The sequence below is a fragment of the Myroides guanonis genome, assembly GCF_900114085.1.
Lineage (GTDB): Bacteria > Bacteroidota > Bacteroidia > Flavobacteriales > Flavobacteriaceae > Flavobacterium > Flavobacterium guanonis.
This window is the reverse complement of record NZ_FORU01000002.1, coordinates 55,889-113,559: the sequence shown is the minus strand read 5'-3', so window position 1 is coordinate 113,559 and position 57,671 is coordinate 55,889. Positions and strand designations below refer to the sequence as shown.

The 57,671-nt window shown below is 34.6% G+C and carries 48 protein-coding genes, 4 tRNA genes and 2 pseudogenes (2 of these 54 running past the window's edge); 45 read left to right on the top strand and 9 right to left on the bottom strand.

What is annotated here, in order from left to right; translation table 11 throughout:
• The 36 genes and pseudogenes from BM024_RS02565 to BM024_RS02395 form a co-directional block, all read left to right on the top strand.
• On the top strand, positions 1-409 hold the final stretch of the coding sequence (locus tag BM024_RS02565; RefSeq protein WP_090677895.1) for a SusC/RagA family TonB-linked outer membrane protein. It extends 2,786 nt beyond the left edge of the window; 409 of the gene's 3,195 nt are visible here — the last part of the coding sequence; its start codon lies off the left edge, out of view; it ends in the stop codon at positions 407-409.
• Positions 410-427: 18 nt separating this feature from the next.
• Positions 428-1,882: a SusD/RagB family nutrient-binding outer membrane lipoprotein gene (locus BM024_RS02560; RefSeq protein WP_090677894.1), complete on the top strand. Its 1,455-nt coding sequence runs from the start codon at positions 428-430 to the stop codon at positions 1,880-1,882.
• Positions 1,883-2,670: 788 nt separating this feature from the next.
• Positions 2,671-5,730 carry a SusC/RagA family TonB-linked outer membrane protein gene (locus BM024_RS02555; RefSeq protein ID WP_090677893.1) on the top strand — a complete coding sequence of 1,020 codons (3,060 nt, stop codon included), beginning with the start codon at positions 2,671-2,673 and terminating at the stop codon, positions 5,728-5,730.
• 5 nt (positions 5,731-5,735) lie between these two features.
• Positions 5,736-7,139, top strand: coding sequence for a RagB/SusD family nutrient uptake outer membrane protein (locus BM024_RS02550; RefSeq protein WP_090677892.1), 1,404 nt, complete (start codon positions 5,736-5,738; stop codon positions 7,137-7,139).
• Between the two features lie 165 nt (positions 7,140-7,304).
• Entirely contained in the window at positions 7,305-9,260 is a 1,956-nt protein-coding gene (locus tag BM024_RS02545) for a putative porin (RefSeq protein ID WP_394333266.1), read from the top strand.
• 68 nt (positions 9,261-9,328) lie between these two features.
• A complete protein-coding gene (locus BM024_RS02540) occupies positions 9,329-10,687 on the top strand; it encodes a pyridoxal-phosphate dependent enzyme (RefSeq protein ID WP_090677891.1) in 1,359 nt (452 codons plus the stop codon).
• Between the two features lie 151 nt (positions 10,688-10,838).
• On the top strand, positions 10,839-12,107 hold the full coding sequence (locus tag BM024_RS02535) for a DUF2851 family protein (protein WP_090677890.1): 1,269 nt from the start codon (positions 10,839-10,841) through the stop codon (positions 12,105-12,107).
• A gap of 29 nt (positions 12,108-12,136) precedes the next feature.
• Positions 12,137-12,358 (top strand): PspC family transcriptional regulator, encoded by a 222-nt coding sequence (locus tag BM024_RS02530; protein ID WP_090677889.1) that lies wholly within the window; start codon positions 12,137-12,139, stop codon positions 12,356-12,358.
• Positions 12,359-12,382: 24 nt separating this feature from the next.
• Positions 12,383-13,273, top strand: a complete 891-nt coding sequence (locus tag BM024_RS02525) for a ComEA family DNA-binding protein (protein WP_090677888.1) — start codon at positions 12,383-12,385, stop codon at positions 13,271-13,273.
• Between the two features lie 19 nt (positions 13,274-13,292).
• The gene (locus BM024_RS02520; RefSeq protein ID WP_090677887.1) at positions 13,293-14,435 is read left to right on the top strand and encodes an acyl-CoA dehydrogenase family protein; all 1,143 of its coding nucleotides are present in this window, start codon (positions 13,293-13,295) and stop codon (positions 14,433-14,435) included.
• 149 nt (positions 14,436-14,584) lie between these two features.
• A complete protein-coding gene (gene rpsU / locus BM024_RS02515; RefSeq protein WP_090677886.1) occupies positions 14,585-14,779 on the top strand; it encodes a 30S ribosomal protein S21 in 195 nt (64 codons plus the stop codon).
• A 66-nt stretch (positions 14,780-14,845) separates the two neighbouring features.
• Complete coding sequence (locus tag BM024_RS02510; RefSeq protein ID WP_090677885.1) at positions 14,846-15,739, top strand: tyrosine-type recombinase/integrase; 894 nt, start codon at positions 14,846-14,848, stop codon at positions 15,737-15,739.
• A 27-nt stretch (positions 15,740-15,766) separates the two neighbouring features.
• Complete coding sequence (gene hpf, locus BM024_RS02505) at positions 15,767-16,066, top strand: ribosome hibernation-promoting factor, HPF/YfiA family (RefSeq protein WP_090677884.1); 300 nt, start codon at positions 15,767-15,769, stop codon at positions 16,064-16,066.
• A gap of 100 nt (positions 16,067-16,166) precedes the next feature.
• Positions 16,167-16,240, top strand: a tRNA-Thr gene (locus BM024_RS02500).
• Positions 16,241-16,271: 31 nt separating this feature from the next.
• Positions 16,272-16,352 (top strand) — tRNA-Tyr (locus tag BM024_RS02495).
• Positions 16,353-16,371: 19 nt separating this feature from the next.
• Positions 16,372-16,443, top strand: a tRNA-Thr gene (locus tag BM024_RS02490).
• A 58-nt stretch (positions 16,444-16,501) separates the two neighbouring features.
• Complete coding sequence (gene tuf / locus BM024_RS02485) at positions 16,502-17,689, top strand: elongation factor Tu (RefSeq protein ID WP_090677883.1); 1,188 nt, start codon at positions 16,502-16,504, stop codon at positions 17,687-17,689.
• A gap of 57 nt (positions 17,690-17,746) precedes the next feature.
• Positions 17,747-17,817, top strand: a tRNA-Trp gene (locus tag BM024_RS02480).
• A gap of 15 nt (positions 17,818-17,832) precedes the next feature.
• Positions 17,833-18,030 (top strand): preprotein translocase subunit SecE, encoded by a 198-nt coding sequence (secE, locus tag BM024_RS02475; RefSeq protein ID WP_090677882.1) that lies wholly within the window; start codon positions 17,833-17,835, stop codon positions 18,028-18,030.
• Positions 18,031-18,041: 11 nt separating this feature from the next.
• Entirely contained in the window at positions 18,042-18,593 is a 552-nt protein-coding gene (gene nusG / locus BM024_RS02470) for a transcription termination/antitermination protein NusG (RefSeq protein ID WP_090677881.1), read from the top strand.
• A gap of 60 nt (positions 18,594-18,653) precedes the next feature.
• Positions 18,654-19,091, top strand: a complete 438-nt coding sequence (rplK, locus tag BM024_RS02465) for a 50S ribosomal protein L11 (RefSeq protein WP_090677880.1) — start codon at positions 18,654-18,656, stop codon at positions 19,089-19,091.
• An 18-nt stretch (positions 19,092-19,109) separates the two neighbouring features.
• The gene (gene rplA, locus BM024_RS02460) at positions 19,110-19,799 is read left to right on the top strand and encodes a 50S ribosomal protein L1 (RefSeq protein WP_090677879.1); all 690 of its coding nucleotides are present in this window, start codon (positions 19,110-19,112) and stop codon (positions 19,797-19,799) included.
• A 23-nt stretch (positions 19,800-19,822) separates the two neighbouring features.
• Complete coding sequence (gene rplJ, locus BM024_RS02455; RefSeq protein ID WP_090677878.1) at positions 19,823-20,320, top strand: 50S ribosomal protein L10; 498 nt, start codon at positions 19,823-19,825, stop codon at positions 20,318-20,320.
• A gap of 80 nt (positions 20,321-20,400) precedes the next feature.
• Positions 20,401-20,769, top strand: a complete 369-nt coding sequence (gene rplL, locus BM024_RS02450; RefSeq protein WP_090677877.1) for a 50S ribosomal protein L7/L12 — start codon at positions 20,401-20,403, stop codon at positions 20,767-20,769.
• 126 nt (positions 20,770-20,895) lie between these two features.
• Positions 20,896-24,708: a DNA-directed RNA polymerase subunit beta gene (rpoB, locus tag BM024_RS02445; RefSeq protein ID WP_090677876.1), complete on the top strand. Its 3,813-nt coding sequence runs from the start codon at positions 20,896-20,898 to the stop codon at positions 24,706-24,708.
• 72 nt (positions 24,709-24,780) lie between these two features.
• Positions 24,781-29,076, top strand: a complete 4,296-nt coding sequence (rpoC, locus tag BM024_RS02440) for a DNA-directed RNA polymerase subunit beta' (RefSeq protein WP_090677875.1) — start codon at positions 24,781-24,783, stop codon at positions 29,074-29,076.
• 3 nt (positions 29,077-29,079) lie between these two features.
• Positions 29,080-29,388, top strand: coding sequence for a DUF3467 domain-containing protein (locus BM024_RS02435; RefSeq protein ID WP_090677874.1), 309 nt, complete (start codon positions 29,080-29,082; stop codon positions 29,386-29,388).
• A gap of 157 nt (positions 29,389-29,545) precedes the next feature.
• Entirely contained in the window at positions 29,546-32,587 is a 3,042-nt protein-coding gene (locus BM024_RS02430; protein WP_143077709.1) for a T9SS type A sorting domain-containing protein, read from the top strand.
• A gap of 19 nt (positions 32,588-32,606) precedes the next feature.
• Positions 32,607-32,852, top strand: coding sequence for a hypothetical protein (locus BM024_RS02425; protein ID WP_090677872.1), 246 nt, complete (start codon positions 32,607-32,609; stop codon positions 32,850-32,852).
• Between the two features lie 266 nt (positions 32,853-33,118).
• Positions 33,119-34,117 carry a pyruvate dehydrogenase (acetyl-transferring) E1 component subunit alpha gene (gene pdhA, locus BM024_RS02420; RefSeq protein WP_090677871.1) on the top strand — a complete coding sequence of 333 codons (999 nt, stop codon included), beginning with the start codon at positions 33,119-33,121 and terminating at the stop codon, positions 34,115-34,117.
• An 8-nt stretch (positions 34,118-34,125) separates the two neighbouring features.
• Positions 34,126-34,393: pseudogene (locus BM024_RS13885) on the top strand (biotin/lipoyl-containing protein); the annotation flags it as partial.
• A gap of 86 nt (positions 34,394-34,479) precedes the next feature.
• Positions 34,480-35,760: pseudogene (locus tag BM024_RS02415) on the top strand (dihydrolipoamide acetyltransferase family protein); the annotation flags it as partial.
• 79 nt (positions 35,761-35,839) lie between these two features.
• Positions 35,840-36,778 (top strand): M28 family metallopeptidase, encoded by a 939-nt coding sequence (locus BM024_RS02410; RefSeq protein WP_090677869.1) that lies wholly within the window; start codon positions 35,840-35,842, stop codon positions 36,776-36,778.
• Positions 36,775-37,452 carry an SDR family NAD(P)-dependent oxidoreductase gene (locus BM024_RS02405; RefSeq protein ID WP_090677868.1) on the top strand — a complete coding sequence of 226 codons (678 nt, stop codon included), beginning with the start codon at positions 36,775-36,777 and terminating at the stop codon, positions 37,450-37,452. Before BM024_RS02410 ends, BM024_RS02405 begins: the two co-directional genes overlap by 4 nt.
• 10 nt (positions 37,453-37,462) lie before the next feature.
• Positions 37,463-38,080, top strand: a complete 618-nt coding sequence (locus BM024_RS02400) for a SprT-like domain-containing protein (protein ID WP_090677867.1) — start codon at positions 37,463-37,465, stop codon at positions 38,078-38,080.
• Positions 38,081-38,084: 4 nt separating this feature from the next.
• On the top strand, positions 38,085-39,149 hold the full coding sequence (locus BM024_RS02395; protein ID WP_090678085.1) for a mannose-1-phosphate guanylyltransferase: 1,065 nt from the start codon (positions 38,085-38,087) through the stop codon (positions 39,147-39,149).
• A gap of 112 nt (positions 39,150-39,261) precedes the next feature.
• Here the strand turns inward: BM024_RS02395 and gcvP are convergent, their stop codons facing one another.
• Entirely contained in the window at positions 39,262-42,114 is a 2,853-nt protein-coding gene (gene gcvP / locus BM024_RS02390) for an aminomethyl-transferring glycine dehydrogenase (protein ID WP_090677866.1), read from the bottom strand.
• 119 nt (positions 42,115-42,233) lie between these two features.
• Between gcvP and BM024_RS02385 the strand changes: the two genes are divergently transcribed.
• Together BM024_RS02385 and BM024_RS02380 are read left to right on the top strand one after the other, a co-directional pair.
• Entirely contained in the window at positions 42,234-43,064 is an 831-nt protein-coding gene (locus BM024_RS02385; protein ID WP_090678084.1) for a UbiA prenyltransferase family protein, read from the top strand.
• 92 nt (positions 43,065-43,156) lie between these two features.
• Positions 43,157-44,545, top strand: coding sequence for a leucyl aminopeptidase family protein (locus BM024_RS02380; protein WP_090677865.1), 1,389 nt, complete (start codon positions 43,157-43,159; stop codon positions 44,543-44,545).
• Positions 44,546-44,618: 73 nt separating this feature from the next.
• Here the strand turns inward: BM024_RS02380 and BM024_RS02375 are convergent, their stop codons facing one another.
• Positions 44,619-45,497 (bottom strand): hypothetical protein, encoded by an 879-nt coding sequence (locus BM024_RS02375; protein ID WP_090677864.1) that lies wholly within the window; start codon positions 45,495-45,497, stop codon positions 44,619-44,621.
• 162 nt (positions 45,498-45,659) lie between these two features.
• Positions 45,660-46,535 (bottom strand): hypothetical protein, encoded by an 876-nt coding sequence (locus BM024_RS02370; RefSeq protein ID WP_090677863.1) that lies wholly within the window; start codon positions 46,533-46,535, stop codon positions 45,660-45,662.
• 118 nt (positions 46,536-46,653) lie between these two features.
• Between BM024_RS02370 and BM024_RS02365 the strand changes: the two genes are divergently transcribed.
• From BM024_RS02365 to BM024_RS02350, 4 genes are all read left to right on the top strand, one after another.
• Complete coding sequence (locus tag BM024_RS02365) at positions 46,654-47,052, top strand: hypothetical protein (RefSeq protein WP_090677862.1); 399 nt, start codon at positions 46,654-46,656, stop codon at positions 47,050-47,052.
• Entirely contained in the window at positions 47,042-47,242 is a 201-nt protein-coding gene (locus BM024_RS02360) for a helix-turn-helix transcriptional regulator (RefSeq protein WP_090677861.1), read from the top strand. The genes BM024_RS02365 and BM024_RS02360 overlap by 11 nt, the downstream gene beginning before the upstream one ends.
• A 67-nt stretch (positions 47,243-47,309) precedes the next feature.
• Entirely contained in the window at positions 47,310-47,621 is a 312-nt protein-coding gene (locus BM024_RS02355) for a hypothetical protein (RefSeq protein ID WP_090677860.1), read from the top strand.
• Positions 47,622-47,644: 23 nt separating this feature from the next.
• Complete coding sequence (locus BM024_RS02350; protein WP_143077708.1) at positions 47,645-47,974, top strand: hypothetical protein; 330 nt, start codon at positions 47,645-47,647, stop codon at positions 47,972-47,974.
• Positions 47,975-47,987: 13 nt separating this feature from the next.
• On the opposite strand, the gene BM024_RS02345 is transcribed toward BM024_RS02350, so the two are convergent.
• Positions 47,988-48,896, bottom strand: coding sequence for a DMT family transporter (locus tag BM024_RS02345; RefSeq protein ID WP_090677858.1), 909 nt, complete (start codon positions 48,894-48,896; stop codon positions 47,988-47,990).
• 146 nt (positions 48,897-49,042) lie between these two features.
• Here BM024_RS02345 and BM024_RS02340 point away from each other — a divergent pair, with 146 nt between their 5' ends.
• The gene (locus BM024_RS02340) at positions 49,043-50,611 is read left to right on the top strand and encodes a M20/M25/M40 family metallo-hydrolase (RefSeq protein ID WP_090677857.1); all 1,569 of its coding nucleotides are present in this window, start codon (positions 49,043-49,045) and stop codon (positions 50,609-50,611) included.
• Positions 50,612-50,659: 48 nt separating this feature from the next.
• Here BM024_RS02340 and BM024_RS02335 read toward each other — a convergent pair whose 3' ends face one another.
• Positions 50,660-51,472 (bottom strand): hypothetical protein, encoded by an 813-nt coding sequence (locus tag BM024_RS02335; RefSeq protein WP_143077707.1) that lies wholly within the window; start codon positions 51,470-51,472, stop codon positions 50,660-50,662.
• 159 nt (positions 51,473-51,631) lie between these two features.
• Positions 51,632-52,450 (bottom strand): hypothetical protein, encoded by an 819-nt coding sequence (locus tag BM024_RS02330; RefSeq protein ID WP_143077706.1) that lies wholly within the window; start codon positions 52,448-52,450, stop codon positions 51,632-51,634.
• A 666-nt stretch (positions 52,451-53,116) separates the two neighbouring features.
• Here BM024_RS02330 and BM024_RS02325 point away from each other — a divergent pair.
• Complete coding sequence (locus tag BM024_RS02325) at positions 53,117-53,785, top strand: porin family protein (RefSeq protein WP_090677854.1); 669 nt, start codon at positions 53,117-53,119, stop codon at positions 53,783-53,785.
• Positions 53,786-53,813: 28 nt separating this feature from the next.
• The gene (locus BM024_RS02320; protein ID WP_090677853.1) at positions 53,814-54,470 is read left to right on the top strand and encodes a porin family protein; all 657 of its coding nucleotides are present in this window, start codon (positions 53,814-53,816) and stop codon (positions 54,468-54,470) included.
• A 56-nt stretch (positions 54,471-54,526) separates the two neighbouring features.
• On the opposite strand, the gene BM024_RS02315 is transcribed toward BM024_RS02320, so the two are convergent.
• The 3 genes from BM024_RS02315 to BM024_RS02305 all read right to left on the bottom strand — a co-directional run.
• On the bottom strand, positions 54,527-56,557 hold the full coding sequence (locus tag BM024_RS02315) for a M3 family metallopeptidase (RefSeq protein ID WP_090677852.1): 2,031 nt from the start codon (positions 56,555-56,557) through the stop codon (positions 54,527-54,529).
• A gap of 80 nt (positions 56,558-56,637) precedes the next feature.
• Positions 56,638-57,120: a 5-(carboxyamino)imidazole ribonucleotide mutase gene (gene purE, locus BM024_RS02310; RefSeq protein ID WP_090677851.1), complete on the bottom strand. Its 483-nt coding sequence runs from the start codon at positions 57,118-57,120 to the stop codon at positions 56,638-56,640.
• 4 nt (positions 57,121-57,124) lie between these two features.
• A protein-coding gene (locus tag BM024_RS02305; RefSeq protein WP_090677850.1) for a 5-(carboxyamino)imidazole ribonucleotide synthase crosses the window boundary here: on the bottom strand, positions 57,125-57,671 show its end. Its footprint extends 608 nt past the window's final position; only the last 547 of its 1,155 coding nucleotides appear in the window; its start codon lies off the right edge, out of view — the gene reads right to left on this strand; its stop codon occupies positions 57,125-57,127.

The window sequence follows — 57,671 nt, the reverse complement described above, 5'->3', positions numbered from 1 at the left end:
ATTGAATTTCTATGGTATGACAGAAGCTACAGCGAATCGTGATCAGGATATGATTTTTAATGGAGTGAAAGCAGATGGTACACCAAACGATATCGTTATAGGAAATGGTCAAGGTGCTAATCGCGAAGATTTAGAGTCAGTTCTAGTAGATATTACAGAAAACAGTGTCTATGATGCTAGTTTTGTAAAACTGAGAGAAATTACATTGGGGTATACTTTTCCGAAATTAGTAAATAATAAATTAGACTTAAGAGTTTCTGCTTTTGCAAGAAATATCTTATTGTGGTCTAAGGTTCCTAATATCGATCCAGAATCTTCTCAAGGAAACAACAATATGGCAGGAGGTTTTGAGCATTGGTCAATTCCACAAACGAAAAGTATTGGTATGTCGTTAAATGTTGTTTTTTAATTTAAAAAATAAAGAAAAATGAAACAAATAAAATATATAGTAGCAGGATTCTTGGGAATGTTGGCGTTGCAGTCATGTTCTGAGGATACTATGGATGATATCAATAACAATCAAAATGATCCAGAATATGTTGAGAGTAGATTTATCTTGACTGATGTAATGAATGCAACAGCATTTAGTGTAACAGGTTCAGATTTATCTTTTTATACAGGGATTTATGCAGAGTTGCATGCAGGAGTAGATAATCAGATGTTTCGTGCGCAAACACGCCAAGGAGAGCCGCAGTTGTCGACTACTTACAATAATAGCTGGAATACATTATATAGACAATTAGCTCCTTTACAAGAAGTGATTGAAAAGTGTTCAGAAGGAGGATCGGAAGCAGGGAATTATGAGACTTTGGGGATAGCACAAGTTTTATATGCTTATAATCTTGCGGTATTAACTGATTTGTTTGGAGATGTGCCTTTGAAGGAGGCAATGCAACCAGGGGTGATTTTTCAACCTAAGATTGACTCACAAGAGTACATATATAGTGTTGTTTTTGAAAACTTAAATAGTGCTCTTGAAAATTTGAATAAGACATCAAAATATACTCCTGTTTCAAAGCAAGATGTGATTTTTGAGGGTAATTTGGATAATTGGGAGAAAGCGGCTAATGGATTATTAGCTCGTTATACGATGCGTTTGTCTTTAAGGAAGCCGGATTATCAGAAAGTGATTGATTACGTGGATGCTTCATTTAAAAATAGTCTTGAGTTTCCATTTAGAGAGGAATTTGTTTTAAGAAATGAAGGTATACCAAATCCATTTGCGCGTTTTTATAACGACAGAAAAGGATTGGGAACTATCGATACGTTCTATGAATTGATGTTGTCGAATGGAGATTCAGATGTAAGAACACAAAAGTTCTTTACCGTTAATAAGGATACTGTGGTTGTCGCTTTTGATTCAAAAGCAAGTAAACCGGTACAAAGTACTACTTTGTATTCAGTATCAGGAATGATGAGCGAAAAAAACCCTATCTATATGTTGGGATATCATGAACTGTTATTCTTAAAAGCGGAAGCGCAAGCTAGATTAGGACAAGATGCGGATGCTTTAGTTACTTTGAAAGATGCGGTTACGGCTGCTTTTACAAAGAATCAGGATGTTAAGTTTACGGTAGAAGAGGCTAATACTTATACAGCTACTTTTGATGGATTAGCAGGTCGTGATTTATTGAAGAAGATTATGAATGAAAAGCATATTTCTTTCTATGAGAACGAAGGAATTGAGGCTTATAATGATATTCGTAGGTTGCAAGCTATGGGAGATGGAGATTTAATTAAATTAAATAATCCAGGTAAATTCCCTAAGAGATTAACTTATGGAGCTTCAGATGTTGCTGCAAATAGTCATATTAAGGCTGCTTTCGGTGATGGAACTTATGTTTATACAGAAGATGTTTGGTGGGCTGGAGGAACTAGATAAGTTTCTATAGTTTCAATCAATTATATTTATTAAAAACCACCTTCGGGTGGTTTTTTTTGTTTTGGGATTTGAGAGTTTTTTAAATTAATTATTGAGAAACTATTTAGTGAATGGTCTTGTTAGGAGTTAGATGTTCTGCTGATATAGCTATAAAATAGGTATTTATAAGTTTTAGAGGTCGTCGATATTATTAGTTGAGTCCATGGAGAATTTATCTGTTTTCTAAGTCTAGTAGTGATTTTTCCTAGTGAATATAAGCCTTAAGAGGTTGTTCTTAAGGGACTAAGAACGATGTGATTTCGGCGGATATATGGACTCACCTCGTTTGTGTCTCGCTCAGAGTACGGTGGTTCTACGCTCAAGAGTAGAAGCATCCGTACTTCATCTATACTTGAGCCTTACTGTAGAGAAGAAGGATATTGTAATAAGAACTCTATTATTTACAAATGTAATAATCTTTTTCAATTCTTTAGTTGCGTATTTTGTATGGAATGATGAATAGAAGTTAGTGGCAAAGTGATCTAAATATAAGTTGATTATTGCAAATTAAACTTAATTGTAATAATTGTTGAATTTGTATAAAAATAGCTAGATATGCCCTTGTTTTTATTGTTTTATTTTTTAATTATTTATTTTGGTGGTAATCAATTAATTTATTTCCTATTAGTTTGTTTTTTTAATTTTATCAAAGAGGTTTTTATTTTGTTTTTTATGTTAAAATTTGAGTTTGTTAAAATTTTGCAAATATGATTTTGTATATTTGAGTAACTAACTAATTCAATTTTAATATGAGATCAAAGTTTAAATGGACGCTAGCGCTATTTATGGCGCTGATTGTGCAAGTATCTTTTGCACAAGAAAAAACTCTTTCGGGAGTTGTTACAGAGTCTGGAGTTCCACTTCCAGGCGCAACTGTGATTGTTAAAGGAACACAACATGGTACACAAACCGATTTGGATGGTCGTTATACGCTAAAAGTAAATCCAGGCGATGTATTAGTTTTTTCTTTTATAGGTTTAACTGATTTGTCCTATACAGTAGGCGTTCCAAATTCGTATAATGCTAGCATGAGCGCAGACGAAGAAATGTTGGATGAGGTTGTAGTTTTGGCCTATGGACAGGTTAAAAATAAGAATGAGGTAACAGGAAATGTTGTTACGGTTAAAAGTGATGTTATTGCTAATACTCCTTTGCCAACAATTGATCAAGCATTACAAGGTAGGGTTTCTGGTTTACAGATGTCTTCTTCTTCGGGAGTTCCTGGGGCTGTACAGAATATTAGAATTCGTGGAAGAAATTCCTTAACAGCTACTAATGAACCGTTGATTGTAATTGATGGTATTCCTGTAATTAACAGTAATTTCGCAGGTTCAACAGACGAATCGTCTCTTTCAGCATTAGCTGCATTGGATAGTAATGATATAGAGTCGATGACAGTATTAAAAGATGCTGGAGCTACTGCTGTTTATGGAGCAAGAGGAACAAATGGAGTAATCTTGATTACGACCAAGAAAGGTAAATCCGGTGCTACTAAATTTGAATTGAAAACAACTTTAGGTTTTCAGAATTATGCGGTTAAAGGTCCGAGAATGTTGACAGGTGCACAAAAGAAAGAATTATACTTAGAGGGAGTTTATAATACATTTGGAGTAGCAAATGGATTTGGTAGAGATGAAGCTTATGCTTTTACAGAAGCTAATGCTTCTGGACTAGCTGGTGGTACATCATTAGTTAACTGGGTAAAAGGTGGAGAAGTAGAGACTAATTGGGGAGATCTAGTAAAGAAAAAAGATGCACCAGTTTCGACAGTGAGCTTTTCTGCTTCTGGTGGAGATGAGTCTTCAAGCTTCTATGCTTCATTGGGGCATAATAAAACGGAAGGGACTGTAATCGGGTCTGATTTTAGAAGGATTAGTGGAGTGTTTAGTTTTAATAAAAAATTGTCTGATAAGTTTGATTTTAACACTAATATTAATGTGTCAAATGTAAAACAAAATGGATTGTTAGAAGGAGCCGCCTATTTCTCAAATCCTAATTTAACTAAATTGTTTATGAGTCCATGGATACCTGCTTATAATGCAGATGGGACTTATAATTTACCTCGATCAGGGCTTCATAACATATTGTATACAACGGAAAATAACATTACTACTAATGATTTGACAAGAGTTTTGAATAGCAATGTGGTTTCTTATAAAATTACTGATAATTTAAAATTCACATCTAGTATTGCGTTGGATTATGCATTGGCAGCTTATAAATCTTATAAGAATCCTGTTCATGGAGATGGAGATGGTATCGGTGGTTATGTTGTGAATTCTATAAATAGAAATTTTAACTATGTAGCTCAAAATTCGTTAGATTATAGATTTTACGTTGGTGAAGGTCATCGTTTTGATGTGAAATTGGTTTATGAGTTTCAGAAAAATAAGTCTCATTTGTTAGAAGGAGAGGGACAAGCAGTTGCTTCTGGTTTTACTTCGTTAGGTACAACGGCTGATAATCATTTTGCTTCAGCGAATTTTACTGATTGGATGCAACAAGGTTATGTGGGGTTGTTAAGCTATAACTATCAGAATAGATATTTAATTGATTTAACTGGAAGAAGAGAAGGTTCTTCTAGATTTAGCGAAGGTTCTCAGTGGGGAAATTTCTTTTCTGTTGGTGCTGCTTGGAATATTAGTGAAGAGGAATTTTTGAGTAATCAAGAGACCTTAAGTCTATTGCGTTTACGAGGTTCTTATGGAACGAATGGTAACTCTACCATTTCACCAAATCAGTATCAGCAATTGTTGAAGTTTGAGATTTATGATCATGAGGGAGGATTAGTTCCTTCTCAGTTGGGTGGGCCTCTTAGTTGGGAAAAACAAAAGAAAATGGATGTTGGTTTGGAGTTCGGCTTCTTAGATAATAGAATTTCTGGTAGTTTTGCATATTATAAGAGTATGACAGATGATTTAATTTATGCTAAACCGCTATCTTATACTTCTGGATATGCAACTCAGTACGTTAATTTGGGTGCTCTTGAGAATTCTGGTTTTGAAGTTGATTTAAATTTTGATATTGTTCGTTCTAAGGACTTCAATTTATCATTAGGAGGAAACATAGGAACAGTTAAAAATAAAATAACAGAAATGCCGTTAGGACCAGACGGAAAACCTTTAGAGGTTTTAGGTTCTTATTCTGCTAATGTAGAAGGAAAAGCCATTGGAGAATGGTATATGCCAACTTATGCTGGAGTAGATGTACAGACAGGTGAAGCGTTGTGGTTTAAAAAAGATGGAGGAACTACAAATGCATATGGTCAAGCTGAAAAAAGATTTCAAGGAGCCAGTGCTCTACCAACCTATTCAGGAGGTGTAAATCTACATGTGGATTATAAAGGGTTCTTTATTAATTCATTAGTTGCTTTTTCAGGAGGTAATAAAGTTTACGAAGATTGGGTTGCTCAAACAAATGGTTCTGGGGCTACTACAACAGCAACTTATAATGGTGTTGAGAAATTGATGGATAGATGGCAAAATCCAGGTGATGTTACAGATGTACCAAAAACGGTTAATCGTAATACAGCAAATAGTAGTCAAAGTACTTCTCCTTCAACGAGGTTTTTATACGATGGGGATTATATCAGATTAAGAGACGTTAGTTTTGGATATAATTTTAGAGGTGCAATTTTAAGAACTTTAAGTCTTGATGGTTTAACTTTATCCGTAATTGGAACTAATTTATTAACTAAAGTGAAAGACGATAGATTGAAGTATGATCCGGAAATTGATCCGACAGGATTCACGAGTTTAACAGCTCCTCCTATCAAGTCAGTAGTGTTTTCATTAAATATTAAGTTTTAAGAGTTATGAGAAAGATAATATATACAGTTTTGTCTTTAGCGATTTTGAGCACTTCATTTGTCTCATGTTCTAAAGATGCTTTAGATCCAACTCTAGATGTAGATAGGGATAATGAGAAAAATCCGATTAAGACAGCGTCTGATTTGAGATTGATTACCACCGGAGCTTATAATACGATGGCATACTATACTTACTATGGTAAAGAGTATATCATTTACAATGAGGTAAGATCTGATAATGCTTATTCCGTTGGTTATTCAAATCGTTTCTTGAATGTTACGGAGTTTGTATTGACACCTACTCAGGTTTATCCAACAAATACTTGGCGACAAATTTATAAACTGATTAACTCAGTGAATTTGGCAATTAACGCAAAGGATATTGAGGGAGATGAAGCCGAAATAAATCAGAATTTAGGAGAGGCATACGCATTGCGAGCTCTTGGTCATTTTGATTTATTGAAGTTGTATGGACAGCACTATGTGAATAATGGAGGGGTAGATGCATTGGGAGTGCCTTATATGACAGAATTTGCAACAGTAGACATAGCAAAGTCGCAGCGTAAGACAGTAAAGGAAAATCATGATGCTATTATGGCAGATATTGATAAGGCAGTTGAATTATTAAGAGCTGGTACGGGAGAACTTAGTTCAGCTAGAATCAACTTGCAAAGTGCTTTAGGAATGAAGTCGAGAATGGCTTTGTATTTTTCAGGATGGTTTCCACAAGATATTACTCTTGTAAGAAGCGCTGCTGAAGAAGCATTAGAAATGGATGGTAATGTTGTGCCAATTGCTAATTTTTATCAGTCTTTTTCATCTTTGGATCCACAACCTAATTCGATTTTTGAACTTATTCAATATGGTACGCAAAATCAATCTACGGAATCTTTATATTATATCTATTCCGGAGATGGATATGGAGATGTATTAGCTAATGAGGGAATTCTTGACCTTTACACAGATAATGATAGTTTAGATATTAGAGGTGGTAAAAATATGATAGGGTACGATGATTACGAAGATTTTAGAAATATTGGAAAATACAGGAAAATGGATGATAATATAAAAATGATGAGATATGAAGAAATCTTATTGAATTATGTCGAAGCTGTATTTAGAATTGACGGGGCTTTAGATGCAACAGCATTAGGCTATTTAAATGGATTAGCTGTGAATAGAGGTCTAGAACCTTACACCTCAGTAACTCTAGATGATATATTGTTAGAGAGAAGAAAGGAATTAATGTTTGAAGGATTTAGATTCGATGATTTAATGCGTCTGAAAATGGATGTTCCTGCAAGCCCAATGATTGACGCGGATGTTTTGTATGGTGATACAAGGTTAGCTTTCCCTATTCCTCAATCTGAAATTAATGTAACTAGAATTCCTCAAAATGCTGGGTATTAGTTTTGAAGTTTTAAATATTGAAAACCACCTTCGGGTGGTTTTTTTTATTTAATTAAAAAATAAAAGTAACTTTGCTTAAATTCCATTTTTATGCAGAAGTTTTTTGCGGTTGTTTTTCTTTGTATGTTCTTTTCTGTGGAGGCGCAGGTTGGGAAATTACAGCCTATGTCAGGTACTATTGGAAATAGAGGTACTATTGGAAATCAGAACGGTTTTGACCAAAATGGATTTGATCCTCAAAATAGAGATCAAGAACGAAGTACAAAATCTACAGGTAAAGATTCTATTGCTCCCATCAAGGATTATAAAATAATTACTTTGTTAAACGATACGATTGCAGTAGATACTGCTTTGAGTATTAAGAAATATTATCGTTTTAATTATCTGAGAAAAGATAATTTCGGTTTGTTGCCTTTTGCTAATGAGGGACAGACTTATAATGTGCTTAAGTATAATATTAAGAAACCTAGTGTGTTTCCTGAATTTGGTTTCTCTGCTAAACATACGGCTTATTTAGAAAAGGAGGATGTTGATTATTATTCTGCTCCTACTCCCTATACCGAACTTTACTATAGATCTGTTATGAAACAAGGGCAAAACTTAGATGCTTTTGTTACTCTTAATACAAGTAAGGAGTTGAATTTCTTTATTGGTTACAAGGGATTGAGGTCGTTGGGGAAATATATGAATCAATTGTCTTCTTCTGGAAATTTTAGAATGGGTGCTAGTTATTCTTCTCCTAATAAGAGATATCTGATGCGAACTCATTTTGCTGCTCAGGATATTTTAAATCAAGAGAATGGTGGGATTCGCGATCTAGATCTTTTTGAGAGTAGCGTAAGTCCTTATAATAAAAGAGAGCGATTGGATGTGTATTTTAAAGATGCTGAAACGCTGTTAAAGGGTAAACGATTCTTTTTGAATCATCAATATCAATTAAATAAAGCGACTAAGAATGGTTTGTTATTGACACATGAATTTGTGTATGAGGATAAGCGTTTTAATTTTTCGCAATTAAATATTAATGTTCAGAATGATACAATACTCCGTTTTGGAAGTGCTTATCAGGATAAAATAGATAATAAGACAAGGTATTATCAGCTATCGAACAAATTTGGTGCAGCTTTCCAGTCTGATTTGTTGGGTAGGTTTGAGTTTTTTACCGATTTGCTAAAGTATGATTATCGCTATAATAGCTTGACTGTTTCGAGTGGTGGAAATGGTGCTGAACAAAGTATAATTCCCAATCAAATTACTAAAGATATAGCGCTTCTAGGAGGTAAGTATTTGTATAGAAAAGATAAGTGGAGGGCTAATCTTTTATTGTCTACTTCTTTGGGTGATGATCAAACTAGTAATTTAGAAGGGTCGTTGCGATACGATTGGAATGAGGAGGTCTCTGTTAACTTTGGTTATCAGAAATTGAATAAAATGGCAGACCTGAATTATCAGTTATACCAGAGTGATTATGTATATTACAATTGGTATAATGATTTTAAAAACGAGAAATACAATTCCTTTGATGTTTCTATGGAAACTCCATGGGTGACTCTTAGTGGTAATTACAGCATTATAGATGATAAGTTGTATTTTTCGAATGACAGAAAGTTGCTGAATGAATTTGGATTGCCAATTCAGTTAGTGACTACACCGAAACAGTTTAGTGGAACTATAAACTATTTGTCGTTACAGCTACAAAAGGAATTTAAGGTGGGTAGGTTTGCTTTAGATAATACGGTGTTATATCAGAACGCAGAGCAATCAGAAAATGTCTTAAACGTTCCGCAGTTCTTAACTAGAAATACGCTGTATTACACGGATGCGTTTTTTGATAAGGCATTGCATTTTCAAACGGGGGTGACTTTTAGTTATTTTTCAAAGTACTATGCTAACGGTTATAATCCTTTAATAGGGGATTTTTATGTGCAGGATCAAATGAAAATTGGTGGATACCCAGTGTTTGATTTCTTTATTAATATGAAAGTGAGAACAGCTCAGATTTATATTACGATGGAGCATTTTAACTCAAGTATGACAGGTTATAATTTTTATTCAGCTCCTAGTTATCCATATCGTGATTTTACTTTCCGTTTTGGGTTGATTTGGAATTTTTTCAGTTAGTGATTTTAATATTCTTAGAATCATTAAATCTGTTTATATATACCCCATTGGGGTTTAAATTTTTTTAAATGAAATACGCACAAAACATTTTGGAAACTATTGGTAATACACCATTAGTGAAATTAAATAAGGTTACTGAAGGTGTAGATGCTTTGGTGTTGGCTAAAGTAGAGACTTTTAATCCAGGAAATTCTGTTAAGGATAGAATGGCAGTTAAGATGGTGGAAGATGCTGAGGCAGATGGTCGTTTAAAACCAGGAGGAACTATTATAGAAGGAACTTCGGGTAATACTGGGATGGGATTAGCTTTGGCGGCTATAGTGAAAGGATATAAGTTGATCTGCGTTATATCTGATAAGCAATCAAAGGAGAAGATGGATATTTTACGTGCTGTCGGAGCAGAGGTTGTTGTTTGTCCAACTGATGTAGAGCCAGAAGACCCTCGTTCTTATTATTCTGTGTCTAAGCGTTTGGCTTCTGAAACTCCAAATTCTTGGTATGTGAATCAATATGATAATCCTTCAAATGCTTTGTCTCATTATGAGCAGACAGGTCCTGAAATCTGGGAGCAGACAGATGGTAAAATAACGCATTTTGTGGTTGGTGTTGGAACTGGAGGTACTATATCTGGAGTTGCAAAGTTCTTAAAAGAAAAGAATCCAGCTATTAAAATATGGGGAATAGATACCTATGGTTCAGTATTTAAAAAGTATCACGAAACGGGTGTTTTTGATGATAATGAGATTTATTCATATGTAACTGAAGGAATTGGTGAAGATATATTGCCAAAGAATGTTGATTTTTCTTTAATTGATGGATTTACGAAGGTTACAGATAAAGATGCTGCAATTTATACGCGTAAGATTGCTTTAGAGGAAGGAATCTTTGTTGGTAATTCAGCAGGTTCTGCAATCAAAGGTTTATTGCAGTTGAAAAAACATTTTAAACCCGAAGATGTTGTTGTTGTGTTATTTCACGACAGTGGAAGTCGTTATGTCGGAAAAATGTTTAACGATGATTGGATGCGTGAACAAGGTTATTTAAAAGAGGAATTTGCAACAGCTTTAGATTTGGTTCGTTATAAAATAGATAAGCCGTTGGTGTTTGTTCGTACGGAAGAGCTAGTTTCTCATGCTCTTTATAGAATGAAAAAAAATCAGCTTACAGAGCTTCCTGTCTTGGATTCAAATGAAATAGTTGGATCTGTAAGTCAGGATGATTTATTAGAGCGCTATAGAATTTCGAGTAATATGGAAGATGTTGCTATCAAAGAAATTATGTCTATTCCTTTTAGGGTAATTGATGCTGATGCTAGTTTGGTTGAAGTTTCTGACATGTTAGAGAATGAGGGTGCTTTGTTGGTGCTTTGTGACGGTGACAAGAAATATCAAGTAATTACAAGAGCGGATTTACTTAATTCAATTTAGGTTTTTTTAGACTCGATTTATAATAATAATTGAAAGCGTATCTTTAATGATACGCTTTTTTTAATTATAATGCATTGTTTTATAGGGATGTAAATGGTTGTTGTACAAGTGATTTGTTTTTCTTACTTTTAAGATATTCAAATTGTTTGGGATGAAAGAAGTGTTATTACATCATGTTTGGAAATCACAAGTTTTCAATACTAAAGCCTTATTTACTGAAGAAGGAAAGGAGTTAGTTGTCGTTAGTTCTGGTCGTTATCTAGAACAAGCTGGCCCTGATTTTTTTAACGCTCGTCTTTTTATTGATGGACAAGAATGGGCTGGTAATGTAGAGATTCACAAGAAAGCTTCTGATTGGTATGCACATGGTCATGAAGTGGATAGTAGATATGATAATGTTATCTTGCATGTGGTTTGGGAATCTGATTTACCTGTTTTAAGAGGAGATGGGTCTATAATACCCGTATTTGTGTTGAAGGACTATATTGATGATGGAATGCTAATTCGTTATACTCAACTTTTTGAAGATAGAAAATGGATTTATTGTGAGCAACAGATTCCTGAAATATCTTCTTTGAAGTTATTGAATTGGAAAGAACGCCTTTATGTTGAACGTCTAGAAGAAAAATCGAAAGGGATCTTGGAGTTGCTTTATCATTGGAATAATGATTGGAAACAAGTTTTTTTTATTTGTTTAGCCCGTGGTTTTGGACTTAATGTAAATGGAGAGGTTTTTGAGAGAGTTGCAAAGGGAGTTCCGGTGAAATTGTTATACAAGCATGTGGATAATCTAGTTGTTTTAGAGTCAATTTTAATGGGGAGGGCTGGGTTATTGCAACGAGACGTTGAAGACGTTTATGGGACTTTACTTAAGAAGGAATGGTGCTATCTTAAAGAGCTTTATAGTTTAGAAGAATTGTCTGCTGACTATGTGCAATTTTATAAGTTGCGCCCAGATAATTTTCCTACGATACGTTTGTCTCAATTGGCTTCTTTGTTTTATCAAAAAAGCAATGTTTTGAAGCTTGTGCTTGAAGCTAAAACTCTTCATGATTTTTATGAGTTGTTTAATGTAAGTGCTGCGTCTTATTGGGATACTCATTATGTGTTTGATAAAGAGAATAAAAAGATGGTAAAGAGAGTTTCTAAAAGCTTTGTCGATCTTTTATTGCTAAATACAGTTGTTCCTTTTCTTTATGTTTATCACAAACAAAAAAGAAGTGATTTCTCAGATGAATTATTTGCTATTATTCGAGGATTAAAATCAGAGAAGAATATTATAATTTCTAATTTCAAGAAATTGGGATTTGAGATAGAAGATGCTCTAGATAGTCAAGCTATGTTAGAGTTGAAAAAAAGTTATTGTAATAAAGGACAGTGTTTGAATTGTTTGATAGGTAGGTCTATAGTTTATAGTTAATGGTTTTTAAAATATTTTAAATTCGAGTTATGATAAATAAAATGCGTTATTTTTTTGAAAAGTATGGTTTTAAAGTTTCTTCACGACTTGCAGATAGATTGGGAATGCGAGTGAGTAGTATTAGGTTGTTTTTTATATACTTATCCTTTTTTACATTAGGACTTGCTTTTGCTATTTATCTTACCTTGGCTTTTATCGTGAAATTAAAGGATTTGGTATATACGAAGAGATCGTCCGTGTTTGATTTGTAAAAGAGCTTTTAAAAATCAGCTTGTATGAAATCTTTTTTTAGATTAAGAAATGGGATTTATTTCAGTCGATCGCAGCGTATGGGATTGATTGTTTTGTTATTTCTTATCCTTTGTACTCAGACTCTTTTCTTTGTAAGTGGCTTTTTTGGCAAAATGCATGACTCTAGTAAGTTTGTTGAAAATAAAGAGTTAGGGCTAAAGTTAGATAGTATTCGTTTGATTGTGGAACGATTAGAGAAGACAAAGAAATTTGTTTTTAATCCTAATTTTATTACAGATGAAAGGGCTTATTTTTTAGAAATGAGTGTTGAAGAATACGATAGATTAAAGGTGTTTAGGGAGCAAGGTAGGTTTGTAAATAGTGCTAAAGATTTTCAAAGTGTTACGGGGGTTACAGATGCTTGGTTGTTAAAATATGAAGAAAAATTTCGATTTCCAGTTTGGACCACTCGTAAGAAGGTTGATAAAGAAGGGGAGAATAAAGATTGGAATGCACGTTCAAAAGAAGTTGAGATTGAGAAAGTTGATATAAATCAAGCTTCAAAAGAAAGGTTGATGGAGGTAAGAGGAATTGGAGAGGTGCTTTCTGAGCGGATTTTGAAGGAGCGAGAAAAGTTTGGAGCTTTTGTCTCTGTAGAGCAGTTTGGATTTATTTGGGGTATTAAACCTGAAGTAGCTTTGGAAATGGAGAAACATTTTGTGGTAGCTGACACTAAATTGAAGAAGATAATTTACATTAACCGTGCAGATAGGAATGAGTTGAAATTAATTCCTTATTTGAATTATGGTATTGCTTTAGATATTATAAAGCATAGAAGTATGAATGGGGATTTGAAATCTATTGAAGACTTGAAAGAAATAAAAAATATACCACTTGACAAAGTAGGTATAATTAACTTATATTTGGATTTTTAAGAATTTAAACAATCAACCAATGAATTTTGAATATAATGAAACGCAAGCGATGATCGCGCAAACTATTAAACAATTTGCAGAACAGCATATCCGTCCACACATTATGGAATGGGATGAAGCGCAAATTTTCCCTGTGGAATTGTTTAAGAAGTTAGGTGAGATGGGCTTTATGGGGGTTTTGGTTCCTGAGGAATTAGGTGGTTCTGGATTAGGGTACCATGAATATATTACGGTAGTAGAAGAGATATCAAAAGTAGATTCATCTATTGGATTGTCGGTTGCGGCTCATAATTCTTTGTGTACGAATCATATTCTTACTTTCGGTAATGATGAACAAAAGAAAAGATGGATTCCTAAATTAGCAACAGCTGAATGGATTGGAGCTTGGGGATTGACAGAGCACAATACAGGTTCTGATGCAGGAGGAATGAATACGACAGCTGTTAAGGATGGAGATGATTGGATTTTGAATGGAGCTAAGAATTTTATAACACATGCGATTTCTGGAGATGTAGCGGTTGTAATTGTGAGAACTGGAGAAAAAGGTGATTCACATGGAATGACAGCATTTGTAATTGAAAAAGGTACGTCTGGTTTCTCTAGTGGAAAAAAGGAGAATAAATTAGGTATGCGTGCATCTGAAACGGCAGAACTTATTTTTGATAATTGTAGAGTGTCTGATGCAAACCGTTTAGGTGAAGTTGGTGATGGTTTTGTTCAGGCTATGAAAATATTGGATGGAGGGCGTATATCAATTGGAGCTTTATCTTTAGGAATTGCTAAGGGAGCTTACGAAGCTGCTTTGAAATATTCGAAAGAAAGAGTTCAATTTGGTAAACCAATTAGTTCATTCCAAGCAATTGCTTTTAAATTAGCTGATATGGCTACTGAGATTGAAGCTTCTGAATTGATGCTTCATAAAGCGGCATTTTTAAAGAATAACCATAAGCCAATGACGAAAATTGGTGCAATGGCAAAAATGTATGCTTCAGAAGTATGTGTTAAGGTGTCTACCGAAGCTATCCAAATACATGGAGGTTATGGGTATACAAAAGATTTCCCTGTAGAGAAGTTTTATAGAGACTCTAAGTTGTGTACTATTGGTGAAGGAACTACTGAAATACAAAAATTGGTTATCTCAAGAAATATTTTAAAAGATTAATATCTTTTAAACTTAAATATAGGCACCTGATTTATCAGGTGCTTTTTTGTTATTTGTAATGTTATTTTTGAAAAAGCTTGTTTTTGTTGTTGCGCTAATAAAAAAAAGTACTACTTTTGCTCCACTAAATGAGAGGAGGTGTATAAAACATGTTGATAATTCCAATTAAGGACGGAGAAAATATTGATAGAGCACTAAAGCGCTACAAAAGAAAATTTGACAGAACTGGTACTTTACGTCAGTTAAGATCACGTCAAGCTTTTAACAAACCGTCAGTACTTAAGCGTGCTAAAATGCAAAAAGCTTCATATATTCAGGGACTAAGAGATGCAGTAGAAATCTAGATTATTGTTCTGAATTCAATTTAAACCGTTATAATAAAGTAGTAACTTTGTTGTAACGGTTTTTTTATGGAATTAATAGTTGAAAAATATCGAGATTATTTGATTAAAGAGCGAAATTACTCTAAGGATACTGTGTTGGCTTATGTGGGTGATGTTATCTCGTTTGATGAGTTTGTCAAGGAAGGTGGAGTAGGTTTGATTGGTGTTGAGTATGCTGAAATTCGCTCATGGATAGTTTTGCTTTCTGAAATCGGTTTGGGGAATAGATCTATCAATAGAAAGATTAGTTCGTTGAAATCGTTTTATAAGTTTCTACAAAAGATAGATCAGGTTGAGTTTAATCCATTGCAATTACATCGGTCTTTAAAAGAAGAGAAAAAGTTGCAATTGCCTTTTTCTCAAAAAGAGATGGATATGGTAAGGGAGTTGTTTGATGGGAAGTGTGATTTTGAGTCTTTGAGAGATTTGTTGATAATTGAGATGTTGTATTCTTTAGGGTTGAGGCGATCTGAATTGGTTTCTATTGGGCTTGGTGATTTGGATTTTTATTCGGCTACGGTGTTGGTGCAGGGGAAGGGGGGTAAAGAGCGTATGTTGCCTTTGTTGTCTGAATTAGTGATTTTGCTCAGAGAGTATGTTGAGGTTAGAGAGGGTGTGTTGGAAGGGAGAGTAGAGGATGGGCTATTGTTGTTGAAAAACGGAAATAAAATTGATGAATCATTTGTTTATCGGGTGATAAATAATTACTTTAGTAAAGTAACATCAAAGGAAAAAAAGAGTCCTCATGTGTTGAGGCATACCTTTGCAACTCATTTGTTGAATAATGGTGCGGATATTAATTCAATTAAAGAATTGATGGGGCATTCTAGCTTGTCGTCAACTGAGATTTATACGCATGCAAACTTAACAGAGTTGAAGAGGGTTTATGAGGTTGCTCATCCTAGGATGAAGAAAAAGTAGATTTTTTAACCCCAAAAAGATTTTATTATGAAGGTAAACATTCAGGCAGTAAATTTTAATGTAGATCGTAAATTGGTAGATTTTATAAATGAGCGATTGACAAAGTTGGAGAAGTTTTATGACAAGGTCGTTTCCTTTGAGGTGTTCTTGAAATTGGAGAACAGTAGCGATAGGGAAAATAAAACTGTTGATTTGAAGGTGTTGGTTCCTGGGGATGATGTGGTAGTTAAAAAAACGTGTAAAACATTTGAAGAAGCGGCAGATTTATGTGCTGATGCTGTAGAGCGAATGTTGGTGAAGCGAAAAGAGAAACAAAAAAGTTATTAGTGTGAAAATCAAAAAAAAGAGTAAATTATTTTTTTTAATCAATAAAATATATACATTTGCAGTCCGTTAGAAATAGCGGACTTTTTGTATTGAGTAAATTGCCGATATAGCTCAGTTGGCTAGAGCAGCTGATTTGTAATCAGCAGGTCGTGGGTTCGAGTCCCTCTATCGGCTCAATAAAATAAGGAAATCAAACAATGTTTGAGGGGAGATACTCAAGCGGCCAACGAGGACGGACTGTAAATCCGTTGGGTAACCTTCGCAGGTTCGAATCCTGCTCTCCCCACTAGAAATAAGAGACGCAAGCCGGTGTAGCTCAGGGGTAGAGTGCTTCCTTGGTAAGGAAGAGGTCACGGGTTCAATTCCCGTCATTGGCTCAGGTTTTTTTATTATATTTGAACACTAATTATATAACTAAGATTAAATTATTAAATCATGGCAAAGGAAACTTTTGATCGTTCAAAGCCGCACTTAAACATCGGTACAATTGGACACGTGGATCACGGAAAAACTACCACTACTGCTGCAATTTCTAAAGTATTATCAGATGCTGGTTATTCAGAAGCTAGATCTTTTGATCAAATTGATAACGCACCTGAGGAGAAAGAGCGTGGAATTACAATTAATACTTCTCACGTAGAGTATGCTACTGCGAACCGTCACTATGCGCACGTTGACTGTCCAGGTCACGCGGATTACGTGAAAAACATGGTTACTGGTGCTGCGCAGATGGATGGGGCTATCCTTGTGGTTGCTGCAACTGACGGACCAATGCCACAAACTCGTGAGCACATCCTTTTAGGACGCCAGGTTGGTATTCCTAGAATTGTTGTTTTCATGAACAAAGTTGACTTGGTTGATGATCCAGAGTTGTTAGAGCTTGTTGAGATGGAAATCAGAGATTTGTTGTCTTTCTATCAGTATGATGGTGATAACTGTCCTGTTATTCAAGGATCTGCTTTAGGAGCATTGAATGGAGAGCAACAATGGGTTGATAAATTGATGGAATTGATGGAGGCTGTTGATAGCTGGATCGAAGAGCCAGTACGTGATACAGAGAAACCTTTCTTGATGCCAGTTGAAGGTGTGTTTACAATTACAGGACGTGGAACTGTTGCTACAGGACGTATCGAAACTGGAATTGCTAATACAGGAGATGCTGTTGAAATCATCGGTATGGGTGCTGAAAAATTAACTTCTACTATTACAGGAGTTGAGATGTTCCGTAAAATATTAGACCGTGGAGAAGCTGGAGATAACGTAGGTTTATTGTTGAGAGGTATTGATAAAAACGATATCCGTCGTGGTATGGTTATTGTTAAACCAGGATCTGTTAAGCCACACGCTAAATTTAAAGCTGAGGTTTATATCTTGAAAAAAGAAGAAGGTGGTCGTCACACACCATTCCATAATAATTACCGTCCACAGTTCTACGTTCGTACAACTGACGTAACTGGAACTATTCAGTTACCGGAAGGTGTAGAGATGGTTATGCCTGGAGATAACTTAACTATTGAAGTTGAGTTGTTACAACCAATCGCAATGTCTGTAGGTTTACGTTTTGCTATCCGTGAAGGTGGTAGAACTGTAGGAGCTGGTCAGGTTACTGAGATAATAGGATAATCTATTTTAGGTAAATATAAAAAAGTCAGTAGTTTTTGCTACTGACTTTTCTAACAAACGGGTGTAGTTCAAGGGTAGAATAGCGGTCTCCAAAACCGTTGATGGGGGTTCGAATCCCTCCACCCGTGCAAATATAAAATACAATGGCAAAAGTTTTTAATTACATATCAGAAGCGTTTACGGAGTTGAAAGACAACGTGACTTGGTCTCCATGGTCGGAAGTTCAGCGCTATACCATTATTGTTGCGGTTTTTGCAGTTTTGTTTGCTTTGGCTACTTGGGGAGTGGATTCTGCTTTCGGAGAAGCGTTGGGTGTTTTTTATAACTGGATAAAATCGTAAGGAAATAAATTATGGCTGATACAAATGTCAAAAAATGGTATGTGATTCGTGCGGTAAGTGGGCAAGAAAACAAAGTTAAGAATTATATCGAAACTGAGATTTCTAGACTTGGTATGGCGGATTATGTTTCTCAGGTTTTAGTTCCAACTGAAAAAGTTGTGCAGATAAAGGATGGGAAAAGATCTACTAAAGAGCGTGTTTACTTTCCTGGGTATGTAATGATTGAAGCAAATTTGACTGGAGAGATTCCTCATATAATAAAATCTATAACAAGTGTTATTGGGTTTTTAGGGGAAACAAAAGGTGGAGACCCTGTTCCTTTAAGAGAGTCTGAGGTAAATAGAATGTTAGGAAGAGTGGATGAATTAGCTGTTAAGGTTGATTCTGGTGTTATTCCTTTCTCAATAGGTGAAACTGTAAAAGTTATCGATGGTCCATTTAATGGGTTCAATGGTACTGTTGAGAATATCAATGAAGAAAAACGTAAGCTTGAAGTTATGGTTAAGATTTTTGGAAGAAAAACACCATTAGAGCTTAGTTTTATGCAAGTAGAAAAAGTATAATGTTACATATTAGAACACGTCTTTGCTTCCAATTGAAGATGTGCTAAATTTTTATTAAAAATGGCAAAAGAAATTAGTAAAGTAGTTAAACTACAAGTTAAGGGAGGTGCTGCGAATCCTTCGCCACCGGTTGGACCTGCTTTGGGGGCTGCTGGAGTTAATATCATGGAGTTCTGTAAGCAATTCAATGCTAGAACACAAGATAAACCCGGTAAAGTTCTACCTGTGCAAATCACAGTGTATAAAGATAAATCTTTTGAATTTGTCGTTAAAACGCCACCTGCTGCTATTCAATTATTAGAAGCTGCAAAAGCAAAGTCTGGTTCTGGTGAACCTAATAGAAAGAAGATAGCTAGCGTTACTTGGGAACAAGTTCGTGCTATCGCAGAAGACAAAATGCCTGATTTGAATGCATTTACCATTGAGTCAGCAATGACAATGGTTGCTGGAACTGCAAGATCTATGGGAATTTCAGTAACGGGAACAGCTCCTTTTTAATTGTAAAAGAAAGAAGAAATGGCAAAATTAACAAAAAAACAAAAAGAAGCGGCTTCTAAAATAGAGAAGAACAGATTGTATTCTTTAGTAGATGCTTCGGCATTGGTAAAAGAAGTTGCTTCTGCGAAGTTTGATGAATCAGTAGATATCTCAGTTCGTTTAGGAGTAGATCCTAGAAAAGCGAATCAAATGGTACGTGGTGTTGTAACATTACCTCACGGAACTGGAAAAGATGTTAGAGTATTAGCATTGGTTACTCCAGATAAAGAAGAAGAGGCTAAAGCTGCTGGCGCTGACTATGTTGGATTAGATGATTACCTACAAAAAATTAAAGATGGTTGGACTGATGTTGATGTTATCATCACTATGCCAGCTGTTATGGGTAAACTAGGTCCATTAGGTAGAATTTTAGGGCCAAGAGGTTTAATGCCAAATCCTAAAACTGGTACTGTAACTATGGATGTTGCAAAAGCAGTTCAAGAGGTTAAGGCAGGTAAAATTGATTTCAAAGTTGATAAAACTGGAATCGTTCATGCTTCTATTGGTAAAGTGTCTTTCGAGGCTTCTAAAATCCAAGAGAATGCTGCTGAATTAATCCAAACATTAATTAAATTGAAACCAACTGCAGCTAAAGGTACGTATATCAAGTCTATTCATGTGTCTAGTACTATGAGTCCTGCTATTGCTTTAGATCCTAAGGCAGTTTAATTGGTAGAAAAAAATATTTTAGTATGACTAGAGAACAAAAAGCAGTTGCGATAGAGGATTTGAAAGCTAAGTTAGCTGATGCAAATATCTTCTATATCGCTGATATTTCAGGAATGAACGCTGATGTTACTTCTAACTTTAGAAAGGCTTGTTTTAAAGCTGGTATTACTTTAGAAGTAGTTAAGAACACTTTGCTTGAAAAAGCAATGGAAGCGTCTGAAAATGTCAATTATGAGGAGTTACCTTCTGTATTAAAAGGAAATAGTGCTATTATGATTGCTGATGTGGCTAATGGGCCTGCAAAAGTAATTAAAGAGTTTAGAAAAAAATCTGATAAACCTGCATTCAAAGGTGCTTACATCAATGAAGAGGTTTATATCGGAGATAATCTATTAGATACTCTAGTAGCTATTAAATCTAAGGAAGAACTTATTGGAGAGGTTATTGGATTACTTCAATCTCCTGCACAAAGAGTTATTTCAGCTCTTCAAAATCAATTTAAAGACGGAGCAGACGAATAGTCTGAACTGGATTTAAATGTTCGAAAAAGAACGCACATTAATAAATTATATTTTTACAAATCAAATTAAAAGATAGAAAAATGGCAGATTTGAAACAATTCGCAGAACAATTAGTTAGCTTAACTGTAAAAGAAGTTAACGAATTAGCAACTATATTAAAAGACGAGTATGGTATCGAACCAGCAGCTGCAGCAGTAGTTATGGCAGGTGGTGCTGAAGGTGCTGAAGTTGAAGAGCAAACTGAATTCACAGTTGTTCTTAAAGAAGCTGGAGCTTCTAAATTAGCTGTTGTAAAAGCAGTTAAAGAATTAACAGGACTTGGTCTTAAAGAAGCAAAAGACATCGTTGACTCTGTACCAGCTAACATCAAAGAAGGTGTTTCTAAAGATGAGGCTGAAGGTCTTAAAAAATCTTTGGAAGAAGCAGGAGCTGTTGTTGAGCTTAAATAAGCTTTCTTTCATGTAAATATTAGGTTTAGGTCTTGGGATTCACTTCCAAAGGCCTAAACCATTTTGCGTATAATACGATTTGTACGTAAATCCACTTAAATTCTTTAATCAAAATTTTGTCCATTGATGATCACAAATCAGACTGAAAGATTAAATTTCGCCTCTACGAAAAACATCCCTGCATATCCAGATTTTTTGGATATTCAAGTGAAGTCTTTCAAGGATTTTTTTCAACTCGAAACGAAATCTAATGAAAGAGGCAATGAAGGTTTATATAACACCTTCATGGAGAACTTCCCGATAACAGATACGCGTAATCAATTTGTATTGGAGTTCCTTGATTATTTTGTGGATCCTCCGCGTTATTCTATCGAAGAATGTATTGACAGAGGATTGACTTATAGTGTGCCTTTAAAAGCGCGTTTAAAATTATATTGTACAGACCCTGAGCATGAGGATTTTGAAACTATCGTTCAAGATGTATACTTAGGAACTATACCATATATGACGCCAAGTGGTACATTCGTAATCAATGGTGCTGAGCGTGTTGTTGTGTCACAATTACACCGTTCACCTGGTGTTTTCTTTGGACAGTCTTTCCATGCAAATGGAACAAAATTATATTCAGCCAGAGTTATTCCTTTTAAAGGTTCTTGGATTGAATTCGCTACCGATATTAACAGCGTTATGTATGCTTATATCGATAGAAAGAAAAAATTACCTGTTACAACATTATTCCGTGCTATAGGGTTCGAAAGAGACAAGGATATCCTAGAGATTTTCGACTTGGCGGAAGAGGTTAAAGTATCAAAAACAGGATTAAAAAAATATATTGGACGAAGACTTGCTGCTCGTGTTTTGAACACTTGGCATGAAGACTTCGTAGACGAGGATACTGGAGAGGTTGTATCAATTGAGAGAAATGAGATTATCTTGGACCGTGATACAGTTTTAGATAAAGATAATGTCGAAGAAATCATTGATGCTAACGTTAAAACGATCCTTCTACACAAAGAAGATAGCAATCAGGCAGATTATGCCATCATACATAATACCTTGCAAAAGGACCCTACAAACTCTGAAAAAGAAGCTGTAGAACATATTTACCGTCAATTAAGAAATGCTGAACCGCCTGATGAAGAAACGGCTCGTGGTATTATTGACAAATTATTCTTCTCTGATCAACGTTACAATTTAGGTGAAGTTGGTCGTTATAGAATGAATAAAAAACTGAATTTAGATACGCCTATCGACAAGCAAGTTTTAACAAAAGAGGATATTATCACTATTGTTAAATATTTGATTGAATTGATTAACTCTAAAGCGGAGATTGATGATATTGACCACTTGTCTAACCGTCGTGTTAGAACAGTTGGTGAACAGTTGTCTGCTCAGTTTGGTGTTGGTTTAGCTCGTATGGCTAGAACGATTCGCGAAAGAATGAATGTTCGTGACAATGAGGTGTTTACTCCTATTGATTTGATCAATGCGAAGACATTATCATCTGTTATTAACTCTTTCTTCGGTACGAATCAGTTATCTCAATTTATGGATCAAACGAATCCATTAGCGGAGATTACTCACAAAAGAAGATTGTCTGCATTAGGACCAGGAGGTCTTTCGAGAGAGAGAGCTGGATTCGAGGTGCGTGACGTTCACTATACTCATTATGGACGTTTATGTCCAATTGAAACTCCTGAAGGACCAAACATTGGTTTGATTTCTTCGTTAGCTGTTTATGCTAAAGTAAATGGTATGGGATTCATTGAAACTCCTTATCGTCCTGTTATTGACGGTGTTGTGGATGTTATAAGTGAGCCAATTTATTTAAGCGCTGAGGAAGAAGAAGGTAAGTTGATTGCGCAAGCAAATATTGCACAGGATGAAACTGGTAGAATTACAGAAGAGCGTGTAGTAGTTAAAGAAGAGGGGGATTTCCCAGTAGTTGAACCTAAAGAGGTTAACTTCACGGATGTTGCGCCAAATCAAATTGCTTCTATTTCGGCTTCTTTAATTCCTTTCTTAGAACATGATGATGCGAACCGTGCATTGATGGGATCAAACATGATGCGTCAAGCTGTTCCATTATTACGTCCAGAAGCTCCAATTGTTGGGACTGGATTAGAAAGACAAGTTGCTTCGGATTCACGTGTTTTAATTAATGCTGAAGGTGAAGGAACTGTTGAGTATGTAGATGCACAAAAGATTACAATTAAGTATGACCGTACTGATGAGGAGCGTTTAATTAGTTTTGATACTGACGAAAGAACGTATCACTTGATTAAATTTAGAAAAACCAATCAAAGTACAAGTATCAACTTGAAGCCTATCGTTAGAAAGGGTGATCGTGTTACTAAAGGTCAAGTACTTTGTGAAGGATATGCTACTCAGAATGGTGAATTAGCTCTTGGACGTAACCTTAAAGTGGCATTTATGCCTTGGAAAGGGTATAACTTCGAGGATGCTATTGTTATTTCTGAGAAAGTAGTTCGTGAAGATATCTTTACATCTATTCATGTTGACGATTATACATTAGAAGTTAGGGATACTAAGTTAGGAAACGAAGAGTTGACTAATGATATTCCAAACGTAAGTGAAGAGGCTACTAAGGATCTTGATGAGAATGGAATGATTCGTATTGGAGCTGAAGTAAAACCTGGTGATATTTTGATTGGTAAGATTACTCCTAAAGGGGAATCTGATCCTACTCCAGAGGAAAAACTTTTACGTGCTATCTTTGGTGACAAAGCTGGTGATGTTAAAGATGCTTCTTTGAAAGCTTCTCCTTCATTGAGTGGAGTTGTTTTGGATAAAAAATTATTTGCTAGAGCTGTTAAGGATAAACGTAAACGTTCTAAAGATAAGGATGAGTTGGCTTTATTGGAAACTCGTTTTGAAGTAAAATTCAATGATCTTAAAGAGCGTTTGGTTGAAAAATTATTCTTCATAGTGAATGGTAAAACTTCTCAAGGTGTATTAAATGACCTAGGAGAAGAAGTTCTTCCAAAAGGTAAGAAGTTTACTCAAAAGATGCTTTTTGCGGTTGAAGATTTTGCTCACTTAACGAAAGGACAGTGGACAACGGATGAAACTACAAATCGCATGGTTGCTGATTTAATTCACAACTTTAAAATTAAATTAAACGATCTTCAAGGTGCGCTTAGAAGAGAGAAATTTATGATTACTGTTGGGGATGAGTTACCCGCTGGTATCTTGAAATTAGCTAAAGTTTATATTGCTAAGAAGCGTAAGCTGAAAGTTGGTGATAAGATGGCTGGTCGTCACGGTAATAAAGGTATTGTTGCTCGTATTGTTCGTGATGAAGATATGCCTTTCTTAGAGGATGGTACACCTGTTGATATTGTATTGAATCCACTAGGGGTTCCTTCACGTATGAACATTGGTCAGATTTATGAGACGGTTCTTGGTTGGGCAGGACAGAAGTTGGATAAGAAGTTTGCGACTCCAATTTTTGATGGTGCTAATCTTGATCAAATTAATGAATTGACAGATGAGGCTGGTATTCCACGTTTTGGACATACGTATTTATACGATGGAGGAACTGGAGAACGTTTCCATCAACGTGCTACTGTAGGTGTGATTTACATGCTTAAATTAGGACATATGGTTGATGATAAAATGCACTCGCGTTCTATTGGTCCATACTCATTAATTACGCAACAACCTCTTGGAGGTAAGGCGCAATTTGGAGGTCAGCGTTTTGGAGAGATGGAGGTTTGGGCTTTAGAGGCTTACGGTGCATCTAGTACATTACGTGAAATATTAACGGTTAAATCCGATGATGTTATAGGTAGAGCTAAAACTTACGAAGCTATCGTTAAAGGTGAAGCAATGCCAGAACCAGGACTTCCTGAATCATTCAATGTTTTAATGCATGAATTGAAAGGACTTGGATTAGATATCAGATTAGAAGAATAAACTAAGATTTGGAGTGAGTGGTTTTTTTAAACTACTCACTCTTTATCATACACTTTAACAAGTAAGTTTACCATGAATAAAAATAAAGAGAAAAATACCGTTAAAAGGTTTAATAAAATCTCAATAGGTTTATCTTCTCCTGAAGCAATTCTTGCAGAATCTAGAGGAGAGGTTTTAAAACCTGAAACCATAAATTATCGTACTCATAAACCTGAGCGTGATGGTCTTTTCTGTGAACGTATTTTTGGTCCTGTTAAGGATTATGAATGTGCTTGTGGAAAATATAAAAGAATCCGTTATAAAGGAATTGTTTGTGACCGTTGTGGTGTAGAGGTTACTGAGAAAAAAGTACGTAGAGATAGAGTTGGACACATCAATTTGGTGGTTCCAATTGCACATATATGGTATTTCCGTTCGCTTCCAAATAAAATTGGTTATGTTCTTGGGCTTCCTTCAAAGAAGCTAGACATGATTATTTATTATGAGCGTTATGTTGTTATCCAAGCTGGTATAGCTAAGAACGTTGATGGTGAATCATTAAAACGTTTGGATTTCTTAACAGAAGAGGAGTATCTAAATATATGTGATACACTTCCAATGGAAAATCAATTCTTAGATGATACTGATCCTAATAAATTCGTTGCCAAAATGGGAGCTGAATGTATTATGGATTTATTGGCTAGTACTGATTTAGATCAGTTGTCGTATACATTGCGTCACGCTGCTAATAATGAAACATCTAAGCAAAGAAAAACAGAGGCTTTAAAACGTCTTCAAGTTGTTGAAGCTTTCCGTGAATCAAATAAGAATAGAGAAAATAGACCTGAGTGGATGATTATGAAAGTAATTCCGGTTATACCACCAGAGTTACGTCCATTGGTGCCATTGGATGGAGGTCGTTTCGCTACTTCAGATTTAAATGATTTGTATCGTCGTGTAATCATCAGAAACAATCGTTTGAAAAGATTGATGGAGATTAAAGCTCCAGAGGTGATTTTACGTAACGAGAAGCGTATGCTTCAAGAGTCAGTAGACTCATTGTTTGACAATACTAGAAAATCTTCTGCAGTTAAAACGGAATCTAACCGTCCTTTGAAATCACTTTCAGATTCATTGAAAGGTAAGCAAGGTCGTTTCCGTCAAAACTTATTAGGTAAACGTGTGGATTATTCTGCTCGTTCGGTTATTGTTGTTGGACCAGAATTAAAATTATTCGAATGTGGATTGCCTAAAGATATGGCAGCTGAATTATACAAACCTTTTGTTATCCGTAAATTGATAGAAAGAGGTATTGTTAAGACGGTGAAATCTGCAAAGAAAATTATAGATAAGAAAGAACCTGTTGTTTGGGATATTCTAGAGAATGTGATTAAAGGACACCCGGTTTTATTAAACCGTGCTCCAACTCTTCACAGACTTGGTATTCAAGCATTTCAGCCTAAGTTAATTGAAGGAAAAGCTATTCAACTGCATCCATTGGTTTGTACCGCTTTTAACGCGGATTTCGATGGTGACCAGATGGCTGTTCACTTACCTTTAGGACCTGAGGCTATTTTAGAATCTCAATTGTTAATGTTGGCTTCTCATAATATCTTAAACCCTGCTAATGGTGCTCCAATTACAGTACCTTCTCAGGATATGGTTTTGGGGTTATACTATATGACAAAACTTAAGAAATCAACTCCAGAGGAGATCGTATTAGGTGAAGGTTTAACGTTCTATTCAGCTGAAGAGGTTAATATTGCCATCAATGATGGTAAAGTAGAATTGAATGCTGGTGTTAAGGTTCGTGCAAAAGTATTCAACCAAGATGGTGTATTAGTAAATAAAATTATTGAAACTACTGCTGGAAGAATCTTGTTTAATGAAGTTGTTCCTGAAAAGGCCGGTTTTATTAATGAGGTTTTAACTAAGAAGTCTTTGCGTGATATTATTGGAACGATTCTGAATTTAACAGATGTACCTACTACTGCTGAGTTCTTAGATGATATGAAAAACATGGGATATGGTTATGCATTCCGTGGGGGATTATCATTCAGTTTAGGAGATATTATGATTCCTGAGCGCAAGCAAGAGTTGATTGATGATGCTAATGGACAAGTTGATCATATTACTGCTAACTACAACATGGGATTGATTACAAACAACGAACGCTATAATCAAGTGATCGATGTTTGGACTTCTACAAATGCTTTGTTGACTGAGTTGGCAATGAAAAATATTCGTGAGGATAAACAAGGATTCAACTCAGTATATATGATGTTGGACTCTGGAGCGAGGGGGTCGAAAGAACAGATTCGTCAGTTAACTGGTATGCGTGGTTTGATGGCTAAGCCTAAAAAATCTACTGCTGGTGGTGGTGAAATTATTGAAAACCCAATTCTTTCTAACTTTAAAGAAGGTCTTTCGATTCTAGAGTATTTCATTTCAACGCATGGTGCTCGTAAGGGACTTGCGGATACGGCATTGAAAACTGCCGATGCTGGATATTTAACACGTCGTCTTCATGACGTAGCACAGGATGTAATTGTTAATACAGTTGACTGTGGTACTTTGAGAGGTGTTGAAGTTGGTGCATTGAAGAAAAATGACGAGGTTGTTGAATCATTAGGAGAGCGTGTTCTAGGACGTGTTGTTCTGAATGATATCGTTAACCCGTTGAATTCTGAAGTAATTATTCATTCTGGAAAAGAGGTAACAGAAAGTATTTCTAAAGCTATTAACGCTGCTCCTATAGAGACAATTGAAGTAAGATCACCATTAACATGTGAAGCTAAGACAGGTATCTGTGCTCAGTGTTACGGTAGAAACCTTGCTACTGGTCGTATGGCTCAGAAAGGTGAAGCTGTTGGTGTTGTTGCTGCACAATCAATTGGAGAACCAGGTACTCAGTTAACATTGAGAACGTTCCACGTTGGGGGTACTGCTGGTAATATTTCTGAAATCTCTACTATTAGTACACGTTTCAAAGGTCGTTTAGAAATGGAAGATCTTAAAACTGTTCAAGGTGAAGATACGGATGGTAACAAAATTGATATTGTAATTTCACGTTCTACGGAAGCGAAATTGTTTGATGTTAATACCGGTATTTTACTTACAACGAATAATATTCCTTATGGTTCTACTATCTATTTCAAAGATGGAGATACTGTAAATGAAGGTGATGTGGTTTGTAAGTGGGACCCGTATAACGGTGTAATTATCTCTGAGTTTACTGGTAAGATTGCTTATGAAGATATTGACCAAGGTCAAACCTTTATGGTTGAGATTGATGAGCAAACAGGTTTCCAAGAGAAAGTTATTACGGAATCTAGAAATAAAAAATTAATCCCTACTTTATTAATTTATGGTAAGGATGGTGAGTTAATAAGATCTTATAACTTACCAGTAGGTTCGCATTTAATGGTTGATAATGGAGAAAAAATTAAAGCTGGTAAAGTTTTAGTTAAGATTCCACGTCATTCATCTAAAGCTGGGGATATTACTGGAGGTTTACCAAGAATTACTGAGTTGTTAGAAGCTCGTAATCCTTCAAATCCTGGTGTAGTTTCTGAGATTGATGGTGTTGTATCTTTTGGTAAGATTAAGAGAGGTAACCGCGAGATTGTTGTTGAATCAAAAACTGGAGATGTTCGTAAGTATCTTGTGAAATTATCTAATCAGATTCTAGTACAGGAGAATGACTTTGTTAAAGCGGGTGTTTCTCTTTCTGATGGTGCAATTACACCAGATGATATTCTTAGAATTCAAGGACCTTCAGCAGTTCAGCAATATTTAGTTAATGAGATTCAAGAGGTTTACCGTCTACAAGGTGTGAAGATTAATGATAAACACTTTGAGGTTGTAATTCGTCAGATGATGCGTAAAGTTAGAATTCAGGATCCGGGAGATACTTTATTCTTAGAGGATCAATTGGTTCATGCTAGTGACTTTATCGCTGATAATGATAAATTATACGGTATGAAAGTTGTTGAAGATGCAGGGGAATCTGATAATTTGAAAGAAGGTCAAATTGTTTCTACTCGTGAACTTAGAGATGAGAATTCTTTATTGAAACGTGAAGATAAAAACATGGTTGTTGCTAGGGATGTAATGCCAGCGACTGGTACTCCAGTTCTTCAAGGTATTACTAGAGCTTCGTTACAAACTAAATCGTTTATTTCTGCGGCTTCGTTCCAGGAGACTACGAAAGTGTTAAATGAGGCAGCAGTAGCTGGTAAGATTGATACATTAATGGGCTTGAAAGAGAACGTTATTGTTGGACATAGAATTCCTGCTGGAACGGGTATGAGAGAATATGAATCAATCATAGTTGGAACAGCTTCGGAAGGTGAAAATGATTCTTTAGATACTGATTTAAATTTCTAAGTTATGAATAATGATAAAGATCAAAATCCATTTAATATTGAATTAGATGAGAAAATAGCAGAAGGAACTTATTCTAATCTTGCTATAATTAATCATTCTGATACTGAGTTTGTGGTTGATTTTGTGAATATCATGCCTGGTGTTCCAAAAGCTCGTGTTAAATCAAGAATAATATTGACTCCTCAACATGCAAAGCGTTTATTAAGAGCGCTAGAGGATAATATAGGAAGGTTTGAAGCAACTAATGGTGAGATTTCAGATTCTGATAATCCGAATATTCCAATGAATTTTGGACCTACTGGCCAAGCTTAAATTATAAGTTTCGAAATATTTAAAGCCCTTGTCATACGACAAGGGCTTTTTTTATTTAACATAGTTTGGTGTTTTTTGAAAAATAAGCTTTAATCATTTTTTGAGGATTAAAATAATTTATTTAAATTTAATATAACTATTGTTAAATTTAATTATTATGAGGTTATTTCGAAGGTTTTTACTAGGTTTCTTGATGATTTTTTATTGTGGTTCCGCTTTTTCTCAATCTGTAATTTTAGAAGAAAATTTTGATTCGGTTTTAGGCTCTGGCGGAAATGATGCTAATTGGTCAGGTAGTATTGCGGGAAGCCCAATGAGTTCTTTAGGTTCATGGACAATTCTAAAAGGATTTAAAGGATTTGAGTGTTTGAAATTGGGAACGACCACCCAGAAAGGGGAATTGACTACGCCGTTTCTTACAGGACTAAATGGAGATGCTGTCTTGACTTTTAGTGCCGGTGCTTGGAATGCTATCACCGAGAAAACGTCTATACAGTTAGATATTATTGGTGGAGGGATATTATCTGCTTCTTCGGTTTTATTAACTAAGGGTGGTTTCTCTAGCTATTCTATATCGATAATTGGAGGTACTCCACTTAGTCAGATTGTATTTAGAGGAGAGGCGTCAAATAATTCTCGTTTTTTTATCGATTCAATTAAAATAGTTTCTGATGCAGTTACATCTGTTCCTGAGATTATAACTACTCAAGTTGACGGTGTTTACGGATCTTTTATGAGTGAGGTAATTACTGTTTCAAATTCTCCTACTAGTTTTAATGTTGTTGGGCCTATTCCAACAGGAGTTTCCTTTTCAATGGGAACTTTTTCGGGCACACCTATAGAGACTGGAGTCTTTCCGATTAATGTTGTTGCATCAAATGCTTTAGGCAATAGTGTGGCTAAGTCTATTAGTATTATTATTGATAAGGCTGACCAATCTTTGATTAATACGGAGGATGTTGTTTTGGATATAAATCAAACCGTTTATAGCTTATTTGAGAAGACTAATGCTAATTTAAAGATTTCTTATAGTGTATTAGATACGACTATTGCAAATGTAAATGCTAATATTCTACAAGTGAAAGGAATTGGTGTTACGAAAATCATAGCCTCTCAAAAGGGAAATCAATATTATAAAGAATTAAAAGAAGAGTTATTATTGGTTGTTCTACAAGATACTCCAGATTGTGGTGTTGAAGATTTTGTTGGTATATCTCTGCCTTCAAGTTATTCTGATGGAACATTTATTGGTAATAATAATGTGGTATGGAATTATGTAGAGTGTCGTAATGAAAATTCAGATGTAAATGGATCAGGAATTGATGGAAGTGCTATAATGCTACGTAGATTAGGAGATGAGAGTAGGGTGTATTCTAGTAAGATTTCTACTGGTATAGGAAGTTTTTCTGCTAAATTGTATAAAGGGTTTACTGGTTCGGGCAATCGTCAAGTAGAACTTTTTATTAATGGTGAGTCAAAGGGGATGTCTATACCATTTGATGATTATAGTGAGCATCTGTTTACTGTAGATAGTATTAATATTTCTGGAGATATTGTGATTGAGTTAAGAAATGTAAAGTCTATGCAAGTAATTGTAGATGATATCGAGTGGACTTGCTATCATGGGAGTGTTGGAAAAACAATTTGGGATGGGATTAGTTGGTCCAATGGTAAACCTAATAGAAATGCAATTGCTTTAATTAAAGGTGATTTTAAATCGCAAGGGGATCTGGAAGTGCATTCGCTTGAAGTTGAGTCAGGTATAGAGTTTGTTTTGAATTCAAATGACGAGTTGATAGTGGGGGATATTACTAATAATGGGGTTATTGTTTTTTCTAATGGATCGAATGTTTTGCAAGAGAAGGGTGCAGTGAACTCTGGAAATGTTAAGGTGGAAATTGAAACTGTCCCTTTAAAGAGGTTAGATTATATGGTCTTTTCTGCTCCTGTAAATGGACAGAATTTGCATTCCTTTTCAAGCAGAACCTTGCACAATCGATTTTACAATTATGATACTTTCTCTAACTCATTTGTTAACGGAGGAATAGATTCAATTAGTTCTTTTGAAGTCGGAAGAGCTTATGGTATACGTACGCCAAATGATTTTACTGTTATACCCCAGATTTTCAAAGGTGTTTTCAAAGGACCTCTGAATAATGATGAAGTAAAAGTGACTATTAGTAGTTCTGGATTAGGATTTAATTTAATAGGAAATCCTTATCCTTCATTAATTGATCTGGATGCCTTTTTCGAAGAAAATAAGCATATTGATGCTTCGGCTTATATTTATGTGAATGCTAATGATTTTGATGAAATTAAGGGTGAGTATAAGGGTAGTAATTATGCTGTTTACAATAAGCTTGGCGCAGTATCTGCCGACAATAGTTCTTTTGTACCCACATCATTTTTAAACACTTCCGAAGGGTTTGTTGTAAAAGCAAATATTGCAAATGATATTTTGTTTACAAATGACATGAGGATTTCTAATAAAGTTGATTCGAGTTTAGTGGTCAACACGAATGGTTTGGATAGATATTGGTTGGGGTTTAAAGATATAAAGAATCAATCTTTTTCACAGGTCTTGATAGGTTATGTAGAAGGAGGAACTGATGGGGTTGATAGATTGTATGATGCTTCTATATTGACTGAGAATTCAATTGGTTTAACAACCTTATTGCATGGACACCCATATCTTATTCAAGGAAGATCTTTTCCTTTTAGCAAGAACGATAAAGTAAATCTACGATTTGTAGTAAAACAGTCCGGTGACTATGTTATTAGTTTGCTTAACACTGATGGGGTCTTTTTTGAAGGACAGGATATTTATTTGAAGGATCATTACTTGAAAAGGGTTGTGTGTATTTCTGAGGATGCTTATACTTTTTATAGCGAGGTTGGTGTTTTTGACGATAGGTTTGAGATAATTTATGAAGATAGTTTGTTGTCAATCGCTGATTTTTCGAGTGAGGATAATGAAGTCTATCTTTATGTAAAAGAACGGTATTTAAAAGTTGGTGTTAGAAACAAGGAATTGTCTAGGGTTTCATTATTGGATATACAGGGGAAGGTTATATATGATTCTGGAGTGTTAGGGCAAAGTGAATTTGAAATTAACTGTTCTACCTATGCAAAGGGTAAATATTTTGTTAGAATTGAGTTGAAGGATGCTGGTGTTCAGATAAAAAAAATCATACTATAAAATTATAATTAGATTCATTATGAAAAAAGCATCTAAGTTGTTCGTCTTTATCTTATCTATTTCGTCATTGTTTATTACAGATGTATATGGTCAATATGATGAAAGGGATAATCATCCTTATGATTTTGGACCTGGGGTTCCACCTGGAGATGACGATCCAGATCCAGCACCAATTGACGATTATATTCCTTTGTTAATTGTATGTGGATTAACTCTAGCCTATTTTGCTATTAAAATAAAAAGTAAAGATATAAACAAGGAGTAAAAGACATTTTAAAATTGTAAAACCATCCATAGAAATCGAATCTTATGGGTGGTTTTGTTTTTAGAAAGATGGTTTGCTGAAATAGAGAAGAATTAGACGTTAGAAAGTGATGATAAAGTGGTGTAAAATGAGGATGAATTTAAAATCATTCAAATAAATTTTCCAGTCTAGTCGGGATATGCTATTTTTGCTATTCCATAGATTTGGATGGATTATATAAAATCTGTATTATAAGTGGATATTCCACTGACGTAAAGTAAAATCATATGAAAGAAATTACAAAAGAGGTTTATCTAAAATGGTATGAGGATATGCTATTTTGGAGAAAGTTTGAGGATAAACTGGCTGCTTTATACATACAACAAAAGGTAAGAGGGTTCTTACACTTATACAATGGACAGGAAGCTGTGTTGGCAGGAGCTTTACACGCTATGGATTTATCGAAAGATAAAATGATTACTGCTTATAGAAACCACGTTCAACCGATAGGATTGGGTGTGGATCCTAAGAGAATCATGGCTGAGTTAATGGGGAAAGCAACTGGGACTTCTCAAGGACTTGGAGGTTCAATGCATATTTTTTCAAAGGAGCATAATTTTTATGGTGGACATGGAATTGTTGGAGGACAGATTCCAGTAGGTGCTGGTTTAGCATTTGCTGATAAATATTTCGAAACAGGTGGGGTTACTCTTACTTATTTTGGAGATGGTGCTGCACGACAAGGTTCTTTGCATGAAGCATTCAATATGGCTATGAATTGGAAATTACCAGTAGTATTCATTGTTGAGAATAATGGATATGCTATGGGTACTTCTGTTGAACGTACTGCAAATCATACTGATATTTGGAAGTTAGGATTAGGGTATGAGATGCCTTGTGGGCCAGTTGATGGTATGAATCCTGTAAAGGTTGCAGAAGCGATGTATGAGGCGATAGAAAGAGCTAGAAGAGGTGATGGACCTACATTTTTGGAAATGAAAACATATAGATATAGAGGTCACTCTATGTCTGATGCACAACTTTATAGATCAAAAGAGGAAGTAGAAGAGTATAAGAAAATTGACCCTATAACACAAGTTCTTGATGTTATTAAGGAAAATAATTACGCAACAGAAGAGGAAATTCAGGCAATGGATCAGCGTGTGAAAGATTTGGTGTTAGAATGTGAGAAGTTTGCAGAAGAATCTCCGTACCCAGATTTGAGCGTAATGTATGATGTGGTATATGACCAACAAGATTATCCTTTTTTACCTCATAAATTATAAATGATATTATGGCAGAAGTAATTACAATGCCTCGTTTGAGCGACACCATGACAGAAGGTGTTGTTGCGACATGGCTTAAAAAAGTAGGAGATAAGATTTCTGAAGGCGACATTTTAGCTGAAATAGAAACTGATAAAGCGACAATGGAATTTGAATCTTTTCATTCGGGTACATTGTTATATATCGGATTAGAAGAAGGGGAGGCAGCTCCGGTAGATTCATTACTTGCTATAATTGGAAATGAAGGAGAAGATATTTCTGCCCTTATCAATGGAGTAAGTGTTGAGAAGTCTTCTGAAAAAGAAGATGTGAAATCTGAGGTAGAAGTTGTTGCTAAAAATGATTCTAATCAAGAAGTTAGTATTCCTAAAGACGTGAAGATTGTTACAATGCCACGTTTAAGTGATACTATGACTGAAGGTACAGTTGCTACTTGGATTAAAAAGGTTGGAGATAAAGTTGAGGAAGGGGATATTCTTGCAGAAATTGAAACTGATAAAGCGACAATGGAGTTTGAGTCTTTTCAATCTGGGACACTTCTTTATATTGGTATTAACGAAGGGGAGTCGGCTCCAGTAGATAGTATATTAGCTATTGTTGGACCTGAAGGAACTAATGTAGATGGATTGGTAGCGTCTGTTAAGGCTGGAAAAAATCCATTGGAGGAAAGAGAAATACAAGTAGAAAGAAAACAAGAGTCAGTACAGGAGAAAGTTATCGAGACAATGCCTCAAACTGTTACTGTATCTGAAAACACAGTTACAGGTAGAGTATTTGTATCACCATTGGCTAGAAAAATTGCAACTGATAAAGGTGTGAATTTGGCTGATGTTAGTGGAACCGGAGAAAATGGAAGAATAGTAAAACGCGATGTAGAAAATTACGTTCCTTCTGTGAAAGTACCTTCTGTTGTGTCAAATACAAATGTATCTTCTGTTAAAACATTTGCTCCAGCGGGTGAAGTTAATATTGAGGAAGTGAAGAATTCACAGATGCGTAAAACAATTGCACGTCGTTTAGCTGAATCTAAGTTTACGGCTCCGCATTATTATTTGACTATTGAAATTTCAATGGATGAAGCAATGGCTTCTAGAAAAATAATCAATACGTTACCTGATACTAAAGTTTCATTTAATGATATGGTTGTGAAAGCGTGTGCAATGGCATTGAAAAAACATCCACAAGTTAATACGCAATGGAAAGATGATGTTACAGTTATCAATCATCACGTAAATATTGGAGTTGCTGTTGCTGTAGAAGACGGATTAGTGGTTCCTGTTTTACCTTTTACTGATCAGATGAGTTTAACTCAAATCGGAGAGAAAGTGAAGGAATTGGCAGTTAAAGCGAAAACGAAGAAACTTCAACCTGCTGAAATGGATGGAAGTACTTTTACAGTTTCGAATTTAGGAATGTTTGGAATTCAATCTTTCACTTCAATCATCAATCAGCCTAACTCAGCAATTCTTTCAGTTGGTGCTATAGAGGAGAAACCAGTCGTTAAGAATGGTCAGATTGTTGTTGGAAACACTATGACTGTCACACTGGCTTGCGATCATAGAACGGTTGATGGGGCTACAGGAGCTCAGTTCTTGCAAACATTGAGAAGTTATATAGAAAATCCAGTTACTATGCTTGCATAGAGGGTACATGAATAAAGCTTAAAAACCCGTTTTGTATATCAAAGCGGGTTTTTTTGTATTTTTACTTCAAAATTTAGATATGAAATTTTATGTAGGTGTAGTGTTTTTCATTCTACTGTCTTGCTCTTCTAATTCTACTGTTTTAAATAGAACTAATGAAGTTGATTTAAATGCAATTAAAGAAACTTTATTCTATTTGTCGTCTGATGAATTACAAGGACGTAAGTCGGGAGAAGCTGGTAATGTATTGGCCTCAGAGTTTCTAATCAACAAGATGGAAGACTATCAGGTAAAACCTTTGTTTGCTTCATTTAAAGATACGTTAACTAATTTTCCGAATACATGGAATGTTGTAGGTTTGCTTCCGGGAACTGATAAGATTCTAAAAGATGAATATATTGTTCTGGGGGCTCATTACGATCATATTGGATTGAAAAAACAAATGAATGATAATGAAGATATTATTGCAAATGGTGCGAATGATAATGCTTCTGGAGTGGCAATATTGACAGAAATAACTCGTTATTTGTCAAAAAGTGAGCTTAAAAGAAGTGTGATAATTGCTTATTTTACGGCAGAGGAAGATGGTTTGTTAGGTTCAGAGCATTTAGCTGAAAAATTAAAGTCAGAGGGGTATAATGTTGGATTAATGTTGAATTTTGAAATGTTAGGAGTAGGGATGGACCGTAATTATCTGGCTTATTTAACGGGATATGATAAGTCGAATCTGGCAGATATAATTCATTCAAAAAAAATAAATCTAATTGGTTATTTTGAAGGTGAGTCAGAAAGGTCTTTATTTAAACGTTCTGATAATTATCCGTTTTATTTGGAGTTTGGAACTCCATCGCATACATTTAGCTCCTTCGATTTTGAGAATTATCCATATTATCATCATGTTAAGGATGAATATAAGGAAATGGATTTAAAACACATAGAAGCATTTACTAAAGATATAGCACCAGTGGTTCAAGAATTGATAAATGCACCATTGGGATTAATTAAAAATAATAAATGAAAAATATAATAGTTACTGGGACTAGTAGAGGTATTGGATTGGAAATAGCTCTTCAGTTTGCAAAAGAAGGAAATAAAGTTTTGGCTGTTTCTAGAAATATAGCTAAAGAACTAGAATCAGTTAAAGATGTGGTTTGTATTCAAGCTGATATTACTAATGAGGGAGATTTGGCGAAAATAGAAAGATACATTCAAGAGTCATGGGGTAAAGTAGATGTTCTTGTTAATAATGCGGGAGCGATTGTGAATAAACCGTTTGAAGAAATTACAACCGCTGAGTTCGAATACGTTTATAAAGTGAATGTTTTTGCTGTTGCAGCTTTAACGAGAATTTGCATACCGTTTATGAGTGTTGGTAGTCATGTAGTGACAGTAAGTAGTATTGGAGGGATTCAAGGTAGTGTAAAATTTCCTGGTCTAGCAGCATATAGTTCAAGTAAAGGTGCAGTTATTATTTTGACAGAATTATTGGCAGAAGAGTTTAAAGAAAGAGGAATTTCGTTTAATTCAGTTGCTTTAGGGGCTGTTCAAACAGAAATGTTAGAAGAAGCTTTTCCGGGTTATAAGGCACCGTTAGAACCTGCTGAAATGGCTCGTTTTCTGGTTGATTTTGCCTTGAATGGGCAACGATATTTTAATGGTAAAACATTACAGGCATCGAGTACCACTCCATAATGTTTAAGATTTGGAAGAGATATTAAAAAAGTATATTCCTGCTGGAGCTGTGAGACCTGTTTTTGAACTTATAAAAATGAGTTCGGTTCATCTTAAAATAGTGAATGAAAGAGTGACTCGTCATGGAGATTATAGAAAGAATTTGCATGGTCAGCATGAGATAACCGTCAACGCAACTTTGAATCCTTATCAGTTTTTAATGACTTTGATTCATGAGATTGCTCATTTGGTTGCTTTTGAGAAGTATGGAACTAGGATTAAACCTCATGGGGTAGAATGGAAAATGACCTTTCAACATTTGATGGTGCCTTTTATTAGACCCGAGATTTTCCCTAATGATATCTTACCTTTGTTAGCTCGACATTTTAGGAATCCATCAGCAAGTAGTGATACCGATGCAGCTTTGTCGATTGCTATGAAGCGTTATAGTGAAAGAGATCAGGAACTTTGTTTTGTTTTTGAAGTTCCTCAAGGAAGTCATTTCAGGATTCGCACAGGACAAATATTTAAGAAGGGACCATTGAGAATAAAAAGATTTGAGTGTTTAGAGATTAAAACACAACGATTATATACGTTTAAAGCAAATGCTGAGGTAGAGCTTTTAACTCAATATGTTATTAAAAAATAAAAGTATGAACAGTAATTATTATGCTGTAATAATGGCCGGTGGAGTTGGTTCACGATTTTGGCCAGTAAGTACACCAGAATTTCCAAAACAGTTTCACGACATGTTAGGTTCGGGAGAGACTTTAATTCAGAAAACATTTTCGAGACTGTCGCAGTTGATTCCAAAGGAAAATATCCTTGTATTGACACATGAGAAATATAATGATATAGTAATGGAGCAATTGCCATCTGTGTCTCAAGAGCAGATAATATTGGAACCGGCTATGCGTAATACTGCGCCGTGTATTCTGTATGCTTCAATGAAAATACAAAAAATGAATCCTAATGCTTTGATGGTTGTTGCACCTAGCGATCATTGGATAGAAGATGAAATGCAATTTGTAGCTAATTTGCAGAGAGCTTTTGATGTTTGTGAGAGAGAGAATATCTTAATGACTTTAGGTATATTACCTACTTATCCTAATACTGGTTTTGGCTATATTGAATTTGATAAGTTAGATTCAAGACAGGTTAAAGAAGTTGTGCAGTTTAGAGAAAAACCGGACTATGTCACAGCAAGGAAGTTTATTCAGAGTAGACATTTTTTATGGAATTCCGGGATATTCGTGTGGAGTGTAAGAGCTATTTTAGAAGCATTTACAAAGTTTCAGCCTAGTATGATTGCACAATTTAATAGTGGTATTGAAACGTATAACACTAAAGGGGAGCAAGATTTTATAAATACGTTTTATCCTGAAGTAGATAGTATATCTATTGATTATGCTGTTATGGAGAAAGCAAAGAATGTGTTTGTTCTGCCTGCTACTTTTGATTGGAACGATTTGGGAACTTGGGGTTCACTTTATGACAAGTTACCTAAGGATGGAGATGATAATGCAATTGTAAATGCAAAGGTTTTTTCTGAAAATGCAACTAATAATATTATTCGTACTGAGCCTGGAAAGACAGTTGTTGTTGATGGTTTAGATGACTATATTATAGTGGATAGAAAAGATGTTTTGTTGATTTATCCGAAGAAGAAAGAACAGGATATAAAAGTTGTGAGTCAGCGTGTTGTAGATGAACAGTAATTTTATGTAACTAAATAAAAAAAGGGTCGTTGTGATTAAATCGCAACGACCCTTTTTTATAAATGTAAATTAACATCTACTCTTTTGAATAGATGTTAATTTAAACAGTGACTTAGTTTTCTAAGTATGCTTCTATTGGTGCACAAGAACACATTAAGTTTCTGTCACCGTATGCATCGTCAATACGACGTACAGTAGCCCAGAATTTGTTCTCTGCAACATATTCTAATGGATATGCAGCTCTTTGTCTAGAATAAGGGAAGTCCCATGTATCTGCTGTTAGCATAGCTAAAGTATGAGGTGCATTTTTCAATTCGTTTACTGGGTTTTCTATAGTTGCATTTTCAATTTCTTGACGAATAGCAATCATAGCATCACAGAAACGGTCTATTTCTTCAATGCCTTCACTCTCTGTAGGTTCAATCATTAATGTACCAGCAACAGGGAAAGAAACAGTAGGAGCGTGGAAACCGTAATCGATTAAACGTTTAGCGATGTCGGTTACTTCAATACCTTTTTCTTTAAACATTCTACAGTCAACAATCATTTCGTGCGCCGCTCTTCCTTGCTCTCCAGTATATAAGATAGTGTAGTGCTCTTCTAAGCGTGCTTTCATGTAGTTTGCGTTTAAAATAGCATGTTGTGTAACGCTTTTTAAACCTTCAGTTCCTAACATAGTAATGTATCCGTAAGAAATCAAACAAACCAATGCAGATCCGAAGGGTGCTGCTGAAATTGCTGTGATTGCTTCTGAACCTCCCGTTGGGATAATTGGGTTTGTAGGTAGGAAAGGAACCAAGTGTTCTGCAACACAAATTGGACCAACTCCAGGACCTCCACCTCCGTGAGGAATTGCAAAAGTTTTATGTAAGTTCAAGTGGCAAACATCTGCTCCAATTTTAGCAGGGTTTGTAATAGCTACTTGAGCATTCATATTTGCACCATCCATATACACTTGACCACCATTGTCATGAATGATTTGAGTGATTTCCATAATTGCAGATTCATAAACTCCATGTGTAGAAGGATATGTAACCATTAAACATGAAAGATTGTCCTTGTATTGTTCTGCTTTAGCTCTTAAATCAGCTACATCAATATTTCCTTCTTCAGTAGTTTTAGTTACAACAACCTTCATTCCAGCCATTGCTGCTGATGCAGGGTTTGTTCCGTGTGCTGATGCAGGAATCAAAGCAATGTTTCTTTGTGAATCACCTCTTGAAAGGTGGTATGCACGAATTGCCATTAAACCGGCGTATTCTCCTTGAGCTCCCGAGTTAGGTTGTAATGTAGTTCCTGCAAATCCTGTGATAACGCTTAATTTGTTTTCTAGGGATTTTAGCATTTCCATATATCCAACAGCTTGTTCAACTGGTGCAAAAGGGTGAATGTTGTTCCATTGAGGGTTGCTTAATGGAAGCATTTCTGCTGCTGCATTTAATTTCATTGTACAAGAACCTAAAGAAATCATAGATTGGTTTAATGCCAAGTCTTTACGCTCTAGTTTCTTAATATAACGCATTAATTGAGTTTCTGAATGATGACTGTTGAATACATCGTGTTCAAGAAACAAAGAAGTACGTTTTAATTTTTCAGGGTATGAAATAGTAGCTTCATCTAACACAGTTACTTCAGTAGCTGTTTTTCCTGCCGCTTTAGCAAAAATGTTTAAGATAGCATTGATGTCTTTTAATTCTACAGTTTCATTTAAAGCTATAGAAACCGTGTCAGCATCTACATAGTAGAAGTTGATATTGTTTTCTTCTGCAATCGCCTTAATGTTGCTGCTGTTTGCTTTTACTACAATCGTATCAAAGAAAGCACTGTTGGTTTGTTCGAAACCTAAAGCTTTTAATTGATTTGATAAAGTAACTGCTTTTGCATGAACTTGGTTAGCGATAAAACGCAATCCTTTTGGACCGTGATAAACAGCGTAGAAACTAGCCATTACTGCTAACAATACTTGGGCTGTACAGATGTTTGATGTCGCTTTTTCACGTTTAATATGTTGCTCACGAGTTTGTAGAGCCATACGCAATGCGCGGTTTCCATTCATATCAATTGAAACTCCAATGATACGACCTGGCATACTGCGTTTGTATTCTTCTTTAGTTGCAAAGTAAGCTGCATGTGGTCCACCATATCCTAGTGGAATTCCAAAACGTTGTGTAGTTCCAACAACAACGTCTGCACCCATGTCTCCTGGAGGAGTTAGAGATACTAGCGATAGAATGTCAGCTGCTACTGCAACTTTTATATCTTTTGTTTTTGCTGTATTGATAAAAGAGGCATAGTCGTGAACTTGTCCGTATTTACCTGGGTATTGTAATATAGCACCAAAGAAATCATCTCCGAATTCAAATGTTTCGTGGTTTCCAACAACTAGTTCAACACCAATTGGAGTAGATCGTGTTTGGAGAATAGACAAAGTCTGTGGCAAAATTTCTTCAGAAACGAAGAACTTATTTGCGTTATTTTTTTTCTGGTCTCTTGTTCTAACGTCGAACAACAAAGCCATAGCCTCTGCTGCTGCAGTTCCTTCATCAAGTAAAGAGGCATTGGCAATTTCCATTCCTGTCAATTCAATAACTGTTGTTTGGAAATTTAATAATGCTTCAAGACGTCCTTGTGCAATTTCTGCTTGGTAAGGAGTGTAAGCAGTGTACCAACCTGGATTTTCAAAAACATTTCTGATAATCGCTGCAGGAGACACTGGTTCGTGGTAACCTAATCCAATAAAAGAACGGAATACTTTGTTTTTATTACCCATTTCTTGAACGTGAGCTAAATACTCATATTCAGTCATAGCAGGCTCTAATTGTAACTCCTCTTTTAAGCGAATAGCGTTTGGAAAGGTTTCGTCGATTAGTTGTTCTATGTTCTTGACTTTTACAGTTTTGAACATTTGTTCTAAATCGGATGGTCTAGGACCAATGTGTCTTAAAGCAAATGCATTTGTTTTCATTCTTCTAATAAATAAAAGTTGTGTTTAAACCGACAAAAATAACTATAAATCTGATAATTGTCTCGATTAATAAAGCTAATTTTGAAAACAGCACTTTTGGAAGAGAAATTCTAAACAAAATGATTAAAAATGCATTAAAAAGACTGGTTTATTTATATCTTAATGGTAGCGTGCATGTTGCTGTTGCAGTTTTTGCATTGGTACAAATGACTTTTTATTTTTCTAAAATTCCTTTTGATCCTATTGTATCTCTTTTGGCTTTCTCAGGAACTCTTTTTTCTTATAATTTCATAAAATATGCTGATGTAGTTTATCGAAACCGTAATACACTTTCTAGTGATATGAAATGGGTGATAGGTATAAGTGTAATCGCAATGATTACGGGTATAATTTGCTTTTTCATGTTAGAACCTTTAACACAATTGGTGACAATTGGTTTTTTGCTATTATCTGTTTTATATGCTATCCCGATTAATCCTAAGATCCCGAATTTACGCAATTGGGCAGGTGTTAAAATATATATAGTTTCACTTTGCTGGGCTGGGGTAAGCTTGATATTGCCGATAGTTAACGCAGGTGTAGATATGACTTTCGATATTGGAATTAAGTTTATTCAACGATTTCTCCTCGTGCTTATATTGATTCTTATTTTTGAAATTGTTGATTTACAATTTGACGATAAGAGGTTAAAAACAGTACCACAAACTTTGGGGGTTGAAAAGACTAAAAAATTGATTTTATTATTATTGATTCCATTTTATGTATTGGAGTTTTTTAAAGTTGGTTTCGAATCAATTCAAGCTTGGAATAATCTAGTTATTGTTACTTTGGTATGGTATTTTACTCGAGAGGCTTCTCCAAAAAAGTCTAAGTACTTCACGCTTTTTTGGGTTGAAAGCGTTCCAATAATATGGTGGTTGTTGGTTGTTGGAGAAAATTGGTTTAGTTAAATATAATTTTGAATAAATAACAATGATTAAGTAGGTCGATTTATTACCTCTTTACAAATATTGTATATTTGTGAGATATTAAAAAACACAATATGATACAATTAATTAAAGATATTAATAAAGCAGAAAATCTTGTATTTGTAATAGGTAAGGAGAATAGTAATGTTGAGGTTCCAGTTTTGCTACAAGAGTTTGTAAAAGTTTTTGTTGATAGTAAAAAAGAAGAAGGCTTTTCTAAAATTGGAGAGCAGTATTTCTTTTTTGTAAAAGAGAATAGTGATTTAGAAAAAATGCGTTTAGCTGGTTTTAATATCAGAAAACAATTAGAAACTAAGGCTACAAACTTAAATGTGATTGGAGAAGGAAAAGCTACTTTAGCTTTGGTAGAAGGTTTTGAGTTGTCAAATTACCAATTTTTAAAGTATTTTAAAGATGGTGAAGAGAAGAAATATATTTTAAACACTATAGGTGTGCAAGGTGATTTCACAGAAAAAGAAGTGGCTGATTTAAACAATACAATTAAAGCTGTTTATTGGGCTCGTACAATGGTAAACGAACCAGTAAACTTTTTAAATGCTACTCAATTAGCTAGAGAGATTGAAGTTTTGGGAAAAGAAGCGAATTTCTCAGTAAAGGTTTTGGAGAGAAAGCAAATAGAGGAGATGAAGATGGGAGGTTTGTTGGCTGTTAATAGAGGTTCTGTAGAACAACCTACTTTTACTATCATGGAGTATAAACCAGAGAACCCAATCAATAAGAAGCCTATTGTATTAGTAGGAAAAGGAGTGGTATATGATACGGGAGGGTTGAGTTTAAAACCGACAGCAGGGTCAATGGATTCAATGAAAAGCGATATGGGTGGAGCAGCATGTATGGCTGGAACTATTTATGCAGCTGCATTGAATCATTTAAATGTACATGTAATAGGTTTGATACCTGCAACGGATAATAGACCAGGTGGAGATGCGTATGCGCCAGGTGATGTAATTACCATGTATGATGGGACTACAATTGAAGTGTTGAATACTGATGCAGAAGGACGTATGATATTGGCGGATGCAATTGCTTATGCAAATCAATACGAACCTGAGGTAATTATTGATGCTGCAACGTTAACTGGAGCTGCCCTAGTAGTTGCTGGTGATACTGCTTCTTGTATTATGGGTAATAATGAAGAGGTGATTAAAGCGATAGTAGCTTCGGGATATAACGTGCATGAGCGTTTGGCACAATTACCTTTCTGGGATGACTATAAAGATTTGTTGAAATCTTCTATAGCTGATATGAAAAATATTGGAGGTCGTTTTGCAGGAACTATCACAGCAGGTAAGTTCTTAGAGCATTTTGCAAAACATCCATATGTGCATATTGATATTGCAGGACCAGCTTGGATGGAATCTCCTAGAGATTATAAAGGTAATGGAGGAACTGGAACAGGGGTAAGAACCTTGGTTGATTTTTTAGTGAATTATAAAGGTTAATTTACCTAAGGTTATATATTGAAAAAAGCGAGAACGGGAGTTCTCGCTTTTTTTATGCATAGGCCTTAAAGTGCTAATAAAAGTTATAATATACATTAACTCTTGGTAGCCATTTAGCCTCTCTATAATACGCTGAAATAAAGTCACCATTGGTTTCTGTAATCTCATAATTATCATAGTATACTGAATTGTACGTATTGTTATGTATAATTGATTTAATGGCTTTCTTACCTTTATACACATATTCAAAATTATACAATAATTCAGAGGATGCGTAACCTTCAGTATCTTTCCCTTTTATTTGACGCAATTCGTCGTAGAATGATAGGTTTATATTGGAGTTGACAAAAGGGTGTTGTTGGTTGTATAACTCAATGTTGAATTTAATGCCACACCCTGATGAAGTGGTTTTGCAATGAAAAAAAGAAAGCAAATTACCTTGTTCGTCATAATATATGTTATCTGTATAATACACCCAAGAATCTTCTTTATCCATAATTTTAACTTGATCGACTAATCCAAGCTCATTATATTTAAAATGGGTATTCAAATTAGTCTCTTCAATAGCTATTATCAGATTTAAATCATTATATCTGAATTTCTGAATTTCTTGAAGGGATCCTGTTTCGGTAACTATTCTGTCTATTAAAGAATCCTTCTTATAATGTATGGTTTGAGTTTTATTAATCTTTGCAATTCCTTTATTTACAGTTCCATCTGGTAAAAATTGTTCATCGTAATATTCAATATCAGTTTTAATATTAGTTACAAAAGCATTTCGATTATATTTTATGAATGTGTTTTGCTTATACGTATTTTTATTATAGGGATTTTCGGTAACGATTTCCTTTACCAAAATCTTATCATTTCTTCTATCTGGAATAGTATCATCCAAATTACAAGAGATTGATAATAGAGTAAGTAGTCCTAGTCCGTATTTTATGAGATTCATAGCTTAGTAGTTTTTTAGTGAAAACAACCTAATTCTTTCAAATTATAAAATAGATAATGGTTGCGTAGTAGTAAATATTTTTTTTTAAATAGTTCACAACACTGATAGTAAAAAAATTAAGAGCGAAAAGTTCCTATTCTTTTGTGTTTAGAATTTAAAGGGTTAATAAAATTTATAGTACACATGAACTTTTGGTAGCCACTTAGCATCTCTATAATACGCTGAAATAAAATTACGATTGACTTCCATAACCTCATAATTATCATAGTATATTGGCGAGTACGTATCGTTATGAGTAATTTTTTTTATGGCCTTCTTACCTTTGTAGACATATTCAAAATTAGATAATAAATTAGGAGATGAGAAACTTATTCCTTTCCATCCTTTTGTTTGGCGTAATTCGTCGTAGAACGATAGATTTATATTGGTGTTCACAAAAGCGTGTTGTAGGTCGTACAACTCAATGTCGAATCTATAGTTATAGTCTTCGAAAGGGGGAATACTGTGGATAAGATAGAGTAGGTTCCCCTCCTCGTCATACGTTATTTTTTCGATAGAATTTGTCCAAGAATCTCTTTTGTCTATAGTTGTAATTTCAATTACTAATCCAAGCTCATTATATTTAAAATGGGTATTCAAATTAGTTTCTTCAATAGTGACTATCTGATTTAAATCGTTATACACGAACTCTTTCGTCTCTTGTAGAGAGCCTGTCTGGATTACTATCTTATCTATTAAAGAATCTTTCTTATAATGTATGGTCTGAGTTTTATTAACTTTAAAAATGCCTCTATTAATCTGCCCGTTGGGTAAAAGTTGTTCGTCGTAATACTCAACCTTTGCTGTAATCTTTGTAACAAACGCATTTTTATTGTATTCTATAAGAGTGTTTTCTTTATAATTTTTTTTGTTAGGAAGATCTGCTATTACGATTTCCTTTACCAACACCCTATCTTTTCTCAGATCCATACCATCATCTGAATTACATGAGATAGTAAGTAATAGAAGTAGTCCTAGTCCAATTTTTATGATATTCATTATATTGTGATTTTTGGCAAAAATAGGTATTTAATATAAAATTACAAAATGTAAAGCTTGTTTGTCTTTTTGTAAAGTTTGCTTTACATTTGTGTTCTATAATAAAAAACTTATAATTATGTTGAAATTAAAATTACTTCCTCGAAAGTTGCGTTGGATACCTTATTTTATATTGGTATTGGGAATTTGTTCTGCTGGTTTGAAAATGGTAGAAAGAGTAGACTCTAAAATATTATCACATTTAGTGTTTTCTATTTTAAATATAGGATTGCTATTGATGTTTCTTACAAAACGAAAACTTGAAGACGAAATGTTTATTCAAATTAGATTGAACAATGCTTTAGGAGGGTTGATATTTGGAGTGACATATAGTTTTGTGAATATGGTGTTTGTTTGGTTGGATTGGCTTGATTCTTATCCTACGGCAGAACAAAATTTATTTGTAGTATTGCTTACTACGAATCTAATGTTTTGGTTTGAGTGCTATGTTAACGAAAATAAAGGAAATGAAGAATAACATAAAAATTGAGCGAACAAAGCTTGGATTAACACAACAGGAATTAGCTGATTTATTACTAGTTTCAAGACAGACTATTAACTCTATCGAAACGAATCGTTATATTCCTTCGACTGTTTTAGCTTTAAAATTAGCAAAGTGCTTGAATTTGAATGTAGAGCTTTTGTTTTTTTTGGAGGAAACAGATTAAGAGAAAACTCTCTAAAGATTTATATATAGATGGATTTGATTAAAAGCTTACTATCTTTGACCTAAAAATGGGTAGCCAAGTTCATATACGTTGTTCAAAATGTGGTGTGTTTAATGTAAATAATGATCATTGCGAAGCTTGTGGTAGTTTACTGTCTGTAGTAAAGCAAAGAGAGATTGTTAGAGCGAAAAGAGATAAAGAGGTTTTGAAAGCTGAGTTAGAAAAGAAACCATCAAGTTTTGAGTTATATATCCAAAAAATGAGAAATCATAGATTTTGGATAGTACGTATCTTTTTTGAGTTAATATATACAACTTGGGTGGTCGCTATGACAATTGGAGCATTCATCGCATGGTTAGTAGCTATGATTGTTGCATGAGAATCTTGTGTAACCGATATTTTTTGACGCTTCTTCTCTTTGGACTGCTCATAAATGTAAGTCAGAAAACGGGTGTGGTATTGCCTTCTTTTATTAGAAATTACTTTAATGACTTATTAATACTTCCTATAGTATTGTGGATTGTTCTTGCATTCATTAGGGAGATTAAGGGAAAAGAGTTTTCTGTTTCATGGGTTGTTGCAATAGCGCTTGCTACTTATTATAGCTTGTTCTTTGAATGGTATCTACCCCAATTTTATTCTCGTTATACCGCGGATGTTTACGATGTATTTTGTTATTTCTTTGGTGCATTCACGTTTCTGTTATTTCAATCTAAAATTAAAAGTACCTGAAGTTGAGAGTTTTTTATTCGCTTTTATTAAATAAGATAACGAGCGTTACAGATGATAAGACTAAGAGAAGCCCCAAGGTACTATACATATCAAAGTGTTCTGCAAAAAAGAAAGAACCTATTAACACTGCAATAACAGGTTCCATAGAACCTAAAATGGAAGTGATAGTAGAACCCGCATATTTAACTGCCAAAACAAGCGTTAGGTCAGAAATAAACGTTGCAAAGAACCCCAGAAAAATAAGATTTATCCAGTCACTTGTAAGATTTATGGGTTCAATACCGGTAGTTAATAAAGCATAAACGAAGAAAATAATACAACCAAAGAATAAGACATAAAAGGTGAGTGTTTCAACAGGAATTAGGGATACTCTAGATTTGTTGAGTCCCACAATATATAGACCATATGTAAAGACAGTAATAGCAGAAAGAATTAATCCAGTTGCTAATCCTTTTGAGGTCTCTCCATGCCAGCACATAAACCCCACGCCTAGTAGTGATAGTAAAGCGGCTATGAGTAATATTGCAGATTTCTTCTCTTTAAAAAAACTAATCATTATAAAGCTAACAAAGATTGGATATAAGAAATGAATGGTTGTAGCTAAACCACTTGCGATGTACTCATAAGAATCTACCAAGAATTTTGCGGTTGCAGCGTAAAGCAAGGCTAATAAAAAAATCATTCCAATATCTTTTAGATTGATGTTTAAACTGATTTTCTTAAAAGAGCAAACCGCTCCCATGGTTACCGAAGAGAATAGAAACCTATAGAATAAGATAGTAGGTACACCAATAGCTAGAATTCCTTCTGGGCGTAAGCTAGGAACCATTAAAGGGAGTGAAAAGAGCGGTACGAGTCCAAATGTACCCGATGATATTAGTGCAAATAGAATTCCTTTAATGCTGTTTTTAGATTGTGCCATAACAAATTAGTAAGAAGCTACAAAGGTAGAAGTTCTTCGTAATCTATTAATTCAAATATCTTTTTTGAATTAATAGAGGTGTTTAGTTGTGATTCATATCGGTATGTTTTATTTTGGCTTCTATAAAAATCATATTATTAAAATTTATGAAGAAAAGTTTACATTTTTCTAAATACAGTCGAGTGATTGTGGTTGGGCTTTTCTGTGTTTCTAGCACTTTTTTATGTGCACAAACAAAAGATAAAGTAGTAGACCAAATTATTGAGGAAGCAACAGAACACTCCCAGTTAGAAAACTACGCCTTTGAGTTGATAGATGTTATAGGTCCTCGTTTGGTTGGAACACCTCAAATGAAACAAGCGCATGATTGGGTTAAAAACTCTTATATAGGATTGGGCTTTGAAGCGCGTAACGAAGCGTATGGGACTTGGAAAGCATGGGATCGAGGAGTGACAACCATTGCGATGACAAGTCCTAGGATTCAGTCTTTAGAAGGCAGACAACTAGCTTGGAGTCCTGCAACTGTTAAAAAAGGAATAGAAGCCGAGGTAGTAGTTTTACCAGAAGCTACAACCGCTGCGGAATTTAAAGAACTTTTGAAACAAGTAAAAGGTAAGTTTGTATTGATTTCAAAAAATACCATATCGGGTCGTCCTGATCATCAGTGGAAAGAATATGCAACTCCAGAGTCTTATGAGAAGTACAAAAAGGAACAAGCTGAGGTTGATGGAGCTTGGGCAAAACGAATCTCTAATACGGGGCATAGTTTAAAAGAACTCCCGAAGGTGTTGGAGAGTGCAGGTGCTGTAGGAGTATTAATGTCGTATTGGACAGGTATTATGGGAGCAAATCGTGTGTTTGGGGCTGAAACTACTAGAATACCTACCGTTGACTTATCAGTAGAAGATTACGGATTGTTGTATCGATTGGCAGAAAAGGGACAAAAACCAAGAATACACGTACAAGCCGATTCTAAAGATTTGGGAACTACAGAGACTTATAATACAATAGCTGAATTGAAAGGATCGGAGAAAGCAGATGAATATGTGGTTTTGTCTGCACATTTGGATAGTTGGGATGGAGCTACTGGAGCTACTGATAATGGGACTGGAATTATAACCATAATGGAAGCAGCACGCATTTTGAAAAAGGTATTACCTAATCCCAAAAGAACTATTTTAATTGGAAATTGGGGGAGTGAGGAGCAAGGTTTGAACGGCTCTAGAGCGTTTGTAGCAGATCATCCAGAATTACACGATAAAATACAAGTAGTTTTGAACCAAGATAGTGGGACAGGGAGAATAGTGAATTTATCGGGTCAAGGTTTTTTAAATTCATACGCTTTTCTAGGGGATTGGCTACAAGCTGTTCCTGAAGCTTATAAGAGTGATTTAAAAACAACTTTTCTAGGTAGTCCTTCTTCTTCAGGGTCTGACCATTCGTCGTTTGTGAGTGTTGGAATTCCAGCATTTATGCTTGGGTCATTGAATTGGGGATATGGAGGATATACTTGGCATACTAATAGAGATACTTATGATAAAATAGTATTTGATGATATTCGAAGTAATGCAATATTGATAGCTATTCTAGCCTACAAAGCTAGTGAAGCGGATGAAATGGTATCGCGAGAAAAAATAGAACTTCCTTTGCAGAAAAATGGGGATAGAGAATCTTGGCCAGAAGTGAAGCAGCCACAAAGAATAGCGCCTAAGTAGAGATAGGGTGTGAAAAGACAAAAGCTTCCGGAAGGAAGCTTTTGTGTGTTATTCGGTAATGGTGATTGTCTTATATTCATAGGTTATAATACTCTCGACACCTGTACCTACAAGTGTTTTGATAACTCTCGTGGGATACTCATTAGTATTATAGGTATAATCGTAGGTAAAAGAAGTAATATCACCTTGAGAGTAGTTGTGTGTTATTTTATTGATATTATGATTGTTCTCTTGATTGAACATGGTTGTAGACAATATGTCATATTGATTCATCAAATCCATTTTTACATTTGCGTTTTTAAATGGAGTGTTTTTGTTGTCATACTCAAATGTTGTAAAAGTACCAGTAGATTTACCTCTGTCTAATATTTCGCTTTTAGTAATAGATTTGGCATTATTGTAACTAAACGAGTAGTAAGTATCATTGTTTTCTTGATATGGTATTATGGATGTAATTAAACCAACTTTATTATATTTAAGAAAATAAGGGGAATTACCTTTTATAGAAGTTATTCTATTATCATTGTCGTATTTAATATTCGTAGTGCTAGATTTTCCTTCATAAAGACTTTGAAATTCAACTAGTTTTCCTTCATCATAAATATGAGTTATTGATTCAGTTTTCGAATTAAAGAAGGTTATGTTTACTTTTGAGATAATAGTGCTATTCTCATCAGTGTATTCAAATGTATAATGATTTGCTACGTCTCCATTCTTAGGATATAGTATAGACATAGAAGTGGGAACAATTAGTTCTGTATTCTTTGGATCTTTTTTGCTGTCTTTATTGTCATCACTTGTGCAGGATGTAAATAATGTTAAGAACCCCATAATTAAAATGGGTTTTATAAATTTTATCATGATTTATAGAATTAATTTATTGCGATTTAAAAATAAATAATATCCGATTGTATGTGTTTCGTAATCACGTGATTTCTCTTCAAATGTTTGTTTTTTGGATTTGTTGTAATTATGGAAATGTTGTACTTCTGAGTTTTAGAATTTTACTTCTTAATTCCATTATTGAGTAATTGTAATGGTTTTATATTCATAGGTTATAATACTCTCAACACCTGTACCTACTTCTGTCTTGATAACTTTAGAAGGATATCCATCATTATTATAAGTATACTCAAAAGTGTAAATCATTTTTTCATCTTCACTAAGAGATGTTGTTATTTTTGATATGTTGTGGTAGTTTTTTTGGTTGAACATAGTTAGAGACAATAAGTCATATTGGCCTAAGTCAAATTTTATGTTGGTGTTTTTGAAAGGAGGGAATTTATCGTCATACTCAAATGATGAAGAATATCCGATAGGTTCTCCGAAGTAAAGCATTTCACTTTTAACGATCGATTTTGAACTATTATATATAAAAGAAAAATAAACAGGGCTATTCTCTTCTTCTGGATTAATAAATGATATTAAACCATCTTCGTTGTATTCTAAATATAAAGAAGTTTCATCCTCTCCGGAAGATATAATTGAAGTTACTTTATGATCTGTGTTATAATTGAAATCCATACTGTTCGATTCGCCATCAATAGAACTTTGGATTTTAGTAAGTAAGTTGTTCTCATAAATAAGTGTTCCTCTTTCTATAGAGTTGTCACTATAATTTATTGTCATCTTAGAGAGGTAATTAGTATTATCAATATATTCAAATTGATAATACTCTGATGAGTTTTGTTCGGTTGGATAAGTAATAGACATAGAGCTAGGGACAATTAGTTCTGTTGTCTCTGGGGCTTTTTTATCGACTTCATTATCATCACTTGTACACGATGTAAATAGGGCTAAAAATCCCATAATTAAAATGGGTTTGAAAAATTCTCTCATAATTTATTAATTGGATTAACTTTTAACGATTTTAAGATAAGTATGTGTTTCATATTTATAAGGTCTATCTTCTAGTAATTTTCTGATTAGGTTGTTTTTTCTTTACTTCAGTTTGTTCAGGAATCATAATTGGCATTTTGGATTTTTCGAAATTTCCTGTTTTATCGTATCTGAAATTAGTTTTGTAGATATGGCTAATATTAGATTCAATAATTTGATTGTTGGTAATAAAATAAAAAATATTTGTTATGGTTGAAATCAATAGAGTAATGGCTTATTAGACCTATATTTTTAATTATTGTTTTTTTCGATCATTTAATTGCTTTAGTATCTGTTTTAAAGAGAACTTTGTCTGATGTTTTTGAATCATAGGAAGAGAGGTAGAAGAAAAATTAGAATTGTTAATGAAAAGTATGGAGTTCAGTAAGTGGATTTTCTAAAAAAACATATTTTAACAAAGTTATCTTAAAATATTAAATATCCAAATTAAGTGTAAAAATAATAGAGGTAATTTATCTCTGTTCTTTAGTGTTTTGAATATTTTTGCTGTTTTAGATAGAAGTATCATTAATTAAGTAGGGATGAAACGAAAGATATTTATACTTAATAGTCACGAGTTGATGTTTTAAATAATTGATTTATATTTGCAAAAATTAATATAAAAACATGAAGAGAATTTTACTATCTATTTTGGCTTTTGGAGCCTTTATCTTGACTGTACAAGGACAAACAGTATCGACGACTTTAGATAATACCAACTCGGAAAAGGACGAGTATTTTAGGATTGGAGTTAAAGGTGGTCTTAATTTTTCAAATTTAATTAATGATAAAGATGGGAAAACAAAGATAAGTTTTCACGCAGGATTGTCTGCAGAATTTTTTGTTATTGATAAGTTCTCTATACAGCCTGAATTACTTTATTCAAGGCAAGGAGCTAAAGCTAACTTAAAGGATTATGTATGGGGAGTTGGGTATTCGGAAATAGAAGCAGATTTGAAATTAGATTATATCAATATCCCTGTAATGTTTAAGTATTATCCTACTGAAGGACTAAGTCTTCAATTTGGTCCCCAAATTGGGTTTTTAGTGAATGCTGTTGGGGATTCAACAACTTCTATTTTTGGCTCGAAGTACGACAGTTCAGAGGATGTCAAAGATAAGATTGAGGCTGTAGACTTAGGAATGAATATAGGGGTTGGTTATGAGTTTTCAGAGGGAGTTTTCTTTGATATTCGCTATAATTTAGGTCTTAAAAAAGTCAATAAGGAACTTACGCCAGAAGAAAGCAATGTCCAGAATGGCGTTTTTCAACTCTCTGTTGGACTTCGATTTTAATGATAACTAAACTACGTAGTATAAAAGTATGAAAAAAATTACTTTATCTGTTTTGGCTTTCGGAGCCTTTATGTTAACTGCACAAGCGCAAACAACAGATGTAAAGAATGAGTCTAAAGATGTTAGATTTGGAGTTAAAGCTGGATTGAATGTGTCAACTTTTACAAATTTCACAGATATTTCCATGAAACCTGGTTTCCATGTAGGAGCTGTTGCAGAAATTTTTATTAATAAAAAACTCTCTATTCAGCCTGAGTTGATATATTCAAAGCAAGGATTCGAATATTCAGGATTTAATGTAGGGAGTTATGTTCCTGTTTACACAGAATATACTTGGAGACAGGATTATATAAATGTGCCAATTATGGTGAAGTATTACATTGTAAAAGGTTTTAATGTGCAAGGTGGTATGCAATTTGGTTTTTTGGTAAATTCAGAGATGGAACAAAGAGGGTTAGAGTTAGATACAAAGAGTTTAGTTAATTCTTTTGATTTTGGTTTGAATTTTGGGGTAGGTTATGAATTACCGATAGGGGTGTTCTTTGATATGAGGTATAATATGGGGTTAACAAATGTTTTCAATAAAGATTTCGACGCGTTTTACAAATATACTAGTGGGAATTATTCTGAAGATGTTAAGTCAGAGAACAGCGTCTTCCAACTATCTGTTGGTTATAAATTCTAATTCAGAGATGTTATAAAGTAAAAGGGATATAGTTCTAACTATATCCCTTTCTTGTCTTATTTCAACAGTCCTGCTCTTTTAAGCAAAGCCTCTGGAGTAGGTTCGTGACCTCTAAACTTTTTATATAATGTCATAGGGTGGTCTGTCCCCCCTTGAGATAATATGTTTTCTTTGAATTTGTTAGCGATCTCTTTATTGAAGATTCCATTTTCTTTAAAGTAAGCAAAGGTGTCCGCATCTAAAACTTCTGCCCATTTATAGCTGTAGTATCCCGCCGCATATCCACCTTGAAATATATGTGAGAAAGCAGTGGACATAGCATTTTCTTTTACATCTGGATACAATTGGGTGGATTCAAACTGACTCAATTCAAACTCTTTTAAGTTATTTATGTTTTGTGGGTCGTGAGCGTGCCATCCCATGTCTAACATCCCAAAGCTTAATTGTCTTAGTGTGGCCATTCCTTCTTGAAAATTAGCACTTTCTTTAATCTTATCAACTAATTCCATAGGAATAGTTTCTCCTGTTTGGTAGTGTTTTGCAAAAAGCTCTAGAGCTTCTTTTTCATAACACCAATTTTCCATAACCTGACTTGGTAGTTCTACAAAATCCCAGAAAACATTTGTTCCAGATAAACTAGGATATTGAGTGTTGGCTAACATTCCATGTAAAGCGTGACCGAACTCGTGAAACAAAGTGGTTACTTCATTGAAGGTTAATAAAGAGGGTTTAGAGGCCGTTGGTTTGGTAAAGTTGCAGACAATAGAAATATGTGGACGTTCGTCTTTACCTTCTTTTTTGTATTGTGATTTGAAAGATGTCATCCATGCGCCATTTCGCTTTCCTTTTCTCGGAAAGAAATCTGCGTAAAAAATAGAATTAAAAGCACCATTTTCATCGGTTACTTCATACGTTTTTACATCCTCATGGTATTTTTCTATGTTTTGAACTTCTGTGAAGTTTAGACCAAATAATCGGTGTGAAACTTCAAAAGCACCTTCTAATACATTTTCTAATTGAAAATATGGTTTTAGGATTTCATCGTCTAAGTTAAAGCGTTGTTGTTTTAATTTTTCAGAGTAATAAGCACCATCCCATTTTTCCAAATGGTCTAGGTTGTCTACCTCTTTTGCAAAAGCAGTTAATTCTTCAAATTCTAATAAGGCTGCTGGTTTAGCTTTTTCCAATAGCTCTTCCAAAAATGAAAATACTTTCTCAGGAGATTGTGCCATGCGCTCTTCTAATACGAAGTGAGCATGTGTTAAATATCCCAATAAGTTGGCGCGTTCGTATCTTAGTTTTACGATGTTTAAAACGTTACTCTCGTTATTGTATTCATTGTCTTGAAACGCTTTCTTTCCTGCTGCAATAGCTAACTCTTTTCGAAGTTCGCGGTTCTCTGCATAGGTCATGAATGGAATATAGCTAGGATAATCTAATGTGAATATCCAACCTTCTTTATTTTCATTTTCAGCAAGTGTTTTAGCTTCCTCAATAGCACCTTCAGGTAGTCCTTTTAAATCAGATTCATTAGTAAGGTGCAGTTGATAATTATGAGTTTCTGCTAATACATTTTCTCCAAATTTCAAAGAAGTCGTGGCTAGTTCGGTATCAATAGATCTAAGTCGTTCTTTCTGTTCAGGTGATAATAAAGCTCCATTTCTAACAAAGCTTTTATAATTTTTAGTAAGAAGTGTCTTCTGTTCAGTGCTTAAATCTAATGTGTCTATTTGTTCATAAACAGCTTTCACACGTTGAAATAGCTCTTCGTCTAAAGAAATGTCGTTGCTAAAAGCAGAAAGCATAGGTGCTATTTCTTGTGCAATTTTCTGCATTTCGTCGCTTGTTTCCGCTGAATTGAGGTTGAAGAAAATATTAGATATACGATCTAGCTCCATTCCGGAATACGCCAGTGCTTCCAAGGTGTTTTTAAAAGTAGGAACTTCTGTCGTATTAGTGATAGTTTTGATTTCTGCTTTTGCATCGATAATAGCTTGTTCAAAAGCAGGCTTATATTCTGATAGTTGTATTTGTTTAAAAGGCGCAGTGCCATGTGGGGTGTTGAATTCTGAATTTAATATAGACATCTTGTAATGTAATTTTAAAAATATAAAGATATGAAAAAGGCTGTCATTTTTGTGACAGCCCTTTGTGTATTGTGTGTGTTTTAGTTTTTCAGAGCCTCTGCTGCTTTTAAAACAACTTCTTTCAATCCATTTTTATAATCAATCATTTTTTGTTGCAAGTCTTTGTTTTGACTTCCCAATATTTGAATCGCTAGTAATCCTGCGTTCTTCGATCCATTTAATGCTACAGTAGCTACAGGAACTCCACCTGGCATTTGTAAAATAGACAATACGCTATCCCACCCATCAATAGAGTTACTAGACTTTACAGGAACTCCAATTACAGGTAGAGGAGACATAGAGGCAACCATTCCCGGTAAATGCGCAGCTCCACCTGCACCTGCTATGATTACTTGAATTCCTCTTGTATGTGCATTAGAAGAAAAATCTACTAACTTTTCAGGGGTTCTGTGTGCAGATACAATATCTACTTCCACTTCAATTCCAAATTCTTTAATGATATCAATGGCATCTTGCATTACGGGCATATCTGAGATACTACCCATTACTACGGCTATTTTCATATTCTTATTTGCTAATTACTTGAATCGTTTCTTTTACTTGTTGAGCAATTTTTCGAGCTTCATTCATGTCGGGATTTACGATGGTAACATGTCCCATTTTTCGAAACGGACGTGTTTCTCTTTTTCCATAGATATGAGGTGTAACGCCATCTATTTTTAAAATGTGTTCCATATTTTCGTAGTGCACCTGACCCGAATAGCCTTCTGCCCCTACAAGGTTTACCATAATTCCCGCTACTTTACTGTCGGTATTTCCAAGAGGTAAGTCTAGAATAGCTCTAATGTGTTGTTCGAATTGAGAGGTATAACTCGCCTCAATAGAATAATGACCAGAATTATGTGGACGAGGAGCTACTTCATTAACAAGTATTTCATCATCTTTAGTTTGAAACATTTCAACAGCTAACAATCCAACATGGTTGAATTTTTCTGATACTTTAAGTGCGATGGATCTCGCTTTATCTGCGACATTTTTTTCAATACGAGCTGGACAAATGACATATTCTACTTGATTTGCTTCTGGATGAAATTCCATTTCTACTACTGGGTAG

Bases quoted from the DNA above. Each gene is read 5' to 3' on its own strand.
- BM024_RS02560 (WP_090677894.1), top strand. From the start codon at position 428: ATGAAACAAATAAAATATATAGTAGCAGGATTCTTGGGAATGTTGGCG.
- BM024_RS02555 (WP_090677893.1), top strand. From the start codon at position 2,671: ATGAGATCAAAGTTTAAATGGACGCTAGCGCTATTTATGGCGCTGATT.
- BM024_RS02550 (WP_090677892.1), top strand. From the start codon at position 5,736: ATGAGAAAGATAATATATACAGTTTTGTCTTTAGCGATTTTGAGCACT.
- BM024_RS02545 (WP_394333266.1), top strand. From the start codon at position 7,305: ATGTCAGGTACTATTGGAAATAGAGGTACTATTGGAAATCAGAACGGT.
- BM024_RS02540 (WP_090677891.1), top strand. From the start codon at position 9,329: ATGAAATACGCACAAAACATTTTGGAAACTATTGGTAATACACCATTA.
- BM024_RS02535 (WP_090677890.1), top strand. From the start codon at position 10,839: ATGAAAGAAGTGTTATTACATCATGTTTGGAAATCACAAGTTTTCAAT.
- BM024_RS02530 (WP_090677889.1), top strand. From the start codon at position 12,137: ATGATAAATAAAATGCGTTATTTTTTTGAAAAGTATGGTTTTAAAGTT.
- BM024_RS02525 (WP_090677888.1), top strand. From the start codon at position 12,383: ATGAAATCTTTTTTTAGATTAAGAAATGGGATTTATTTCAGTCGATCG.
- BM024_RS02520 (WP_090677887.1), top strand. From the start codon at position 13,293: ATGAATTTTGAATATAATGAAACGCAAGCGATGATCGCGCAAACTATT.
- rpsU (WP_090677886.1), top strand. From the start codon at position 14,585: ATGTTGATAATTCCAATTAAGGACGGAGAAAATATTGATAGAGCACTA.
- BM024_RS02510 (WP_090677885.1), top strand. From the start codon at position 14,846: ATGGAATTAATAGTTGAAAAATATCGAGATTATTTGATTAAAGAGCGA.
- hpf (WP_090677884.1), top strand. From the start codon at position 15,767: ATGAAGGTAAACATTCAGGCAGTAAATTTTAATGTAGATCGTAAATTG.
- tuf (WP_090677883.1), top strand. From the start codon at position 16,502: ATGGCAAAGGAAACTTTTGATCGTTCAAAGCCGCACTTAAACATCGGT.
- secE (WP_090677882.1), top strand. From the start codon at position 17,833: ATGGCAAAAGTTTTTAATTACATATCAGAAGCGTTTACGGAGTTGAAA.
- nusG (WP_090677881.1), top strand. From the start codon at position 18,042: ATGGCTGATACAAATGTCAAAAAATGGTATGTGATTCGTGCGGTAAGT.
- rplK (WP_090677880.1), top strand. From the start codon at position 18,654: ATGGCAAAAGAAATTAGTAAAGTAGTTAAACTACAAGTTAAGGGAGGT.
- rplA (WP_090677879.1), top strand. From the start codon at position 19,110: ATGGCAAAATTAACAAAAAAACAAAAAGAAGCGGCTTCTAAAATAGAG.
- rplJ (WP_090677878.1), top strand. From the start codon at position 19,823: ATGACTAGAGAACAAAAAGCAGTTGCGATAGAGGATTTGAAAGCTAAG.
- rplL (WP_090677877.1), top strand. From the start codon at position 20,401: ATGGCAGATTTGAAACAATTCGCAGAACAATTAGTTAGCTTAACTGTA.
- rpoB (WP_090677876.1), top strand. From the start codon at position 20,896: ATGATCACAAATCAGACTGAAAGATTAAATTTCGCCTCTACGAAAAAC.
- rpoC (WP_090677875.1), top strand. From the start codon at position 24,781: ATGAATAAAAATAAAGAGAAAAATACCGTTAAAAGGTTTAATAAAATC.
- BM024_RS02435 (WP_090677874.1), top strand. From the start codon at position 29,080: ATGAATAATGATAAAGATCAAAATCCATTTAATATTGAATTAGATGAG.
- BM024_RS02430 (WP_143077709.1), top strand. From the start codon at position 29,546: ATGAGGTTATTTCGAAGGTTTTTACTAGGTTTCTTGATGATTTTTTAT.
- BM024_RS02425 (WP_090677872.1), top strand. From the start codon at position 32,607: ATGAAAAAAGCATCTAAGTTGTTCGTCTTTATCTTATCTATTTCGTCA.
- pdhA (WP_090677871.1), top strand. From the start codon at position 33,119: ATGAAAGAAATTACAAAAGAGGTTTATCTAAAATGGTATGAGGATATG.
- BM024_RS02410 (WP_090677869.1), top strand. From the start codon at position 35,840: ATGAAATTTTATGTAGGTGTAGTGTTTTTCATTCTACTGTCTTGCTCT.
- BM024_RS02405 (WP_090677868.1), top strand. From the start codon at position 36,775: ATGAAAAATATAATAGTTACTGGGACTAGTAGAGGTATTGGATTGGAA.
- BM024_RS02395 (WP_090678085.1), top strand. From the start codon at position 38,085: ATGAACAGTAATTATTATGCTGTAATAATGGCCGGTGGAGTTGGTTCA.
- gcvP (WP_090677866.1), bottom strand. From the start codon at position 42,114: ATGAAAACAAATGCATTTGCTTTAAGACACATTGGTCCTAGACCATCC.
- BM024_RS02385 (WP_090678084.1), top strand. From the start codon at position 42,234: ATGATTAAAAATGCATTAAAAAGACTGGTTTATTTATATCTTAATGGT.
- BM024_RS02380 (WP_090677865.1), top strand. From the start codon at position 43,157: ATGATACAATTAATTAAAGATATTAATAAAGCAGAAAATCTTGTATTT.
- BM024_RS02375 (WP_090677864.1), bottom strand. From the start codon at position 45,497: ATGAATCTCATAAAATACGGACTAGGACTACTTACTCTATTATCAATC.
- BM024_RS02370 (WP_090677863.1), bottom strand. From the start codon at position 46,535: ATGAATATCATAAAAATTGGACTAGGACTACTTCTATTACTTACTATC.
- BM024_RS02365 (WP_090677862.1), top strand. From the start codon at position 46,654: ATGTTGAAATTAAAATTACTTCCTCGAAAGTTGCGTTGGATACCTTAT.
- BM024_RS02360 (WP_090677861.1), top strand. From the start codon at position 47,042: ATGAAGAATAACATAAAAATTGAGCGAACAAAGCTTGGATTAACACAA.
- BM024_RS02355 (WP_090677860.1), top strand. From the start codon at position 47,310: ATGGGTAGCCAAGTTCATATACGTTGTTCAAAATGTGGTGTGTTTAAT.
- BM024_RS02345 (WP_090677858.1), bottom strand. From the start codon at position 48,896: ATGGCACAATCTAAAAACAGCATTAAAGGAATTCTATTTGCACTAATA.
- BM024_RS02340 (WP_090677857.1), top strand. From the start codon at position 49,043: ATGAAGAAAAGTTTACATTTTTCTAAATACAGTCGAGTGATTGTGGTT.
- BM024_RS02335 (WP_143077707.1), bottom strand. From the start codon at position 51,472: ATGATAAAATTTATAAAACCCATTTTAATTATGGGGTTCTTAACATTA.
- BM024_RS02330 (WP_143077706.1), bottom strand. From the start codon at position 52,450: ATGAGAGAATTTTTCAAACCCATTTTAATTATGGGATTTTTAGCCCTA.
- BM024_RS02325 (WP_090677854.1), top strand. From the start codon at position 53,117: ATGAAGAGAATTTTACTATCTATTTTGGCTTTTGGAGCCTTTATCTTG.
- BM024_RS02320 (WP_090677853.1), top strand. From the start codon at position 53,814: ATGAAAAAAATTACTTTATCTGTTTTGGCTTTCGGAGCCTTTATGTTA.
- BM024_RS02315 (WP_090677852.1), bottom strand. From the start codon at position 56,557: ATGTCTATATTAAATTCAGAATTCAACACCCCACATGGCACTGCGCCT.
- purE (WP_090677851.1), bottom strand. From the start codon at position 57,120: ATGAAAATAGCCGTAGTAATGGGTAGTATCTCAGATATGCCCGTAATG.